The organism is Oceanicaulis sp. HTCC2633 (genome assembly GCF_000152745.1).
Lineage (GTDB): Bacteria > Pseudomonadota > Alphaproteobacteria > Caulobacterales > Maricaulaceae > Oceanicaulis.
Map to the genome: position 1 here is coordinate 874599 of NZ_CH672428.1, position 54857 is coordinate 929455.

Sequence of the window (54857 nt, forward strand, 5' to 3'; positions counted from 1 at the left end):
ATTTCGACACCGAATTCTTCATCAGCCCTTCGACCGGCGTTGTCGCGGTGATCATGAGCCAGGAACAGCCGGGCCCCACCACATCGGAGACCATAGGCGCGCGCGCTGTCTTTGACCGGCTGGTCTATGGCGCGATCACGCCGGAATCCTGACTTCAGGCTGAAAGCGCGCTGAGCGGATCGTCGCCGAGATCCCGTCCAAGGTGGTCGGCGGCGGCCTGCCAGCTGGGAAGGGCGATCGCCTTTCCGCCGCGCATCAGGATGAGCTTGCTCAGATGCGCGGTCCGCATGCGATTGGCGTCGTTATAGAGGTAGATGAACAGATCCGGCTTGGTCCAGATATCGCCTGTCCGCTCAAAAAAGGTCGAGATGTCATGGGGCTCGATAATCGGGTCGCCCCTGCGATAATCCACAATCAGGACATCATGGTTCAGGGCCTTGCGCGTATAGTCTTTCACGGCGCGCTCGAGGATGGGCTTCATCGTGAACCCGACAATCGCCGTATAGCTGATTGTTCCGTCCAGAGTCCGTTCAATGATCTGAAGCGTCTCGCCCGTATTCGGCATTTTTCAACTCACTTAAGAAAAATCGTGAAAAAGCCTCATACATAAGGGACTTAATCGCATCCGGATAAAACCTCAGACACGGTAAACAGACTCTAAACCGAGATCAGCGCCGCGGCGACATTGCGCCCCTCGCCCGCCAGAAGATTATAGGTCCGGCATGCGGTTGCGGTGTCCATGACCTCAAGCCCGATACCGGCGTCCCGGAAGGCCTGCCGGACAGCGGCGGGCGGATGTATCAGACGCTCGCCAATACCCAGTATCACCATGTCGGGGCGATCCGGCCGGTCGATGAAGATCCGCAAATCCTCAAGGGTCAGGGTCTCTCCCTGACGCGTCCAGGGGCGAGCCGCCCCATCCACAATCAGGGTCGCCCCCTCCTTGCGCACGCCGGCGATGCGAAAACCGTCATCGCCGAACGCGTCAATCGGAGGCAGGCCTGTGCCTGACGCATTACGGGGCAAGAGCGCCCCCTTCGGCGTCGTCGTCGGAAGTCCGTTTCACGCCGGTCAGCGTCAGAAGCGGCGCCGCCACGAAGATGGACGAATACGTACCCACGCCGACACCCCAGATCAGGGCGAGTGCGAACCCCTGCAGGGCCGGGCCGCCGATCACGGCCATGGCGACAATGGCGATCATCGTGGTGCCGGAGGTCAGGATGGTGCGCGAGAGGGTCGAGTTGATGGCCCCGTTCAGCACGTCCACCGTGGGGCGTGTCTTGAACTTGCGGAAGTCCTCGCGGATCCGGTCATAGACGATGACGGTGTCGTTCATCGAATAGCCCACGATCGTCAGGATCGCCGCGATGGTGGACAGGTTGAATTCAAGCTGGGTGATTGCGAAGAAGCCGATCGTGGCGATCACGTCATGGATCAGCGCCAGGACCGCGCCCACCGAATACTGCCATTCGAAGCGGAACCAGATGTAGACCAGCATCAGGAAAAGCGCGACTCCGATCGAGGTGGCGCCCGCCACCACAAGTTCGCCGGACACCTGAGGGCTCAGCGATTCGATCTTCTGGAAGGTGATGCCGGGAAACTCGCGCTCAAGCGTATCGGACACATACTGACGCACGGCCTGCTGGGCCTCCGCATCATTCTCGACCGCATGCCCCTCAAGCTCGTTCACCCGCTCTGCCGAGACCTGGCCAACACGAACCAGCGCTTCATTCTCCGAGCCAAAGCCCTGGACCTGGACATCGCCCAGCTGCAGGCCCTCCATCACAGAACGCAGCGCGCCAAGATCGGCCGGTCCTTCGGTCCTGACCTCGATGGCGGTGCCGCCGCGGAAATCGATGCCGAAATTGAGCCCCAGGGTGAAAAACGCCCCGAGAGATCCCAGTATCAGGGCCACGGACACCAGGAAGGCGGCGAAGCGGACCTTGATGAAGGGGATGTTGGTGTCAGTCGGAATGAGACGGACGAGTGCAAGCGCCATGATCGCCTCCCCTTACATTGCCAGCGTTTTCGGCCGGCTCGTGCGGAGCCAGATCGAAATCAGAAGACGAGAAAATACAAAGGCGGTGAAGACCGAGGTCAGGATGCCCAGGCCCAGCGTCACCGCAAATCCGCGCACGGGTCCCGCGCCGAGCATGTAGAGCACGGCGGCGGCGATCAGCGTGGTGATGTTGGCGTCCAGAATGGCGGACAGGGCGCGCGAATACCCGGCCTCAAAGGCTGTGGTGACGGTTCGTCCCAGCCTGTACTCCTCCCTGACCCGTTCAAAGATCAGCACATTGGCGTCCACCGCCATGCCGATGGTCAGAACGATGCCGGCAATGCCCGGCAGGGTCAGCGTCGCCTGGAGCCCGGACAGAGCGCCCAGAAGCAGCAGGATGTTCGCCAGCAGCGCCAGGGTCGAGACAATGCCGAAAAAGCCATAGGCCAGCGCCATGAAGACGATCACGAGGCCAAAGCCGATCAGGACGGCCGTTTCACCACGTGCAACCGAGTCTGCACCGAGAGACGCCGTGACGGTCCGTTGTTCCACCGGGGTCAGACGCGCCGGCAGCGCGCCCGCATTGAGCATGTTGGCGAGGTCGGTCGCCGACTGCATGGTGAAGCCGCCCTCGATGATGCCGGAGCCGCCCGTAATCGGATTTCGGATCACGGGCGCAGAGATGATGGTGTCATCAAGCACGATGGCGAAGCGTCGGCCCCGATTCTGGGTGGTCGCGTCCGCGAACGCGCGGGCGCCCGTCGTGTTGAAACGGAAGTTCACCGCCGGCTGGCCGTTCTGGTCAAAGGCCTGACCGGCGTTGACCAGTTGCTCGCCTGTGACCAGCGGACGGCGCTGGACCGCAAGGAAGGGTTCGCTGGACCGTTCGGAGGGCAGGATCATCACGCCGGGCGGCGTTCGGCCCGTGCCATCGGGATTAATGGTCACGCCCTCTTCCACCATGTGGAAGGTCAGACGCGCGGTCGTCCCGACAATATCGATGATGCGTTGAGGATCGTTTTCGCCCGGCACCTGGACGAGCACGCGGTCCTCGCCCTGACGCGCGATATTGGGCTCGGTGGTGCCGGTGGAGTCCACGCGACGACGGATGACCTCGATGGACTGGGTCACGGTGCGCTGACGGATGGAGTCCAGGGCCGCCTCGGTAATCGCCATCCGGATGGTGCGATCATCATCGCCCCGGGTGATGGCGAGGGTCTGGTTGAGACCCTGGGCGCCGGTCGCTGTGGTGATCGGCTCGCTCAGCTCCTCCAGCCGCTCCATGGCCCGGTCCATGTCTTCAGGCCGCGACAGGCGGACCAGCACCTGGCCTTCCACTACAGCCGGCGACCCGGACAGCAGGATCGGCGGATCCTGCCGCAGGGCGCTTCGGGCGTCATCCTGCAGGTTTTCCAGACGCTCCTGACGCACTTCATCCATGTCCACCTGGAAGACCAGGTGTGAGCCGCCCCGCAGATCCAGCCCCAGATTGATGGTCTGGTGCGGCAGGACCGTGAACACGCCCTTGGGCTCGCCATTGGCGTCCAGACGGACGTTCTCGGGCACGAAATTGGGCAGGGTGAAGAGCAGGCCGATCAGGATGACGAGGGTGACGACCGTCGTCTTCCAGGGAGCGAAATACAGCATGGGGCACTCAAGCGTCCGGCGGCGCCGGGCCCAGGACCCGACGCCGGAATGTCAGTCAGGCCTTAGTCAGCAGACTTGGCGTCGGCGGCGTCATTGGCCGGCTCGGTGCGCGTGCGCACTTCCATGATGGTGTGCTTGAGCACTTTCACCCGGACGCCTTCGGCCAGCTCCACAGTGGCTTCCGCATCGGCCACGCGGGTGACCTTGCCGATCATGCCGCCGGACGTGACGACTTCATCGCCCTTGCGAAGACCTTCCACCATTTCACGGTGCGCCTTGGCTTTCTGTTGCTGCGGCCGGATCAGCAAAAAGTAGAAGACCACGAAGATCAGGATGAACGGGGCGAACTGCATGATCATGTAGCCCAGCCCACCTTGGGCGCCGGAGGCGGCGGTGGTGGCGAGAAAGACAGAGTCGGTCGCAGAAAACATGGCGGCTCCGATGAGAACGAGCGGTTTAGGGTTGCCGGAATATATCGGGGTGCGCGCGGCATGCAACAAGACCCGGCGGTACGTCCTCACCGGATTTGCTCAGCCCGGCCCTATCGCGACGGCAAAACCTGCATCGGATCGACCGGGCTGACCCCGCGCCGGACCTCGAAATGCAGGGCGGTGCGGGTTTCCGAACCGGAAGCTCCGGCGTCGGCAATGTGTTGCCCAGCGGTGACCCGGTCGCCCACATTCACCCGCAGAATCGAATTCAGGCCATAGGCCGTCACCCAATTGTTCTCGTGACGAATGAGGACAAGCTCGCCATAGCCCTGCAACTCATTGCCCGCATACACCACTTCTCCATCCGCCGCAGCGCGCACCGGGTCTCCGAGACGCGCGGCGATCCGGATGCCGTCAATGCGGGCGCCCTCAGCGCCGCCATACGGGGTGATCACCTGGCCCAGCAGCGGCCATTGGAAGCTTGGCGCATTCGCGGTCGAGGCGCGAGGCGGCGGGCTGGCCCGTCGCGTCGGCGCGGAGGGCTGGGCGCTGGCGCCGCTGCTGGCCGGCTGGGCCTGTGCGACAACGGACCGCGCCTGTCCGCGCACGGCCAGCTCCTGTCCGGGATAGATCGTGTAAGGCTGACGCAGGCTGTTGAGCCGGGCCAGCTCTTCGGTGCTCATGCCGTGAGCCAGCGCGATGCGATAAAGATTATCGCCCCTGCGCACCGTGTAAACGGACGGGCCGGGCAAGCGCACGGTCTGTCCGCGCTGCAGGGTATAGGGTTCACGCAGACCGTTTTCAGCGGCCAGATCCGCGAGGGAAACCCCGCATCGCTGGGCGATGGCGTACAGCGTATCGCCAGACTGAACCGTGAGGCTGCGTCCGCATCCCCCCTGTGCGCGCGCCGCGCCGGAGCCGCCATGCTCGATAGGCGCGGGCGCACGTACAGGAGCAGCGCAAGCGGACACGGCCGCCGCGACGCTCAGTCCCAGCAATATTGTGCGCAGTCTGGGGCGCATGCACCCTGCCCTATCGTGTCCTACGAAGGGGCAGAATGACTTATGAGCGTTAACCGTGTGTTGACTTTAGCTCGCGTCTTCGGGAAGCGGGCTGAGTTCCTCGAAGGTCCCGATCGAGCAACTGCCGACCGGTGAGTTCATGCCCTGATCCATCACGGTGACGATCTCGCCGCGACACAGTTGCGCGCCCGGAACGCTGTAGCTGAGATAGGTGAAAGGCCGCGTCGCCGCACGGCAGCCGCCATTCACACGCGAGACATAGGCATCCCGGGAATTCGTGGTCACGAGCCAGGCGTCTTCATTGAGCGGCGTGATGTCATCAATGCTTCTCAGCGGAAGACAGGTGCGGGTCTGCCCCGTCAGCTCATAGCCTTCAGGCACGAACGGGTCGTCTGACATCGCATCTGACTGCGCCAGGGCGGCGCCGCCCATGACCAGCGATGCGCCAAGAGCCGTCATAGCAGCAACGTATTTCATACCGAGCTCCTTTTCTCCAGGCGGGCCTCGGCCCGCCGCGTCTCCCCCTGCAGGCGAGGTTAACACGAGATGGAGCGAATTGAGAGGGTGATCTTTATGACCGCTAGAGCGCGCGGGCCTCGCCCTGCACGAGCGGCACGAAACGCACGTCAAATAGAGCCGTCTCGCTGAGTTCGCCTGTTTCCGAGCAGTCATAGCGCATCAGGGTCTGAACGGTCCCGTTCTGGACCGGGGCCACGCAAATCCCGCCGGGCTTGAGCTGTTCCAGCAAAGTCTCAGGACGCGAAGCTGCGGCCGCCGTGACAATGATCCGGTCAAACGGCGCCTGTTCAGGCCAGCCGACCGATCCGTCGCCAATACGGGGCACGATGTTGGACAGGCGCAACTGGTGAAACCGGGCCTCAGCCTCCTTGGCGAGGGTGCGGTAGCGCTCCACCGTATAGACCCGGCGCGAGAGGCGCGCGAGCACGGCGGCCTGATAGCCCGAGCCGGTTCCGATCTCGAGCACCTTGCAGCGATCATTGAGCTTGAGCGCCTCCGTCATCGCCGCCACCACGAAGGGCTGGGAGATGGTCTGACCGCAATCAATGGGCAATGGGCGATTCTCGAAGGCCTGATCGGCGAAGCCCTGCGGCACGAAGAGTTCGCGCGGGGTGCGCTCGATGGCCATCAGCACCTGCTTGTCCGAGACGCCCGCCCGCCGCAGCGCCATCACAAGCTGGATCATGCGGGTGTCGGGCATGCCGGTCATCAGTCGAGCGTCTCTCCAAGCGCATCCTTGAGTCGGGTCCGGGCCTCGTAATTGGTCAGGTCCAGATGCAACGGCGTCACCGATATCCGGCCTTCATACACCGCGCGCAGATCCGTGCCGACAGCCGGGTCGGACAGCTTGCCGTTAAAGCCCAGCCAGTAATAGTCACGCCCTCTCAGGTCGGTGCGCGCATCCGCGCGCAGCACCACCTGATCGCGTTGCCCCTGGGCCGTGACTTCCACGCCGGCGACCTTGTCGGGAGCCCGGTCGGGGAAGTTCACATTCAGCAGCGTGTTCTCACTCCAGGGCGTCTCAAGCAAGGCCTTCAGAACCCGTGGCCCATGCTGGCGCGCCGTTTCCCAGCGGATCTTGGCGCGTCCCTCAAAGCCATAGGCCTGGGACAGGGCCACCGAACGCACGCCCATCTGGACGCCATGCATGGCGGCGGCGACCGTGCCGGACATGGTCACGTCCTCGGCGATGTTCTGGCCTGAGTTCACGCCGGAGAGCAGCAGGTCCGGACGCGCATCTTTCATCAGGATGTCCATCGCCATGTGGACGCAATCGGTCGGCGTGCCGGACACCGAATAGCGCTTGTCGTCATACTGGTGCACGCGCAGAGGCGCATTCAGGGTCAGCGCCCGGCCCATGCCGGATTGCTCTTCCGCCGGCGCCACTGTCCAGACATCGTCTGACAGGGTGCGCGCGATCTCTTCGAGCACGCTCAGGCCCGGCGCGTGAATGCCGTCATCATTGACGAGAAGGATGCGCGGCTGGCTCACGGCTGGATCGCCTCGACGCCGCCCATATAGGGGCGCAGCGCCTCAGGGATGTAGACCGAGCCGTCCGCCTGCTGGTGGTTCTCAAGGATCGCGACGAGCGCACGCCCCACCGCCAGCCCCGAGCCGTTCAGCGTGTGCAGGAAGTCGGGCTTCTTCTCGCCCTCCTTGCGATAGCGCGCATTCATGCGGCGCGCCTGGAAGTCGCCGCAGGTCGAGCATGAGCTGATCTCGCGATAGGTGTTCTGGCTCGGCATCCAGACTTCGAGGTCATAGGTGCGACGCGCGGAGAAGCCCATATCGCCCGTGCACAGCTTCATGACGCGATAGGGCAACTCGAGGCGGCGCAGCACTTCCTCGGCGCACTGCGTCATGCGCTCAAGCTCGTCTTCGGACTGCTCGGGCGTGGTGATCGAGACGAGCTCGACCTTCAGGAACTGGTGCATGCGGATCAGACCGCGGGTATCGCGTCCCGCCGAGCCCGCTTCCGAACGGAAGCACGGGGTCAGCGCCGTCATGCGGATCGGGAAGCTGTCTTCGGCATGGATGGAGTCGCGCACGAGATTGGTCAGCGGCACCTCAGCCGTCGGGATCAGCCAGCGATCATCCGTGGTGCGGAACAGGTCTTCCGCAAATTTCGGCAGCTGGCCCGTGCCGAACAGGGCTTCATCGCGCACCATGTAGGGCACCGAGGTTTCGCGATAGCCATGCTCGGTCGTCTGCAGATCGAGCATGAACTGGCCCAACGCACGCTCAAGCCGCGCCAGCGGGCCTTGCAGTACGGCGAAACGGGCGCCGGACATGGCGGCCGCGCGCTCGAAATCAAGGCCGAGGCGCTCACCCACGGTGACGTGATCGACCGGTTCAAAGTCGAAGGCGCGCGGTTCGCCCCAGCCGCGCACTTCCTCGTTGTCATTCTCGTCTGCGCCTTCGGGCACATCCTCCGCGGGACGGTTCGGCAGGGCCGCCAGATGCTGGTTGAGCACTTCCTCGGCCGTGCGCGCCTCCTCGGTCAGGCGCTCCATTTCCGATTTCAGGCTCTCCACCTCGGCGCGCAGGGCGTTGAAACGGTCTTCATCGCCCTGGGCCTTCGCCTTGCCGATCTCCTTGGACTTTGAATTGCGCTCGGTCTCCACCTCTTGAAGGCGCGTTGTCGCCTCGCGGCGGCGCGCGTCCAGATCGATCAGGCGCTGGGCTTGGGGCTCCAGGCCGCGCTGGGCCATGGCGGCGTCGAAAGCGGCCGGCTCGTCGCGGATCAGGCGGATATCGTGCATGTCAAAACTCAAGGGTCGAACGGGTGAAGGGAACCCGCGTGATACTCGCGCAGGCGCCTATCGTCCACACTTCAAATGGATGTGTCAGCCGCGTGTGCAGCGGCGGATGAAGGACTAGGCGTCCTCGTCCGGCTTACGCTCCACGAGCTTCACAGCGAGGATCGACAGGGCGTACAGCCCGAACATGGCCGCGCCCAGGAAGAGCTGGCTGATCGGGTCCGGCGGGGTCACAAAGGCGGCGAAGGCCGCAATGCCCACCAGCGCAAACTTCCAGAACCGGATCAGATCGCCCGAGGTGATGATCCCCGCCTTGCCCAGAAGCGAGAGCAATACGGGCAGCTGGAAGCTGATGCCGAAGGCGAGCGCCAGCGTGGTGACGAGGTTGAGATATTCCGACACGCGCGTGAGCAGCTGGATGCTCGCGCGGCCCTCCTGCCCGATCTGCTCCTGGCCCAGCGCAAAGCTCATCACGAAGGGCAGGATGACGTAATAGACGAACGCCATCCCCGCCGCGAACAGGATGGGCGAGGCCAGAAGGAAGGGCGCGAAGGCCAGACGCTCATTCTTGTACAGACCGGGCCGCACAAACGCCCAGACCTGATAGGCCAGCATCGGAAAGGCCAGCACGATGGCGCCGAACAGGGCCAGCTTGAGCTTGACGAAGAAGAACTCGAGCGGCGCGGTGAAGATCAATTGCAGATCCAGCGCGTCGCCGCGCACCTGACGGGCCGCATTCTCGAACGGGACCAGCAGCACATTATAGATCCACTCCGCGAAGACGAAGCAGATCACAAAACCGATGACGACGGCGCCCATCGCCCAGATCAGGCGGTCGCGCAGCTCTTCCAGATGCGCCATGAGCGGCGCACGCGAGGCTTCGACCTCGTCTTCATGCTCAAGTTCGGGGGTGGACATCAGCCCTCTCCGGGCTTGCCGGCATCACCGGCGGGCGCGCTCGCCTTCGGCGCTTCAGGATCAGGCGTCAGCGCCTCGCCCCCCTGGGGTTCAGGGTCGTTCATGGGGCGCGCAATGCGCGGGTGCGGACGCTCTTCCATGTCCCGCATCATCTCGCGGTCCGCTTCGAGGAAATCGCGCTCCATTTCCTTGATCGGATTATTGGCCTTCAGAGAATTGATTTCCTTGCGCAATTCGGCGAGTTCGGCCTCGCGGCCAAGCTCGTCAAAGCTGCGCTGGAACTCACGCGCCGTGGCGCGGATCTGGCCGATCATCTTGCCCACCCGGCGCACCATCAATGGCAGGTCCTTGGGCCCCACCACGACCAGCGCCAGAATGACGATGACGATCAGCTCCTGAAAACCAAAGGCCGGGTTCATGGCCTAGCCTCCGGTGCGCTCGTCCTCGCGGGCGGTGGAATTGTCCCGGGATGCGCCCTCGTTGAGCGCCGCCGTGGATTGGGAGGTCGTGGACTTCTCCTCATCCGGGGTGTCGCGCAATCCCTTGCGGAACTCCGTTACGCCCTTGGCCAGATCGCCCATCAGCCCGGAAATCTTGCCGCGGCCGCCAAACAGCAGCACCAGCAGGACGATGACGATCAGAATACCCGTCCAATGCGCACCCATGAGACGCTCTCCTTGCAAACGGTGTCCGAGGCCTGGCGCGTCAGCCGCACACGGGCGCTCAGTTCTCACTTCACTAGAGGATATCCGCGCGCGGGTCCAATAACCCGGTCAGCTCCGCCTCAACATTTCAGTGACAAGACTCTCAGGCGTCCGGATCCTCGCCTTCCAGGAAGTCCATATGGAACTGGGCCGCCTCGTCCTCGCTGAACAGCTCCTCATCGGAATCAGGGATGATCTGCCCGGGCGCCGGTATGGAGAAGTCCGGCGGCAGGCGGCTCGAAAGCAGCCCCGCCGCCTTGAGATCGGACACGCCCGGCAGGTCAGACAGATTGGCCAGCCCGAAATAGTCCATGAAAGCGTCCGTAACGCCATACGTCACCGGACGACCCGGCGTCCGCCGACGCCCGCGCAGGCGGATCCACTTCATCTCCAGGAGCTGGTCCAGCGTGCCCTTGGAGACCGCGACTCCGCGGATCTCCTCGATCTCGGCGCGTGTCACCGGCTGGTGGTAGGCGATGATGGCGAGGGTCTCGAGCGCGGCCTGGGACAGCTTGCGCGGCTCCTCGCGCTCGGTGCGCAACAGCCAGCTCAGATCCTCAGCCGTCTGGAAGCGCCAGCGCCCGCCCACCTCGACCAGATTCACCCCGGCATCGGCGTATTTCGATTGCAGCGCATTGATCAGCCCGCGCACATCGGTGTCCTCGGGCAGGCGCGCCCTCAACGTGTCTAGATCAAGCGGCTCGGAGGCCGCGAACAGCAAGGCCTCGACGATCCGCAGCAGGGCCGCGTCATTGTCGATCGCGAGCCGCACGCCGGGCGGACCGTCATCGCCAGCCGGAGCTGACTGCGCCTGCTCACGCAACGCCTTGATCGCCTCGGTGATCGGGTCATCGTCACGCTCAGCCATGACCGGCGCCCTCCCCTGTTTCGGTCAGGCCGGCCGCTTCGGCGACCCGACGCATCCAGATGGGGGCGTAGGTCTCGTCCTGACGCAGACGCACTTCGCCATGTTTGGTGATCTCCAGCGCCGCCAGCAAGGAGGACGCCAGCACCGAACCCTGGCTTGGCGCGTCATAGCCCAGCTCATCCTCGTCAGGCAGCAGCTCGTCGAGCCTCGCCCAGCCGCTTAGCGTTCGCGCGACGCCCGTAAGACGCTTGCGAGCATTCTCCAGGCTGTAAACATTGGGCGATTTGGGCTGGTAGGTGGCGAAGGACTGCCGCTCTCGACGGGTCGCGTAGGCCTTGAGCAGATCATAGAGCTCGGCTTCATAGAGCGGCGTCCGGATCGAGCGCACGCCCTCGGGCGCGCCACGGGTAAAGACATCGCGTCCCTGAAGCGGGCGCGCAAACAGCGCATCGCCGGCCGCGCGCATGGCTTCGAGACGACTCAGTCGGAAAGCAAGAGCCGCCGCCATTTCCTCTGGCTCCGGCTCATCGTCGGCCGGTCGCGGCTTGGGCAGCAGAAGACGCGATTTGAGATAGGTCAGCCAGGCCGCCATCACGAGATATTCCGCCGCTATATCAAGGCGGTGGGTGCGGGCCTTGTCGATGAAGAGGAGATACTGGTCAGCCAGCTCCACCATCGAGATGACCGCGAGGTCCACCTTGTTCTTGCGCGCCAGCGCCAAGAGCAGGTGAAGCGGGCCTTCCCAGCCCCCGATATCGAGAATCAGCGCTTCGGTCGCGCCAGCCTCCTTGGCGGCGGAGAATTCATCCTCCTCGAAACCGTCAAACAGGTCGGTCATGACTGAAGCGGCACGCCTCCCTCGACAAAGAGAGCTTTCAGACGAGTCACGCCTTCGGCGGGATCAAACACGTTCGGGCTGTGCCTGGCGTCAAGCGCCAGTCCAGCCCTTTCCCGCGCCCGACCGGAGAGGTCCGGCGCGGCGTGGGCGACTTCGACCATCTCATCCATCTGGCCATTGCAATGCATGAGAAGCTCACACCCCGCCGCCAGCGCGCGCTCGCCGCGATGGCGCAGAGAGCCTTCCAGCGCCTGCATGGACAGATCATCGGTCATCAGAAGGCCATCAAAACCGATGGCGCCGCGGATCACCCCGTCGATCACGTCACGCGACTGGGTGGCGGTGTGCTCGCTGTCGATCGCGGCATAGACCACATGGGCGGTCATCGCCATCAGCGCGCCCTTGATGCCCTTGAAGGCTTCAAAATCGCGCGTATAGAGGGTTTCCGCATCTGTCGTCACAACGGGCAGTTCGAGATGACTGTCCGCCGCCGCGCGGCCGTGACCGGGCAAATGCTTGATGACGCCCAGCACGCCCTGATCGAGCAGGCCCTCCAGCGCCGCCGTACTCATCTGCGCGACGGGCTCCGGTTCGGTGTGGAAAGCGCGATCGCCAATCACGTCATGGGCGCCGGGCACCGAAAGGTCCGCACAGGGCGCGAAATCCACATCGATCCCGAGTTCAATCAGCTCGTGGGCCAGCAATTGATGGTTCAGCTTCACTGCGGCGAGCGCCAGCTCGGGGTCCCGGTCGTAGAGTTCGCCGAACACCCGGGCCGGCGGGGCGGCGCGCCAGTGCGGCGGACGCAGGCGCTGCACCCGGCCGCCTTCCTGGTCGATGAAAATGGGCGCTTCACGGCCGACCGCATCGCGCAAGGCGCCCGTCAGACGGCGCACCTGCCTGGGGCTGTCCACATTGCGCGCAAACAGGATGAAGCCCCACGGATCCGCATCCCTGAAAAAGGCTTTCTCATCCGGGGTCAGGGTTTCCCCTTCCAGCCCATAAAGCGCTGCCGTCACACTCATCGACGCGCCACCAGGCAGGCCTGGCCCCGTGCGTCCAGGGACGCGCAGAAATTGGCGGCGTCTTCACGCGTGGCGAAGGCGGCGACCCGCAAGCGGTGGAACACGCCGCGATCGCCCAGGTCGGCGCGCTGAATATCCGGCGCGTGTCCCATGGCGAGGTCTGAGAACCGGCTGGTGAACGCCACCCATCCCGCTTCCGCGTCCTCGACCGAGCGGAACGCGCCGATCTGGGCCACATAGGCACCCTCGACCTGGGCTGCAGGCCGTGATGGCGGTTCTGCCCGCGCGGGGGCGGGCGACGCCGGTTCCGGGTCCGGACGGGCCGGCTCAGCCCGGGCTGGCGCAGGCTCGGGGTCCGGCTGAGACGCAGCCGGTTGGGGGTCCGAGGGCGCGGGATCATCCAGCGCATCCGCACTGGCGGTCTCCACCTGCAGGGCCGGCATGTCCTGCGCTTGAGGCGCCGGGTCCTGGATCACGGGTTCTTCGGAAACAGTCCGCGCCGGCGGCGTCTCGAGCTCGGCTTCCCCTTCGCTGTTTTCACGCAGCTCATAGGCGGAGAGGTCCTGATCGGGCGCTTCATAACCGCCCGGATCCTCGGGCGCGACGCGATAGGGCTCGGCGTCGGCGGTGATCACGGGGTTCTCACCGCGCTCGCGCACACCCAGCTGGAAGGTGTTGTAAACCACCGCCACGAACAGGACCATGACCACCGCCGAAGCGCCCAGGAACAACCAGCCGCGGCGGTCCTGTTCCTCTTCACGCGCGTCATAGGTGTCATAATCGTCAGGCGGCGGGGCGTACGCCCCGTAACGGGTGTCGTCGTCGGTCATCTCACGTCCCACACCGGAGAGCGTCGCCGTGATTCGGCGATCTATGGCAGGTCAGACCATAGCAAGAGCCGCGAGTGTGAGTCGCCCTGTCAGAAATGATTTTCCACAGACGGGCTCGGCTCAGCCCCAGCCTTCCACATGGAAGAGCTTGCGGTGCTCTTCGATGGCGTAGCGATCGGTCATGCCGGCGATGTAATCGCAAACGACACGCGCCGTCGCCTCCTCCCCGACCCCGCCCGCTTCGCGCTGCAGCTCGGTCGGCAGCAGCATGGGGTCGGACAGGAAGGCCGCAAAGAGATCGCGAACGACCATCTTCCCCTTTTCCTTCATGCGCTTGACCTTGTAGTGCAGGTACATGTTCGCATAGAGGAAGCGCCGCACGGCCGCGAGGCTTTCGGTCATGCCATCAGAAAAGGACACCATGGGTCGGTCCAGACGACGCACGGCTTCAGGACTGTCTGCGCCGCTGTCTTTCAGGCGCCGCCGGGTCTCGTCCAGCACATCCGCCACCATCAGGCCGATCATCTCGCGGACCGCCTCGTGGATCAGGATGTTCTCGGAAATATCGGGATAGCGCGCCCGGCAACGACGGAAGACGTCACCCACCAGCGGCAGGTCCATGAGCTGTTCGATCTTCAGGATGCCCGAGCGTAGCCCGTCATCAATGTCGTGATTGTTGTAGGCGATGTCATCGGACAACGCCGCAATCTGCCCTTCAATGCCGGCATGGGTGTGAAGCTCCAGCGCCTGCCAGCCGGGATAGGCGCGGAACCCCCAGGGCAGCACCTTCGGATCATCGCCCGCCTGCATCAGCGGGCCGTTATGCTTGACCACGCCCTCCAGCGTCTCCCACGCCAGATTGAGCCCCTCGAACTCTGGATAGCGGGTCTCCAGCTTGGTCACGACGCGCAGGGTCTGGGCATTGTGATCAAAGCCCCCGAAATCGACCATGGATTCAGACAGGGCGTCCTCGCCCGAATGACCGAAGGGCGGGTGCCCGAGATCGTGGGCGAGCGCGCTGGCTTCGGCGAGATCCTCATCCACCTGCAGCGCCCGCGCCAGGGTGCGGGCAATCTGGGAAACCTCCAGCGAATGGGTCAGACGGGTCCGATAGGCATCACCCTCATGGGCCACAAAGACCTGGGTCTTTTCCTTCAGGCGGCGGAAGGCGCTTGAATGGATGATGCGGTCGCGATCGCGCTGGAAGGCGCTGCGCATCGCGCTTTCGGGCTGAGGGTGGTGACGGCCGCGGCTTTTCGCCGGATCGCAGGCATAAGGGGCGCGCATCGGGGCCATCTCCAGCTCCTGTCACTGTTGAGGTCTTTTTTCAGGCGTCGGGAACGTCCATATACTGATGCGAGGCCGAAACGCCAGCCGTGGAAAGTCAGACGCTCATGAGCACCACCCTCGATACGACGGACATTTCCCTGTCCCCCTCCGCCGCCGCGCAGATCAATGAGATCACGAAGGCGCAAGGCTCGCGCTATCTGCGTCTCTCGGTCGAGGGCGGGGGCTGTTCGGGCTTTTCCTACAAATACGATCTCACCGACGAGGCGCGCGAGGATGATTTGCGCATCGAACGTGACGGAGCCACCGTATTGATCGATCCCATGAGCGTGGAGTTCCTCTCCGGTTCGGTCATCGACTATGTGGACGAGCTGATCGGCGCGAGCTTCCAGATCAAGAATCCCAACGCCACCGCCGCCTGCGGTTGCGGCACGAGTTTCTCAATCTGATCACGTCCGGGTGAGCCTGTCGTCTTGATCTGGACATTCGGGCTTGTTTCGCGCTCCCCTGCGAAAAACACGTCAGGGGAGATTTCATGAGCCTTTCGGTCAAAGACGCGCTGCACAAGCGCATTTCCACGCGCGCCTTTCTCGACAAGCCGGTGACTGAAACCGAGCTGCGCGCGCTCATAGACGATGCGCGCTTCGCCGCGTCGGGGGGCAATTTGCAGCCCTGGAAAGTCGTCGCAGTCGCGGGCGAAGCGCGCCAGCGCGTCATGGATGCAGTGTCCAAGAAGCTCGCCGAAAACCCTTTCGATGATGAGGCCCAATTCCCGGTCTATCCTGAAAAGCTGTGGGAGCCCTATCGCACCCGCCGTTATGAGCTGGGCGAGGACATGTACGCCCTGATGGGCGTGCCGCGCGAGGACAAGGCGGCGCGCCTGAACTGGTTGATGCAGAACTACCAGTTCTTCGGCGCTCCGGTAGGCCTGTTCTTCCTGATTGATGAACGGATGAACCCCAACCAATGGGCGCATCTGGGCATGTTCATGATGAGCCTGGCGCTCGCCGCCCAGGAACGCGGACTCGCCACCTGTTTTCAGGAAGCCTGGACGCCGCATTGCAAGACTGTCGGCCGGGCGCTGGGCGTTGAAAGCCCCGATCAGGTCTATTGCGGCATGGCGATCGGCTATGCCGATCCCGACGCCGCCGTAAACCAGCTGCGCTCCAAGCGCGCGCCGGTGGACGAGATCGCGCGATTCGAGGGGTTCTAGAGCGAAACCCCGCAGGTGAAACTGCCGTCGCACACGCTCATGATCAGGGCGAAATAGGCCAGCACGGCGACCACCCAGGCGACAGGCGGAAAGAAGACCAGACGAATGCCCGTCTTCGGCGCCCTGAAGAGCAGAAAACTGATCCATCCCAGGATCAGTCCCGCCGCCGCGATCACGGGGCCTGCGGACAGGAACAGAAAGGCGGCCAGCGCCGCCTTGTCCACATCGTCCTGACTGAGGACCTGGGAAAAGGTCATCAGATTGGGCAGGTAGAGGCCAAAACTCAGGAAGCCAATGGCGACTGCGACCAGCGTCGCAAGCCCCATCAGAATCACGGTCAAAACCGTGTAGGGTTTCGGCGCGGGCTCATCCGCAAGATCGCGCATCCAGCATCCCCGTTATTCGGGCCCCATTGGTCGGGAGCATCACATGACCTTGTCCGTCGCTTCGTGGAACGTCAACTCGATCAAGGCGCGCCTGCCCAATGTGCTCGACTGGCTGAAGGAGGCGAGCCCGGACGTGGCCTGCCTGCAGGAGATCAAGACAGTCGATGAGGGCTTCCCCCGGCTCGAGATCGAGGAGCTCGGATACAATGTCGAGACGGTTGGCCAGAAGACCTATAACGGCGTCGCCCTTCTCTCAAAACGCCCCATCGAAGAGATCAGCCAGCGCGCCCTGCCCGGCGATGATGAGGATGATCAGGCGCGCTATATCGAGGCCGTGATCAGCGCGGACAGCGGCCCGGTCCGCGTCGCCTCGATCTATCTGCCCAATGGCAATCCGGCGCCCGGCCCGAAATACGATTACAAGCTGGCCTGGATGAAGCGCCTTAAGGCGCATGCCCGGTCGCTGCTGGCTTTTGAGGAGCCGGTGATCCTCGCCGGGGACTACAATCTCATTCCGCGAGACAGCGATGTGCATGACGCCGCCGCCTGGGAAGGCGACGCCCTGATCCGCCCTGAAAGCCGGGACGCCTTCGCCAAGATCCTGTGGTTGGGCTATTCCGAAGCCTTCATGCAAGCCGATGGCCGCGCGCACCAGTACACCTTCTGGGATTATCAGGCGGGCGCCTGGCAGAAGAACAACGGCATCCGCATCGATCATCTGCTGCTGAGCCCGCAAGCGGCGGACCGTCTGAAAGCGGTCGAGATCGCCAAGGATGTGCGCGGCAAGGAAAAAGCCTCTGATCACGTGCCCTTCGTGGGCGTGTTCGATCTGTGAGTCAGCCCGCACAGACCCTCGCCGCCATCACCTATCTGGTGGCCGATTATGACGAGGCCATCGACTGGTTCACACGCGCGCTGGGCTTTGAACTGATTAGCGATCAGGACCTGGGCGAAGGCAAACGCTGGGTCGAGATCGGCGCCGGGGATGGCGGCGTGAAGCTCCTGCTCGCCAGAGCCAGAGGCGTCCAGCAGGTCGCGGCCATTGGCGCCAGTGCAGGCGACCGTGTCGGTTTCTTCCTGCATACGACCGACCTTGAGACCAAACGCGCCTGGATGGAGCATGAAGGCGTCCGGTTCGAGGAAGCCACGCGGCACGAACCCTACGGCAAGGTGGCTGTCTTCAGGGACCTTTACGGCAATCGCTGGGATCTGCTGGAGCCAACGGCCTAGAGGACGCCCCCGCCCTCGCTCGGCGGTTCGAGCACGGTGTTGATGATATCGTCGATCATCGAGAACTCGCCGTGCAAGCTGGCGATGCGGCCATGATCGGTGAGCGGCTTGAACATGGAGCCCGCCTCGAACTTGTTTCCAGTTTCCGCAACGATCAGCAATTCGCCCCGCCCGGCGCCCTCGCCCAGCTTCTCGTCAAAAACACAGCGGACATTCTTGCCCTTCAGCACGCGCTCCAGCTTGAGCAGTCGCTCCATGAAGGATGGGGTCAGCAGATAGCGCGCCATCACCTGATCGGTGCCATAGACCTCGAACGCCTTCTCGAAAGTCGGATCCACCAGACCGATCCGCTCAAGCTTCTGGCCGCCAAACGTCTTTTTCGCCCAGCCTTCCAATGCGTTGAAAATGCCGGCATCCCGGGTCACCAGCGTGACGCCCTCCACCGTCCGAGGGAAATTGATCCGGATCAGGACGCCGCGAAACACCGTGACGTAATAGGTGCGTTTCTTGGTCCGGCGTTTCTGTTCGAGATGGGCCTCATACAGATCGAAATCTGCGCCGTGCGCCTCGCCGGAAAAGTGATCCTCGAAGCTGCGCCGGTCATAACCGGGAAGCAGGTCATGCTCACGGAAGGCGTTAAAGCGGATAGGGTCCTGAACCTCGGCGCGATAGCGCATGCCGAAGGCTTCCGCAAAACGGTCATTGAGGCCTGTCTTGACCGTCTTGCGCAATCTGTTGAGCGGCTGGTTGCCCCAGACAAGACCCAGGACGAAGATCACCCCGCCCCCGATCATCATGACGGGCGGCGGCCAGGACGCAGCTACGCAGACCAGAACGAAGGCCGCCGCCACGACCAGCCCAAGCACCAGCCCCTTGTAACACTGCGCCACCGCGGACTTTCGCTCGCTTTCAAGGCTCTCAAGCCAGGGAGTCAGGTCGGCTATCGCCTGGTTCAGATCACGCATGGGCAGCTCGTTTACAGAGAGGGGCCAAAGAAAACGGGCGCCGTGACACGGCGCCCGTTTCATATGTCAGATCCTGCGCAAGACCGGTTAGCGGCCGCGGCGCGCAATCCGTTCGATCTCGGCCTGCACCTTCTCTTCCACGATGGAGGGCAGGTTTTCGTCGAGCCATTGCTTGAGCATCGGACGCATCAGTTCGCGCACAATGCCTTCCAGAGTCTGGCCCTGCTGGGATGAGACGCGCAGATTCTCCGACAGGGCCGCGAACATGCCTGCAGCCGCGGAGGCCGGAGCGGCGTCGATAAGGCTGTCCTCCTCGGGCTCCTCCTCAGGCTCGGCGTCAAACTCGACTTCCGGCTCGGGTTCGGGATCCGGCTCGCGGTCCATGATCATGAGATCATCGGCCACGTCCATCGGCTCGTCTTCATCCTCGACACGCTCGGTCAGCTCCAGCGCGTCATCCATGTCCATTTCCGGTTCCGGCTCGGGTTCGGGCTCCGGTTCGGCCTCGAACTCGACTTCAGGTTCCGGCTCAGGCTCGGGTTCCGGCTCGGCCTCGAACTCGGGCTCAGGCTCCGGCGCAGGCTCCTCCGCCTCGGCTTCGGCCTCTTCAGCCTTCGGCTCTTCTTCGTCTTCGTTAATGATACGGCGAATGGAGGCGAGGATTTCCTCCATCGTCGGTTCTTGGTCGGTATCCTGAGCCATAGAGACGTCCTTCGTCCGTCGAGGGGTAAACGGCGGCGCACAGGTTAGGCGCGGCAAGCCTTGGCTGTCCAGCACCCTTCCTTGATTTCCAATGGTCTAATTCCAGGGCGTTAAGTCGAAGTTAGCCCCACGAGCTTCTTCAAAACGCGACCGCACATCTTCCGCCTCGACCGGCAGCCCCAGGCTCTGGGCGTCAAGCTGGCCCATCGCCTGCAGAAGCGCATAGCTAGCCACCGTCAAGTCACGCTCGGCGCGCACCAGTTCAAGACGGGAGTTCAGCAATTCCTGCTCGGCGTTAAGCACGTCCAGGGTCGTGCGAAGGCCCACAAGCGCCTCCTGCTCAACCCCTTCAAAGGCGATTTCGTTGGCGCGAACAGCCTCGCGGCTGGATTCGATGACCGCCAGAGCCGCCAGATAATTGTTCCACGCATTGGTGGCGCCCTCGATGACCTGACGACGCACCGTCAGCCCCGACAGACGCGCCTGATCGGCCGCCGCGCGCGCCTCTCTCACATTCGAGCGGTTCAGCCCCCCGGTGAAAATCGGCATGGTCACATTGGCCGTGATCGAGGCGGTGCCGCGACCCTGACCGGAGAAGTCACTTTCGCGCCCCTCGGACACAGAAGCGCGCAGACCGATTTCCGGCAGTTGCGCGCCGCGGGCGACCCGGACGCCATATTCCGCCGCCTGCTCGGCGTACTGGGCCGCCAGCAGGTCGGGATTGCGGTTGATCGCCACTTCGGCGGCGTCGGCGAATTCTGCGGGCACCTGCTCGGACGGGCCGGCATTGTCAGGCTCCACAGGATCGACCCCGGTCACGCGCGCATAGCCCGCGCGGGACGCTGCGAGGGCGGCCTGGGCTGCGGAAAGCTGGGCGCGAGCGCCAGACAGGCGCGCCTCGGCCTGGGCGACATCAGTGCGGGTGATCTCACCCACTTCAAACCGGTCGCGGGCGGCGCGCAGCTGCTCGGCCAGCACCTCGACGTTATTGCTGCGAATGGCGACAACCTGCTGGTCGCGCACCACATTCATGTGGGCGCTGACAGCATCGAGCAGCACCGACTGTTCGGTCGAGCGCAATTGCTGGCGCGCGGCTTCAATCCGCGCCAGCGAGGCGTCGATGGAGCCGCGCGTCCGGCCGCCCCGGTAGATGGACTGGTTCAGCGTCAGCCCATAGCTGGAGGAATCGTTCTCCGGAGCCCCGCCCCAGGTATCGACCGTTTCACCCACGGACCCGGTCGCCGACAGGCTGGGCAGCAAGCCCGCGCGCGCCTGGAAATACCCCTCTTCAGACTGACGCAGGCTGGCGCGCTGAGCGCCGAGCGTGGGGTTGGATTCATAGGCGGCGGCGAGCGTCTCGTTCAGAGACTGGGCCTGCGCCAGTCCCCACGGCGCAAGACCTGCAGACAGAACCGACAGTGCGGCGGCGCACAGAAAACGTTTCATGGGGCGTCCCTCTTGACCATCCCTTGCGCAAAAACGCGCAATCCCGACACGCCTTCTTATACGGCGCTCGGCGTGCGGTGTACGGTGCAAAATGTCACCCTAGCCATACGGTTCTGTAACAGACCGCTCTAGAAGGCGAATTTTGCTTCCGGCTCGAAACCCGGCAGATAGGGCGCGGTCGTGTCGAACACGCTCCGGTCACCCACGGAAGTCTGCGCTTTGGTATAGATACGCGCTTGCCCGACAGTTCCGTCGCGAACGATCACAGCCAGCCGCCCGCCGACAGCGAGCTGGTCAAGCCAGGCCTGTGCAGGCTCAGCAACGGCGCCGTTGACGATGATCACGTCAAACGGGCCCTGTCCGGGCACGCCCTTGGACAGGTCCCCCTCGACCACGACCGCATTGTCGGTCTCGATGGCGTTGAGAGCGTCGGTCGCCTTCTCGACAAGACCGAGATCCTTCTGCTCCAGGCCAACGACGGTCTCCGCCATGCGCGCCAGAACCGCGGTCGAATAGCCACGGCCGCAGGCCACATCAAGAACCACGTCCGTGCGGCGGATATCGGCCGCCTGGATCAGCTTGGCGAGATCACGCGGGGTGAGCATGAAGCGGCCTTCCGCCACTTTCGCCTCGATGTCGGCATAGGCTTTGGCCGATTGCGACTTGGGCAGGAAGCGCTCGCGCGGAATGTCGGCCATCGCGTCCTGAATACGATGATCGGTGACATCGTTCGGACGAATCTGGCTGTTGACCATGGCGAGGCGGGCGGTCTCGAATTCGGACATGGCGCGACGGCGTCCCCTTGTTGAATCTGCGGGCCGCTTATATCGCGCCCGCTTTCAGACCTGCAAGGCCAAGAGACGCCCCTGCGGCGCCAGGCCACTGCAATATTGTACAGCACAAGCTGTCAAAGCCCCCTCAAACCGCGTTGCGGGCGCCTTCGCGCTTTTGTATAGATGGCGAGCCACCACACGGCGGCGCTATGGCGGAGTGGTGACGCAGCGGATTGCAAATCCGTGTACCCCGGTTCGATTCCGGGTGGCGCCTCCACCCTCTCCCACGAAACGCCCCTCAGCGGTCCCGCAGGGCTGACGGACTATTCCGCGGCTTGCGCGTGCGGATGATCCAGAACGCCTGCCTTGACCAGTTCAGGCTTGAGACGCCCCGTGAACGCCAGCGCCGTCATCCGGTAATCACTGATGAACGACCAGAACGGGTGAATGAAGGTCGCCGGCTTGTTGCGCTCGATAAAGGCGTGGCTGACCCAGGCGAAACCATATCCCGTCAGCGGCCAGAGCAAAATCGCCCACCAGGTCTGCGTGACCAGAGCGGCGGCGAGAATCGCCGTACCAATCACCGTACCGGCGTAATGCATGTAGCGCGTGCCCGCCTCGGCGTGCTCACGAAGGTAAAAGGGCCAGAATTCCTGGTAGCTGGCGCTGCGCTCGGCCATGACGACCTCCCCGTCTGCTTTGTTTTAAAGGCAAAGTATCACAGGGCCGGGCTTTCCGCGAGCAGATCGGAGTCTGTGGGGAAATGTGGAGAATTTCCATTAACGTTAGGCCGTTGTTAACTCTCGACTCAGTATTTGTTTACCCGTCTTCCTTCGAAGACACCCCACCATCCACCCAATGCCTTTTCGGGAGCTTCCGGGCTCCCGATTTTTTTTGCCTGCACCGCGGCGAACTGAAACGAAACTGCATCGGGCTGCACTCAGCCGCTTGATCGCGTCCAACGCCATGGATATACACACCACCTCATCGCTGATGAACGTTCCTCGGTAGCTCAGTTGGTAGAGCAAGCGACTGTTAATCGCTGGGTCGGCGGTTCGAGCCCGTCCCGAGGAGCCATCAGCGGCGATGACCTCTCAAAGAGTGTGAGCTGCAAGCCCCGCCTTGATCCTCAAGGCGGGGCTGCTCGCATCTGAGCCCCCTCAATTCGCCATGCGCGCAAAAGAAAAGGGACGCCCATGGCGCCCCTTCCCTCATGCAGAGTCGTGTCTCAGGTCCTAGCTGACCATGCGCACCGAATCCGTGGGCGCATCCCAGGGCAGGTGGTGCTCCTTGAGGACGGCCATATTGTCCGCCGAGATGATTCGCGGCTTTGATTCATAGCCCAGAAGCTCGGACGGCTCGGAGTCACAATTCCGCGCCAGGAGCAGGATCTCGGCAGACGTGAAGTTCGACATGCCGCGCGCCAGCTCTTCGCCCGCTTCATCATAGATGTGCAGCACATCGCCCTTGTTGAACTCGCCCTGCACCGACACCACAGCCTCACGACCGATATCGGTGCGATCCTTGCGCAGCTGCTTGGCGGTTTCCTCGTCGACCACGAGCCCGCCCGCCTGCTGCAGGCGGTCCGTAAGCCAGATCGCCCAGGAGCTGTCGGGATCGCCCAGCGCCACGCATTTGGTGTGACGGCGCTCATCCTTAAGAAGCGCCGAGACGGGGCGGTCCACTTCACCCTGACCGATGATCGTTTCCACGCCAGCGTTCTGCGCCATGTTCGCGGCGCGCATCTTGGTCAGCATGCCGCCCGTGCCGAGCGCGCTGACCGAGCTGGTCACCTCGAGATATTCGGACACGTCCTCGACGACCGGCACGTGCTGGGCACCTTCTTCTTCCGGATTGCGGTCATACAGACCATCCACGCTCGTCAGGATCACCAGCTGGTCGGCCTGGACCATCTGGGCCACCTTGGCGGCCAGACGGTCATTATCACCCACCTTCAACTCCTGGGTCGTGACCGAGTCGTTTTCATTCACGATGGGCATGACGCCATGCTCGATCAGCCGGGTGATGGTGTTCTTGGTGTTCAGGAAGCGGCGACGATCCTCAAGATCATCCAGCGTCACCAGCACCTGAGCAATGTCGAACCCGTACTCAAGGGCAATCTGCTTGTAGGCGTTCATCAGGAGGGGTTGCCCGCAGGCGGCGGCCGCCTGCTTGTCCAGCAGACCCGCCTCTTCCGGCGCCACGCCAATGGTCGACAGGCCGATCGCCACGGAGCCCGACGAGGTCAGGACCACGTCAATGCCCTCTTCGCGCAACCGGGCGACATCCTCCATCACCCCGTGCATGAAGGCGTAGCGCAGGGTGAGATGCTCCTCGTTTGCGAGCAGCGATGAGCCGATTTTAACAACGACGCGTTGGCGATCTGACAAAACAATACCTCTCCTGTGACGCGGCGCAGCATGCCGCTCAGACGGGGGAAACATACTTTTTGTTCGAAATAATTCAAGGGCAGACACCCTGAAATTCCACCCCCGTAAAAGGGCTTTAAAAGCGTAGTTTACAGGGTGTTTCAGCGCCTAAACTCTGCATCGAGTTGAAAAAGCTTACTTCGTCATCTAAATGATGCGGCGTCGCGTCATACTGGATTGACGCACATGTGTTGCATAGCGGAGACGGAGGCATCGTGCGCTGGAATTTGATTATGGTCGGATGCGGAAACATGGGCGGCGCCCTGCTTTCGCGGTGGATCAAACTTGGCGGCGTCGGCGTGACGGTCGTCGATCCGGGCGAACCCAAACTGCCCCTTGGGGCGAAATGGGTGAAGTCGGTGGATGATCTGCCCCAGGATGAGCGCTTCGACGCCATGATCCTGGCCGTGAAACCCCAGCTGATCGATGTCGCCATCCCGCCCGCCGCCAGGTTCGTGAAAGAGGACGGATGCGTGGTTTCAATTGCTGCCGGCGCCTCCGCCGCCAAGGTTTCCGAAGCCGCCGGCGGGGTCAGCGCCTTGCGCCTGATGCCGAACATGCCCGCGCGTGTGGGACGCGGCGTCAGCGGTCTCTACGCCGATGATCGCGCGACCAAGGACCATCGAGAGCTCGGAACGACCCTCGGCGAAGCTGTGGGTGAAGCGATCTGGCTTGAGGACGAAGACCAGATCGACCGCATCACCGCCGCCGCCGGCAGCGGGCCGGGCTATGTCTTCGAATTCGCCCGCACCTACCAGAAGGCGGTCGAAGCGCAGGGCTTTGACCCAAAAGACGCCCGTCGCCTCGTCATCGAGACGCTGGCAGGCTGCATGGCTCTCGCGCTTGAAGACGAAGCCGGGTTTGAAGACCTGCGCAACTCGATCATGAGCAAGGGCGGCACCACAGCGGCCGGCGTCAATGCTCTCAATGGCGACGGCGTTCTGGATGAACGCCTGAACGCCGCGCTCGACGCCGCCTATTCCCGTGCAGTGGAACTGCGCGGATAAGCTTTAACTCGCACGCCCCCGATAACAGACGCTACAAAGGAGCCAGCAACCGTATGACCGCTGTTCTCAGCCGGATGAATGACATGACCGACACCAACGACGTCACCGCCTATGTGAACGAGCTGGGCCGTCGCGCCGCGACCGCCGCCCGCTCTCTCGCCTCTGCCTCGACAGAGCGCAAGAACACGGCGCTGACGGCCGCCGCCCAGGCCCTGCGCGACAATTGCGGACGGCTGCTCGAAGCGAACGCCAAGGATGTCGACAGCGTCAAGGCTGCGGGCAAACCCGCCGCCTTTATCGACCGTCTGATCCTGGATGAAGAACGGGTGGGCGCCATTGCGGATGCGCTGGACAAGATCGCCGAGCTGCCCGACCCGGTGGGTCGCGTTCTGCACACGACGGAACGCCCGAACGGCCTGACCATCGAGCGGGTCGCAACGCCTTTGGGCGTGATCGGCATGATCTATGAAAGCCGCCCCAATGTGGGCGCGGACGCCGGCGCTCTCTGCCTGAAATCGGGCAATGCCGTTATCCTGCGCGGCGGCTCGGAGAGTCTGAACTCCACCCGCGTGATCGTCGAATGTCTCGCCAAGGGTCTGGAAGCAGCCGATCTGCCGCTCGATTGCATCCAGATGATCGACACCACCGACCGCGACGCGGTGCAGGCGCTGCTGACCTGCGCGGATTACGTGGACCTTGTGATTCCGCGTGGCGGCAAGGGTCTTGTCTCTCTGGTGCGCGATCAGGCGCGCGTGCCGACCCTGCTGCACCTGGATGGCAACTGTCACACCTATGTGCATGCAGCGGCGGATCTGACCAAGGCGGCGGCGATCATCAAGAACGCCAAGCTGCGTCGCACCGGCATCTGCGGCGCCACGGAGAGCCTTGTCGTGGACCGCAAGGTCGCCAAGGACTTCCTGCCGATGGCCATGGACGCTCTCGGCGATTGCGAAGTGCGCGGCGAAGCCGAAGCGCGCGAGATCGATTCCCGGATCAAGCCGGCGACGGACGAGGACTTCTACACCGAGTATCTCGACACCATCCTGTCGGTGAAACTGGTGGACGGTCCAGACGAGGCCATTCCGTTCGTTTCAGAGCACTCTTCCGCCCACACCGACGCCATCGTCACCGAGGATGCGCAAGTGGCCGAACGCTTTCTGAACGAGATCGACTCAGCCGTGGTGATGCACAACGCCTCCACCCAGTTCTCCGATGGCGGCGAGTTCGGCATGGGCGCTGAGATCGGCATCGCAACGGGCAAAATGCACGCGCGGGGTCCGGTGGGGCTGGAGCAACTGACCAGCTTCAAATACCGTGTCCGCGGCAACGGCCAGACCCGGCCGTAAGCCCAAAAAACATAGATTAATCGAACCCATTAACGCGTTCACTCGGGGGCCAATATGCAAGTTGAAGCGCTTGTATCGCTTGCGGGGTATTTTGTCCTGATGCTGGGCATCGGGCTCTATGCCTACAAGAAATCTACTGATGACGTGTCCGGCTACATGCTGGGCGGGCGTCAACTTCACCCGGCGGTCGGCGCGCTCTCTGCGGGCGCGTCCGACATGTCGGGCTGGATGCTGATGGGCTTGCCGGGGGCGGTGTACGTCTCTGGCCTCGGCGCAGCCTGGATCGCGGTAGGCCTCGTTATCGGGGCGTATTTCAACTATCTGCTCGTGGCTCCGCGCCTGCGCGTCTACACCGAGGTCGCTGACGACGCGATCACCATTCCGGACTATTTCGAGAAGCGCTTCCACGACAATACGCGCGTGCTGCGCATCCTGTCGTCCGTGGTGATCGTGATCTTCTTCACCCTCTACACCTCGTCGGGCGTGGTCGCGGGCGGCAAGCTGTTTGAAGCCAGCTTCGGCCTTGATTACCGTCTGGGCCTGTTCCTGACCGCCGGCGTGGTGATCGCCTACACCCTGTTCGGCGGTTTCCTGGCGGTGAGCCTGACCGACTTTGTCCAGGGCGTGATCATGTTCATCGCCCTGATCATGGTGCCCATCGTCGCCTTCACGCAGCTGGGCGGGCTCGGCGATATCGTGGAGACCACGAATGCGGTCTCCGACGTGCCCCATTACCTCTCGATGATACCGGACCCGCTCACCTCCATGAGCATACTGGGCATCATTTCGGCGATGAGCTGGGGGCTGGGCTATTTCGGTCAGCCGCACATCATCGTGCGCTTCATGGCGATCCGCACCCTCAAGGATGTCGCCGTGGCGCGCTGGATCGGCATGAGCTGGATGATCGTCACGGTCATCGGCGCGGTCCTGACGGGCATTTTCGGTCTCGCCTTCGTCACCCAGAACGGCGCGGTGATCGAACAGGCCCATATCGAGTTCACCGATCCCGAAACCATCTTCATCCTGATGAGCCAGATCCTGTTCCACCCGCTGGTGGGCGGCTTCCTGCTGGCGGCGATCCTGGCGGCTATCATGTCCACCATCTCCAGCCAGCTTCTGGTGTCCTCGAGCTCGCTGACGGAGGACTTCTACAAGACCTTCCTGCGTCGCAACGCCAGCCAGAAGGAGCTCGTGCTGATCGGTCGCCTTTCGGTTCTGGTCGTATCGCTGGTGGCCATCGCGCTCGCCTTTGACCGGTCGAGCTCGATCCTCGATCTGGTGTCCAACGCCTGGGCCGGTTTCGGCGCCGCGTTTGGTCCGCTGATCCTGTTCAGCCTGTATCGCCGCAATATGAGCCGTTCGGCCGCGATCGCCGGCATGGTGGTCGGCGCGCTTGTGGTGCTGTTCTGGCTGTATGCGCCCATCACAATCGGCGGAAACTCGCTGTCCTCGATCATGTACGAGATGGTGCCCGGCTTCATCGCCTCCACCCTCGCCATCCTGATCACGGACGCGGTCACCAAGCCGCCGCGCGGCAAGGTGAAGGAGCAATATGAGGCGATGGAAGCCCATATCGAGGAACACGGCTAAGGCGAGAGCCCATAGCTGTCACCTGAAACGCCGGCCTCGATGAGGCCGGCGTTTTCATCTTCAGGGTCTAACAATCATCACCGCGTCAGACCGCCACATTGCAGCAAACATCGCTGGACACCATATCATTTATCAATTATCGAAACTGATAATAAATGAGGCCAACATGACCATCGGACGCGCAGTCACCCTTCTGGCCGGGACCATGATCCTGGTCTCCCTTCTGCTGTCACAGCTCTACAGCCCGTACTGGCTGTTGCTGACGGCGTTCGTGGGGCTGAACCTTGTCCAGTCCAGCTTCACGGGCTTTTGTCCCGCCGCCATGATCTTCAAGCTCATGGGGGTGAAGCCTGGCGGCGCCTTTTCCTAGAAGGTTCGCCCCAGTCGTCAGGCGAGAAGCCCCGGCGTCCCCCACGCCGGGGTTTTTCTTGTCCGCCGTCAGGCCTGACTGTCGCGCACCTTGGTGATGCCCAGCATGTCCAGCATCATGCGCTCATAGAAGGGTTCGCTGACCCCGCGACGCATCTTGCCCATGAAATAGCCTTCGAACGCCGCTTTCGCCATGTGCACCCAGCGCCCTTCCATGGCCCAGTTCACATTGCGCGGCGGGATTTGCGGCATGGCGACGAAGGCGACTCCGCCATCGCCGAAGTCCGCGATGCAGACCGCGTTCCAGGTGGATTCATGCTTCATCGGACGCCCGTCAATCAGGGCGCGGATATTCTGCGCGGCGGCGCGCACCATGGATTCGATCATGAAACCGGTCTTCGGCACGCCGACTGGCACCGGATAGCTCGCCACCGGCGGGATCGCGACGCAGACCCCGACCGAGAAGATGTTCGGCCAGTTTGGGTTCTGCTGATGGCGATCCACCAGCACGAAACCCTTCTCGTTCACCAGCCCCTCGACGCCGAAGACCGCATCCACGCCCTTGAAGGCGGGCAGCACCATGGAATGCTTGAAGGGCAGCGCGTGTGTCTCGACAACCTCGCCCTTGCGGCCAACCTCCTCCACATGCATCAGCCCCGCCTCCACTTTGGTGATGCGAGCGGAGGTGATGAACCGGATCGACCGCTGGCGAAGCTCATGCTCCAGCAGCCCCTTGGTGTCACCGACCCCGTCCAGGCCCAGATGGCCGATATAGGGTTCCGAGGTCACGAAGGTCATGGGCACCTGATCGCGGATCTTCTTGCGCCGCAGATCGGTTTCCAGCGTGAAGACATGCTCGTAGGCCGGACCGAAGCAGGACGCGCCCTGGACGGCGCCGACAATCACCGGTCCGGGGTCTTCGACCAGCCTTTGCCAATCTTCATAGGCCGTCTCGGCATGGTTCACATGGCAGACCGACTGGGTGTGGCCGCCATGGGGCCCAAGCCCTTCAATGGCGTCGAAATCCAGCTTGGGTCCGGTGGCGATGACCAGATAGTCGTAATGCACGCTCTCGCCATTGCTCAGGGCGATTTCATTGCGCTCGGGATGGACCTTGCTGGCGGCGGAATGGATGAACGCGATGCCGCGCTTTTTCAGCAAGGGGCCCAACTCGATCTTGATCTGCTCGGCCTCGCGCCAGCCCACCGCCACCCAGGGGTTGGAGGGGGTGAAGTGAAAGGTCGATGAATCGCTGATCACCGTGATGGTGTCCGACTTGCGCATCTGTTCGCGCGCTTCGAACGCCATGGGCAAACCGCCCAGTCCGGCGCCCAGAATTACGATATCCGCCATATCATGCCTCCCGATCCCTGCGTCGCTTCCTGATGAAGGCGCATCTGTTTTGGGAAAGCATCGACCTCGTGGTCCGGCAGCGCCATTAGGCAGATCGTCGCATATCAATTATCGAAAGTGTATAGGGTTAGAAGGAGCCGCCCACATGCAGGAAGACGCCGCCTGCTCCCTCCTCTCCCACGCCGCCGCCCAGGATCACCGGCCCCAAGACGGTGTCGAGCCCCAGATAGACTGCGCCGGAATAGGTCGCGCCGGCCTCACCCGGCCCCAAAATGTCCAGCTCCACATGGGCCGCCTCCAGAAGGACGCCCACATAGACTGGCATGTTGAAGACGGCGCCCGTCCGGTCGAGACGCTGATACGCCTCGAGCGACCCATAGACATAGCCGTTGGTCGGAATGGCGTTCTGGGCATAGGCGGAGAGGGACCGGAAGCCTCCCAGCGTGATCAGGTCTATGGGATCGTCATTCGCGTTGCGAACCTCGCCGGCGCGCACGCTGGCCAGAAGATGGCTCTGACCCAGTGAGAAAGCGCGCAGAGCGGAGGCCTGAAGCTGGACGGTGTCCGAGCCCTCATCCCCGATGCTGTAAAGCTGGAACGCCTCACCGCTCAGCGCCATGCCGTGCGTCGGCCAGCTCACATGATCCAGCGTATCCACGCGCACCCCGCCTCCGAAACCGGCCAGGGTGTAGACCAGAGGATCGAGCTCGCCGAGCAGGGACACCTTGCTTTCCGTGCGTCCTCGCCGCATCTCGCCGCCCGCATAGACCACCCCCCAATCTCCCAGCTCGCGCCCGAAACGCAGGCGAGCCCCGGCCTTCTGATCCCAGAACTCGGCGACGCGCAGATCCCCGATATTGAGCGGGATCTGCTCGCCTTCATAATAAAGGCTCGGCTCGTAGAAATAGCGCCCGGCTGCGCCGAAAGGCTGCTGAAGCACGGCTTCAAGCCCGTTGGTCGTGCCGAGCTCAAGCGACAGGCTGAAATCGCCTCCATGATGGGAAAAGGGGCGTCGCGAATAGCGCGCCAGCACCGAGAAGGTGGAATCTCCTGCAAACGTATTGGACAGGCGCACGCCGCCCTCGAGCTGGGAGCGCCCGATATCACGCTCATCCACCATCAGGACGAGCCCCTGCCCGTCCTGCGCCAGATCCGCCTCTCCCAGCGCACCGAACGCCGTCAGGGCATTCAGACGCCGCGACAGCAGAGCCTCGTCATCCTCCAGCGCCGGGCGCACATTGGCGCGCGCGCTCAGCAGCGTGTCGTTCAGAGGCGTGTTATTGATCACCCGCAACTCCGCATCCGCCATCTGGGCGGGATGGGTGCGCGCGATGTCCCTGGTCCGGCGGGGCGCCGCCAGATCCGCTATGGCGCGCAGCCGGGTCTCATGGCGCCGGGCTTCCTGCTCGCCGGCCGCCACGCCACGAGATGCGCGCTCGAACGTGGTGGTGCTCAAGCCCTCAAGGGAGGGCGACAGCAGCAGGTCATCGCCGTCCAGGCGCGCCACATCCTCCTGCCGATTGCGCCAGACCGAGACGCGGATCAGCTGTTGCAGTGTGTCCGCCATGGACGGGGAGGCCGTGGGCGCTGGCGGTTCGACCGTGGTGTCGATCGCGATGATGATGTCCGCGCCCATCGCCTGAGCCATCTGCACGGGCAATTGCGCGGCCATACCGCCATCCACATACAGCGCACCATCGATCTCACGCGGCTGAAAGGCGCCCGGCACGGCCATGCTGGCGAGCATGGCCTGCACGAGATCGCCCGAGGACAGCGCCACCGGGTCACCAGTCGCGAAATCCGTCACCACGGCCCGATAAGGCACGGCGAGCGCATCGAAGTCGGCATCCAGCGGCACGTGGAAGGTCAGTTGCCGGAAATGGCGGCGTAGCCCCCGCATGGAGCGTATGCCGCCGGGCAATCGGATGCCGTCATCGCCCAGCCCGATCAGCGCGCCGGTCAGATAGTCCGCCGAGCGTTCAGACTGCAGATAGGACTGGTCCTCACGCGGCGGGCGTCCGCCGAGCACCTCGGCCCAGTCGGTATAAACGAAGATGTCCGCGATTTCGGCGGCTGAATATCCGGAGGCGTACAGACCACCGACGACCGCCCCCATGGAGGTGCCGACCACGCAGTGAACCGGCACGCCAAGCTCCTCGATCACCTTCAGGGCGCCGATCTGGGTGCTGGCCAGCGCTCCGCCGCCGCTGAGCACCAGCGCCACATCCGGCCCGTCGGCATCATCAAAATCGCAAGCCTGGGCGGACATGGTGAAAGATGTCGCCAGCAACAGACCGCTCAGAGCGGCCCTGAAGAAAGATAAACTCATGGTGTGCGTCCCCGCCTCGGCCTGCGTCCCGACAGGCCGGGCAGGTTCTTATGCACGAATCCGGCGAAAAAGCGGCCTGCCGGAAAACAGGCGAATCACGCCAGCTCGCCTGCCTCCGCCTGACGTCGCCACATAGCGGCGTAGCGCCCCTCACGGCCAAGCAGGGCGGCATGATCGCCCTGCTCTGCAACATGACCGTCTTCCAGAACGATGATCTGGTCCGCCTTGGCGATGGTGGACAGGCGATGCGCCACCGCAATGGTGGTGCGCCCGCGCGCGGCCTCGGCCAGGGCGGCCTGAACCTCGCTCTCGGTCTCGGAATCCAGCGCCGATGTGGCTTCATCGAGAATGAGAATGGGCGGGTTCTTCAGGATCGCCCGGGCGACGCCCACCCGCTGCTTCTCGCCGCCGGAAAGCTTCAGCCCCCGCTCACCGACCCGGGTCTCAAGACCCTTGGGCAAGGAGCGGACGAAATCGCCCAGCCGCGCCCGCTCGACCGCATCCCAGAGCGCGTCCTCATCCGCTTCGGGATGACCATACAGGATGTTCTCGCGCAGGGTGTCGTTGAACAGGACCACATCCTGCGGCACCAGCCCCAAGGCGTTACGCAGGCTCGACTGGGTGACGCCGGCAATGTCCTGACCGTCGATCAGCACCCGGCCTTCATCCGGGTCATAGAAGCGGAACAGGAGGCGCAGAAGCGTGGACTTGCCCGCTCCGGAAGGACCAGCAAGTCCGACAAAGCTGCCCGGCGCGATCTCGAAGCTCACCTCGGAGACAGACCGATCGCGCCCGTCATGGGCGAAGCTGACGCCCTCGAACCTGACCCCGCCGCCCTTCAGGACGAGCGCAGGTGCATCAGGCTTGTCGGCGACTTCAGGCTTGAGCTTCAGGGTCTGGAACAGGCGTTCGAGGTCCACGCTCGCCTGTTTGATCTCGCGATAGGCCCAGCCCAGGATGTTCAGCGGCTGGTATACATTCATCAGCATCAGCGTCAGAGCCGCCACATCGCCCGCTTCCAGCTGACCATTGAGCACCTTGTAGGCGCCCGTCAGCGCCACCGCCAGCAAACCGCCATTCATGATCGCGGCCTGAGCCGCATTCAGTCCGGCAAGACTTTGCTGGGACTTGGACGCCGCCTCGGCATAGCGCTTTTTCGCTGTATCAAAACGATCCGCTTCGCGCTGCTCGGCGGCAAACGCCTTCACCGTCTCGAAATTGGTCAGGGTATCGACGGCGCGGGCGTTCACCTCGGTGTCCGCCTCGTTCATCTGGCGACGCAGCTTCACCCGCCATTCTGTCATCAAACCGGTGATGACCGCATAGGCGATCACCGCCACCACGATGATCACCGAGAACGCCCAGCCATAGAGCACGGCCGCGACGATGGCGGCGAGTGACAGCTCGACCAGTGCGGGCAGGATGTTGAAGACCAGAAAGCGCAGCAGGAAATCGACGGCGTTTGCGCCGCGATCAATGATGCGGTTCATCGCGCCAGTGCGCTTGGTCTGGTGAAAGCTCAGCGACAGGGTCTGCACATGCGCAAACCCCTGCACGGCGGTCAGACGCTGAGCGTCCTGGGAGACCGGCGCAAAGATGGCGTCGCGCAATTGCGGCGCGCCCGTGGAGGCGAAGCGCAGCAAACCGTAGGCGAGAAACATGATCGCTGCGGACCAGAACAGGCCGCTCGCCATCGCGCCGTTTGAGACCCCGCGGGTCAGCACGTTCACGCCCTCGCCAAACGCGATCGGCGAGGCGACGGCGAAGCCCTTGGAGGCGAGCGTGATCAGGAAGGCGATCGCCATGCGCGGGCGCCAGCGCCGCATGTCGTCCGACGCCAGAATGGCGAGCAGGCGTGAAATGGCCTCCCCCAGACGCCCTTCGGGTGCAGGGCCTTCTGTGGGATTGGCGGAATCATGATGTCGCATGGAGCCCTATTTAGGGCGAAGGACGGGGCGGCGCCATGCCGCCCCGGCGCTTATTGCTGGGGTTCGTCGTCAGACTGTTCATCCGGGGCGTTGAACACCTGGCCGGGATAGATCAGGTCCGGGTCGCGGATCTGGTCGCGATTGGCCTCGTAGATCACGGTGTATTGCAAGCCCTCGCCATAGAGACGACGGGCGATCCGCCAGAGCGAATTGCCGGGCTGGACAATGACGCGGCCCGATTGCTGAGCGGCGCGCGCGGCTTCGGGCTCAGCGCGTTCGAAAGGCAGAACGATGACGGCGGTCACCCGGCCATCGGCGTCCAGCTGGTCCACCTGCAGATCATAGACGCCCGGCGCGAACGCCGATCCGGCGCGGATCACCCAGCGCCCGGCGTCATCGGTGGTGGTGCGGCCCACCACTTCGCCATCGGCCAGAACGCGCACATCCGCCCCCGGCTCGGCGCGGCCGGCGAAAATCACGGCGCCGCTTTCGTCATAATCCACCGTGGACAGTGACAGCGGTCCGACCGTCAAACCGTCGAACGGGCCCTGCAGCACGCGACTGGCTTCACCCGGACGGCCCAGCACCACAAGCGGGGTCTCGTCCCGGCCCTCGGGCACGGAGACGACCACGACCTGATCGGAGCGGATTTCCTGTCCGGCGGGCGTAATCATCAGAAGCGACAATTCCACCGAACCGGCCGGCAGCGGACGGTCCACGATCATCACCCATTCGCCCGCATTATCGATGGCGACCCGCGCAATCTCCTCTTCGCCCACCATCAGCACGACCTGTGAGCCCGGCGCGCCCCGGCCAGCGACGACCGCGGTGCCGCGCGGATCCACGCGCACAATATCGAAGGTGGGCGGGATCAGGGCTGACGCTTCCTGGCTGGATTGAGCCTGGGCATCAGACGAGTCCGTCACCGCCGGCGTCTCCGGCGTGCTGATCACGCCAGGCCCTGGACGCATGACGATGAAGACCGCCGCCGCGGCGACGGCGATGATCAGAAGGGCTGTTGCAATCAGAAAGGACCGCGTTGCGGCCATGAGCGTGCTCCTCACGTTCTGACGGGTCGGCACTGCTATGCAAGCCTCGCGCCGGATGCGCCATCTTGGTAATGCTGGACGTCTCGTCTGTACGTTTCAATCCGCGTTTGCAGACTTTATCGAAAATTTGTGAGGCGAAAATGCGGAGCATCTGCGTATTTTGCGGGTCCAGCGACGGCAGCGACGCCCGGTTTGCGAAACTGGCTGAAGACACAGGCCGCGAACTCGCCCGCAAGGGGCTCCGACTGGTCTATGGCGGCGCGGAAGCCGGACTGATGGGCCGCATGGCCCGCGCGGCTCTGGATGAAGGCGGCGAGGTTCTGGGCGTGATCCCGGAATTCCTCATTCCCCTGGAAGGCCTTCAGGACGGCGTCGAACCGCGCATCACCGCCACCCTCGCCTCCCGCAAGGCCATCATGGTCGAGGAGGCTGACGGCTTCCTGGTGCTGCCAGGCGGCGCTGGCACGCTCGAAGAGATCTTCGACATGATCATGCTGCGCCAGCTCGGCCGTCACCAGAAACCCGCCGCCTTCGTGGACGCCGATTTCTGGGGACCGCTTGAAACCCTGCTGCTTCGCGTGGTCGACGCCGGCTTCGCTCAGGATGATGTGATCCGGACCATCAGCTTTCATCCCGAAGCCGGCGCCGCCATTGAGCGGCTTCAATCGGAATGGGCCTCCTGACCCAGCTCTGCGAAGCAGATCAGCTCACCGCTGGCGTTCTCAAGACGCAGCGTGGCGAAGACCAGACCCTGACCCGATCCGCCAACGATGGTCTGGCCAGGCCGCAAACCGTCCAGCCCGGGGGCGGGCCCTGAAGCGGTGGCGAGCTGTAGGCGCGCCAGATCTGTCGCCCTCTCCGGGCGATCACGAAGATCGCCGGACTGCTGCATCATCATGGACGGACCGCCAGCCTCGAGCGTCCAGAAACCGGACAGGCCCGGCGCGGCCTCCGCCACCAGTTCGCGTCCGTACGGCGCTTGCACCAGGCTGAGCTGGCATAGCGGCATCGGCTCCAGCGCCTCGACAGGGCGGTCCGGCTGGGCGTGCGCGCACGCGGCGGCCAGTCCCAGAGAGCCCGTCAGTCCCAGAAGAAGGGGTATGATGAGCATGGTGTCATCCTCCTGTTCAGGCGTGGCGGTCGACGCAGCGCGCCGACCGCTTCACGCACCGATCCTCAAATCTAGAATCCGCCCTGGATGACCAGGGTCACATTGCCCGAACCGCTCTGATGCACATCGGTGAACTGGCCGCGGCCGATCTGGATGACGCCCAGCGCATTGTTGGAGCCTTCCTGATGGGTGATCGCCTGATGACCTTCACCGATCTGGGCGACGCCCACGACATTGCCGTAGCCGGACTGGGAGCTGAAGGCGTCGTTGAGCCAGCCTTCCTGACCAATCACAACGCGGTTGCGACGCCCCTGCTGACTGAGGCCGGCCTGATTGTCGCCGCCCTCCTGAGACACCTGGGCGCCGTTGCGTGTGCCGTCCTGCAGGGTCGAGATGAACTGGCGGACGCCGCGCTGCTCGAGGCTGAGCCGATTGCGATGACCGTCCACGCGGGCGGCCAGCTCGTTGGCGTAGCCCGACTGGCGGATCTCGATGGAATTGCGCGACTGGGCGTGCGCGGTCGGCGCCAGCGCGAGGACGGCCAGGCCGAGACTTGCGGCGAGAAGCGAGCGTTTAAGCATGAAGGGTCTCCCTTGGGGTTAGGACATCAGCGTCCGTGACAAGGAGAGACTGGCAGGCTTGAGCTGAACCGGAACGGAAAAGCCCGTTCAGCTTCAATTGATTGAGCTGAACGGGCCATTCAGGGACAAGGCAGGATCAAGGCGAGGGTCAATCCGGCTCGCCGTGTGGATCGAAAACGTCTTCGATCTTCGCCTCGAAGGCCTCGGCGATCTTGAAGGCCAGCGAGAGTGACGGGTCGTGCTTGGAAGTCTCCACCGCATTGATCGCCTGGCGAGAAACCCCCACCCGTTCCCCGAGGTCCGCTTGGGACCAGCGCCGCTCCGCGCGAAGCACTCGGATACGGTTCTTCACTGGTAGCGCCTTTTCACGAAGATCTGCGCGATGCCCGATACGGCGATGAAGGCGGGCAGATACCAGACTTCGTAAATGCCCGGCCAATCGGTCACCCCGCGCAACATGCCGTAGGTGAAGCTGGCAACTGCGACCACGATGGCGCCGATCAGGGTGGATTCCAGCACGATGCGGGCCTGCACTTCATCCATGGCGCGCACGAAGGCGATGATGGTTCCGATGCAGGCGATCACCGGCAGGACAGGCAGGAGGCTGAGAATGATGCGGACAGGCTGGGCGAGATCGAGCTGGTTGTCAGCCCAGACGGCGCCGAACAGCAGGACCATATAGGCGCCCATCACGATCAGCATGCGTCGCAGATAGGTCTTTGCGGCCGGGGTCATGGTCATGCTCAGTCTCCTTCCACGACACGTTCGATTTCAGCATAGAAGCTTTCAGGCTGGTCGAGCATGATGAAATGGCGTGAGTCGGCGACACCGCGCGCTTCAAGATCGACCTTGCCCTCATACTGACGGACGAACATGGAGCGGATCTGCTCGGGCGCCATTTCAGGGAACTCGGCATAGAGCAGGGTGACCGGCGCTTCGACCTCGGCCAGCCAGGGCGCAAAATCGGTGGACATCAGCTCTGCGGTCGCGGTTGCGACAGTCGCCTGGTCCGCGCCTTCGATCCAGCGCAACACCTGCGCCTGACCGTCCTGGGTCATCGATTGAACGCGCAGCCCCTGCGCCATCATCCCGAGATAGGCGTCACGCGGCATGGCGCTCATCTGCTGGCGCATCGCGGCGGCTTGCGGCGCCATCATGTCCGGGGTTACGCCCGGCTGCATCAGCCCTGCGAAGAAGGGGGCGGAATCCACGACCACCACATGAGACACCCGGTCTGCAGCGGCGCCCGCGGTCAGCAGCGCCACCTGTGCGCCCATGGAATGGCCCACCAGCACCACATCTTGCAGGTTTTCCGATTCCAGATACGCAGCGATGTCGAGCGCGGCGCCCTCCACCACATTGTCCAGTTCTTCCGGCGCCTGAGTGTCGCCGCCGAACCCTTTCAGCGTCACCACATGATTGTCCCAGTCCGAGTGACGCTCGACCGTGGGGCCGTAAACAGCGCCCGGCGTGGCGAGGCCGGGAATGTAGACCACGCTCGCGCCCTGTTCGGCGCCCGAGCGCTCAACCACGACCCGGTCTTCAGCGCGGGCCTGATTGGCGGAAATGATCGCCACGGCGACGCCGACAGCGATGGCGACAAAGGCGCCGATGCGATTGGAGTTTTTCGAACACATGATGCGTCCTTTCAGGACTAGCTGACGATATGTCATGTATACCTGACACCGACGGAGCATGTCAACTACACCTGACAAAAATACTGACCTACTTGTCTTTTTGTCGGGTTTGCCCTTGTATAACACACAGAAAAAGCCCTCACGGCGAGCGCCGGAAGGGCTGAAAAGCTCAACTAGAAAAGCGTATTAGCCGCGACCACGATAGGATGGCACGCCCTGATCGGGGATCCACAGGCCCTTGGGCGCCTCGCCCCATTGGGCGAACACATCGATCGGAATGCCGCCGCGCGGATACCAATAGCCGCCAATGCGCAGCCATTTGGGATCGAGCTCATCCACCAGGCGCTGCCCGATCATGGTCGTGCAGGCTTCATGGAAGGCGCCGTGATTGCGGAAGCTCTGCAGATAGAGCTTCAGCGACTTGCTCTCCACGATCCATTTGGACGGCGCATAGTCGATCACGAGATGGGCGAAATCGGGCTGTCCGGTCACCGGACAGATTGAGGTGAATTCCGGACAGGCGAAGCGGATCATGTAGTCGGCGTTCGGCGTGGGGTTCTCCACCCGCTCGAGACGCGCCTCTTCAGGGGTGTCGGCCGCTCTCGCGTCCGACCCCAGCATGTCCAGCTTGGAATAGCGTTCATCGGTCATGGGCGCGCATTTAGCGCCGAAGCGCTCCGGCGGCAATGGGCGAACGCCTCACGCGTTATTGAACGCTCATCGCGCGGCGGGAGAAGACGGTGCGCATGGCGATGTTGGAGACCAGCCGCGCCACGCCCGGAAGACCGGACAGGCGCTCGCGGTGCACCCGCTCATAATCGCGCGCATCGCGCACCTGCAGCTGGAGAAAATAGTCCTCGGCCCCGGTGGTCAGATAACAATCGCTCACATGCTCGATCCCGGTCACGGCGGTCTCGAACGCCTCCATGGTCTCGCGTTTCTGGTTTTCCAGCGTCACCAGAACAATGACAGTCAGCCCACGCCCCACCTGATTGGCGTTCAGCAGCGCTGTATAGCCCGCGATCACGCCTTCGCTCTCGAGGGTCTTCACCCGGCGATGGCAGGCCGAGGGCGACAAGCCGACCCGCTCGGCGAGGTCAGCGTTGGTCAGCCGGCCATCGCCCTGAAGCGCGCCGAGTATCGCCGCATCGATATCATCGAGTTTCATGCCCCCTCCAGACTGTCGAAGCTTCTCGCGCTTTCCGACTGAACACATGCAATGACGCAGCGCATCATGGCGCTTTATGACAGCATAACGCAAAATAATTCGAACAACACAAATTTACTTGCAGGATGCTGCACACAATCCCTATTTTCCGCGCAAAATCACACCGTCGAGACCTCCCCTTTCGAGTCTCGACCAGCCGGGAGGCGGATTGATGCGCATTGGCGTTCCGACCGAGATCAAGAACCATGAATATCGGGTCGGCCTGACCCCCAATGGCGCGCGCGAGCTGATTGCGCATGGCCATGAGGTCTACATGCAGGACGGCGCCGGCAATGGCGCGGGCTTCTCCAACGAAGAATATGTCGAGGCGGGCGCCCAGATCCTGGCGGACGCCCAGTCGGTCTTCGACACCGCCGAGCTGATCGTGAAGGTGAAAGAGCCCCAGCCGTCTGAAACGGCGATGCTGAAGCCGCACCACACCCTGTTCACCTATCTGCACATCGCGCCCGATCCCAAACAGGTCGAGGGCCTGCGCAAATCGGGCTGCATCGCCATCGCCTACGAGACGGTGACCGACGCCAATGGCCGCTTGCCGCTGCTGCGCCCGATGTCGGAGGTTGCAGGCCGCATGTCGGTGCATGTGGGCGCCAACGCGCTGCACAAGGCTGCGGGCGGTCGCGGCGTTCTCATGGGCGGCGTGCCGGGCGTGACCCCGGCCAAGGTCGTGATCCTGGGCGCGGGCGTGTCCGGTTCTCACGCAGCGGAAATGGCGCTCGGCCTGCGCGCGGACGTGACGGTGCTCGATCGCTCGCTGCCCAAGCTTGCCGAAACCGATCAGTTCTTCCGCGGTCAGGTGAAGACCCGCTTCTCCACCCAGGGCGCCATCGCCGAGGAAATCGCCGAAGCCGATCTCGTCATCGGCGCCGTTCTCGTGCCGGGCGCAGCCGCGCCCAAACTGGTCACCCGCGACATGCTGGGCACCATGAAGGAAGGCGCAGTGCTGGTGGATATCGCCATCGACCAGGGCGGCTGCTTTGAAACCTCCCACGCCACCACGCACCAGGATCCGACCTATGTGGTCGACGGCATCGTGCACTATTGCGTGGCGAACATGCCGGGCGCCGTGGCGCGCACCTCGACCCTGGCGCTGACCAACGCCACCCTGCCCTTCACGATCGCGCTGGCCAACAAGGGCGCGAAGAAGGCCCTGAATGACGACATCCATCTGGCGCGCGGCCTGAACGTCGCCGAGGGTGAAGTCACCTTCAGGGACGCGGCTGACGATCTGGGCGTGCCCTGCGTGAAGCCGGACTGGCTGACCGTGCTGTAACTCCTCTTGCAGCGCGACCCCTGAAACCCCGGCTCGGCGAGCCGGGGTTTTTCTATTCGGGCTCGGGTGCGTCAGATTTTGCGTGTCCGGGATGGGCGCCAAACAGAGCGGGAACGAACAAGCCCTGAAGCGCCGCTGTAGCCGCGGCGAGCCCGGCGAGAACGTTCCGGGCGCCATCCGGTGAGCGATCAGCAACAGGCAGACCGGTGTAGATCGCGCCGGAATTGATCAGCAGGGTGAACCCCAGCATGCCCAGAATCAGCATGAGCGGCCCCGAGAGCGCCAGAAAGACGAACATGCCGCTGCGGATATCCTTGAGGTCGTCTGGCGTGGCCGGTCGTGCGCCGTCCATGACCACATAGGTGATGACCGCCACAGCGTATCCGGAGCTGAGCGGGATGAGAATTTCGGCCAGCTCATGGCGGCTGATCCCGCCATCCAGCTCCAGCCCGACCCAGATGCAGCCATAAACGACCAGATGGGCGAAGAGCGTCAGCAGGCCGACAATGATGGCCAGGTGCTTTCTCACCCTGAGCCAGGCAAGAGGGTTCATGGCGCAAGCCTCCGACAGGTTCGTGGATTATATTGCCGGCTCAAAAGGGCCTGACGCATCGGGTTTCTGGCGCTTTGCGGCGTTCCCGTCGGGCATCCGGTCACGAAGCGCCCCTCGATGAGGAAGTTGTTCAGACAGACCGTCAGGGCTTCGGCGTAGCGGGTGATGTTGAGATACATGTCATCGCCATAGGCGGTGTAACCCGAAGGTTCCGGGGATGGGACGAACCGGTTCAGAGCCGACACCAGCGGTCCCAGCAGGAACAGGTCCTCGCCCACATAATCACCGGGCTGGCGCTCCATCCAGACGGTATAGTTGACCGCCGCCTGCTGCGCCTTGAGCTCGGACAGATCAAGCTCAAGCGTGAGCTGCTCCCATTCCTCGTCTTCACCGGATCGCACTTCGGCTCTCAGATTGGAGAGAACAGCGCGCACGGAGAACTTGCCGGCCCGGTGCGCGCCCCATTGCGGACGCCTGGGCTGCATGAGGTCGTCGGGATGCTCGGGATACCAGAGCCGGAAAAAGCAATCGAGCGGATCTTCAAAACTGCGTCCCAGCGCCTCATAGGGCAGAGACGGCTCGACAGGCTCCCAGACATAGCGCCGTGTGATCGGCGCTGTTTGCGGGGGCCTGGCCCGAACCCAGTCGCCCACCGGATAGGCCCTGCCCGCCAGATTGGTCACTTCCAGATGCACGCTGATGGGAGCGATGGTGCGGACGGGGCGGATCGCGCCGGACATCGAGACCGGCTCGCGCGGCACTCTGACCTCACCGGCCAGGCGCCGGGACAGGTCGGCCGACCGCCTTGCGGGCTGATCATCCACGCTGACCAGCAGAGCCAGACCTGACGCGCTCGGGACCCCCGCCTCGATCCTCGACACCGCGTCGGACAGGATCGCCTGTTGATCCGCCGCGGTCAGTTGCGGGGCCGAGACCATGAGCGTTCCCGAATACGATCCGATCAACGGCGGATGCGTCACGGCGCCGTCAACGAGTTCAAACAGCGGGTCGCCATTCTCGAAGCCAACGGCGTGAAACTGGTAAACCTCACAGGCCTGCCCGGTCGCCTCCCTGGGCGCGGCAAGCAACAATTCCCCGGCTTGCTCCAGATCGAGGGTCCGCCCTCTATAGGCATCGATCCAGAGCTGCGCCTGGGTGTCCGGCAGGGCGAGCTGGAACTCGGTTTTAAGAGACAACTCTTCAGGGGTGACCGATCGCGGACACGCCTGCCCGCTCCAGATTTCCGCCGGCTGAAGGGCGAGCCAGGCGCCAACAAGCAATGAGAGAGCTTCCAAGACCCGATACCCCCGTAGAGCGAATTTCACACTAGCGGCGCCCTAGGGGAGTTTCAATCAGGGTTTGAATATCCTTATTCAGACCGGATCCGGAGCGATCCGGCTTACCGGGTCTCCGCCTGCCGCCATTCCGGCGCCAGCGGTGTATGGCGGGCGCTGTCATTGGCGGCCTCGACCGCATCGACCAGGGAGTCGAGTTCCTCACGGGACAGGATGTCGCCATGACTGACCACGGCCGCGATGCTGCGGGTGTTGCGAATGTCCTCGAGCGGATTGGCGTTGAGCAGGACCAGATTGGCGCGGAAACCCGGCAGGACGCGTCCCGTATTCCAGTCCATGAACCGACCGGGCGTCGCGGTCGCCGATTCCAGCGCCTGCGCCGGCGTCATCCCGGCATAGACCAGCGCTTCGAGCTCCTGATGCATGGAATAGCCCGGCGCCATGAGGGGCACATTGGCGTCGGTGCCCGCCACCATGGGCACGCCCGCTTCCAGTACAGCCTCGAACATCAGCTGTTGCGCCTCGGCATAGGTGGTCCAATAGGTCTCGTAACGCTCGCGCCAGCCGTCATTGCGATACTGCTGAGGCACCGAATAGATGTTCACATCGGGCAGCCAGCCCATGGCGCGACCTTCGGCGACGCCCGGATTGACCAGCCCCACCGGCGCTGTTTCCAGAGCCGCTTCAGTTTCGGTCTTCTGCTGGGCGAAGCTTGAGACCAGCGCCAGCGTGGACGCCAGCACGATCTCGTTGTCGATCATGTGCTGGGCGACCGCGTCGCGGTGCTGCATCACATAGTCGAGATACTCACCGGCATTGCTGACGCCGTAACCGCCAAAGTCGCGATCGAGCCCCTTGATCAGCTCCTCCACATGGGCGACCTCGCTCTGGTTGGACGCCCACAGATCATCGAGCCGCGCCGCCACCGGCACATGCCCCACCAGCGGAATGCCGGCGTCCTCGCTGGCCGCGCTGACCGCCTCATATCCGCTCAGGCTGAGATAGCTGCTGGCCTTCACCGCATCATAGCCGTCAGCCGCCAGCTCCCGGACCAGCTGGTCCGCCGCCTCTGGCGTGCGGGCGACATTGCGCTTGGACGTCAGGGACTGCCACAAGCCTTCGGCAAAGTCATAGGTGGCGATTTGCGCCGCCACCACGAAGATGTCCGGACCCAGAAGCTCGCCTTCACTGATCTGATCGCGCCATTCGAGATGATGGGGCTGGCCATGCATTTCACGGATCTGGGTCACCCCATAGGCGAGATACAGCGCCAGATCGTTCTGGCTGTTCCACAAATGCACGTGGGAATCGGTGAGGCCGGGCATCAGATAGCGCCCCTCGCCATCCATGGCCGGGGCATTGGCCCGCGCCGCCAGATCCAGCCCCATATCGGCGATGACGCCGTTCTCGATGACCACGTCCATGGGCTCCGAGAACTGCTCCGAGCCCGGCTCCAGCACACGCACATTCGCCAGGACATAGCGTTCAGGCGTCTCATCGGAGGGCTGCAGCGCGATGACCGGCGTGCGTCCGCCAAACATCTCAAAGACCGAGCGGTCGATCACATAGGCGCCAATTGCGCCCAGCACGTTCAGCAACACGAAGACGCCCAGAATTCGAAGGCCCCATTTCAACATCTCTATCTCCTCAAGGCGTCTGACCACGCCTGTATCTTTACATTGTCAAGATACGCTAGCCGCGCTATCTTGTCAGTGTCAAGTTTGAAATCGAAGCGGGTGACGAAAATGGCGATGACCGCGAAGCAGCCGTACCATAAAGGCGATCTGCCGGCCCTTCTGCTGAAGGCCGCCGAGGAGGAATTGTCGGAAAACGGGCTGGAACGCTTCTCGCTCCGCGCCGCGGCCAAGCGCGCCAATGTCAGCCATGCCGCCCCGGCGCACCATTTCAAGGACATGACGGGACTTCTGAGCGCGCTGGGCGCGGAGGGCTATCGACGCCTGATCGCGGCGCAGGAGCACCGCCAGGCGCAGGCGGCGCCAGACCGCGTGTCACAGTTTGTGGCGCTCGGTCTGGGCTATGCGGATTTCGCCGAAGCCCATCCGGCGCTGTTCCAGCTGATGTTCGCGTCAGAAAAGCCCGATCGCAGCCATCCCGACTTCGCCGAGGCCTCGCTCGCCGCCTTCGCCAAGCTCCAGGACGGGGTCAACGCGCTTTATCCCGATGAAACGGATGAGGCGCGTCGCACCACCATGCTGATGACGTCCTGGTCGGTGGTGCATGGCCTCGCCGAGCTGATCATTTCAGGCCGCGCCGCGGCGCCCATGCAGCTCGACGTGCGCACGCCGGAAGAGCGGGACGCGATGATCCACGCCATTCTGATGCGCGTGCATGAGGTGAAGGGGCAGCAAACAGAACGAAGCAGCTAAGAAAACTGCCTCATTAAAGTGTCAAACAACCTAGCCCTTAAGACACTCGCATTTTTGCACAACTTCATATTTGAAAGATGGGCCAATTCTCCAAGCGTCAATAGGAACCCACCAGAACTATAATACTTTGGTACGTCCCCAAACATTCCTTCGTAATACTCTTTACTAACGCCTCGAACTCGTGACTTCGGGAAGGAACATTGATGAAAAGAGTTTTGAAAATCAGACTTAGTGTAAAGAAACCCTAACGCAACCATTTCCTCAATAGAGAAAACACTTCGAGAAACAAGAAGATCGGACCTCATAAACGATTCATTCAAATCAATCCCCAAAAGCGCTAATCCTAAGTCCTTATAATAGTTATCTAAAAAATAATCAGAACCATCTGAATCATGGAACAAATTAAATATATAATCCATATTATAATTCAAACGATACATTAAGTTTTCTTCAAACAAAATCCCTAGATTTTCAGGCCATACTGTTTGGCTTACACTAGCCACTTCCATTCGGACATCGCCAAGTTTAACATCCGATAAGTTTGCTTCAGATAAATTTGAAAAACTTAAATCGTATCCAGTAAGGTCCAAATCACCAAAATCTACGCCACTTAAATCAACCCCAACAAGGTCAGAAGAAACATCAACTTCCGCTACATCAATAAGCTGCTTCAGAGTTGCGCCCCTCATCCCAATGACACGCTCAAATCTATCCAAAGAGTCCGGGTTTATGTGTATCCTATTTGGCAAATTTAGCATCACTCAGAATAAATTCTGACCCCTGTTTTTGAATCTCCTTCTTCAGCAAAACCTCAATTACAGCCCTAACTTGCCTATCTTTATTTGGCAGCAAACGCCCCGTATTGATTTCGCAGCAATCTATCACAATAATATCTGAGACACTGAAGCAAATTTCGGTTACAACATCGCCTTGATTCTTATCTATAATAATGTCGCAAATATTATCGTCCCCTAGATATTTTCCCTCTAGGAGACCACCTCTTATTTCTTGTATTTTCCAACGCCCATTAGGGAGCGCTAACACTCTATCGTGGATCGACGCGTAACTTTCAGACTGAATTTTACGCGCCAATACACCCTTTTCCGCATTAGCTCTCAGCTCTGCCTTTGCTCCCACACTTGAAACTCCAACCACAGCACCAGCACCAACTTTTTTTCCTGAAGAAAGTTCAGCTTCATGCCTTAAATCATACTGTACTTGCATGGGCTTTTGCCGATTAGCTAAACGGGAAGAGTTATCTATCTCTCCACCTTCAACGCAAATCTTTACATAGGCCCTTTTAATTCCAAAAGTAACCTCAACTCTCTCAGAGAGAATTTTGGAAAAACCGAATGTAAGACTGACATTTAGGGGCAGTAGTGTATCTGACCCTCCCTGCGTCTCTTCAACATCCAAGTCGCATAATTCCGGCTCATAGTTCTCAATATTAAACTTTACCCGGTCAGGCCTTGAGCCAGAATCATGCACCATCAAACTATTTCCTGCAGATGCGCTGCTTGGCGGCTTCGTACTGGGCCTGAAGCTCGGACACATAGGCGCCGGCGCTCTGGACCTTCTTGATCGAGCCCACGCCCTGACCGGAACCCCAGATGTCTTTCCAGGCCTTGGCGTCGGTATTGCCGCCAGAGCCAAAGTTCATCGCGGAAGGATCGCTCTCGGGCAGATTGTTCGGGTCAAGCCCGGCATCCTCGATAGACTTGCGCAGATAGTTGCCGTGTACGCCGGTGAAGAGGTTGGAATAGATGATGTCTTCCGCGGTGCTGTCGACGATGGACTGCTTGTAGGCCTCGCTGGCGCGCGCCTCTTCGGTGGCGATGAAGGCCGAGCCGATATAGGCGTAATCCGCGCCCAGCGCCTGGGCTCCGAGGACGCCGGCGCCGGTGGAGATGGAGCCGGACAGCGCAATCGGGCCGTCAAAGAATTCGCGGATCTCGCTGACGAGACCAAAGGGCGACAGGGTGCCGGCATGGCCGCCCGCGCCGGCGCAGACCGGGATCAGGCCATCGGCGCCTTTTTCCAACGCCTTGTGCGCGAACTTGATGTTGATTATGTCGTGCATCGTCTCGCCGCCCCAGCCATGCACGGCCTGGTTCAGCTCTTCGCGGGCGCCCAGCGAGGTGATGACCAGCGGCACCTTGTATTTCTCACAGGTGGCGAGGTCGGCCTCGAGCCGGTCATTGGAGCGGTGCACGATCTGGTTCACCGCAAACGGCGCGGCAGGCGCGTCCGGATTGGCCTTGTTGTAGCTGTCGAGCTCGGACGTGATCTCGTCGAGCCATTCATCAAGCTGGCTCTGCGGGCGCGCATTCAGCGCCGGGAACGAGCCGACAATGCCCGCCTTGCACTGGGCGATGACCAGTTTGGGGTTGGAGATGATGAACAGCGGCGAGCCGATGACGGGCAGACGCAGCTTGCCTTTGAGGCATTTGAGTTCGGACACGCGGGCTTCCTCCCCTGCGGTTGGCATAACAGTGTTTTGCCCAAGGCTAGCGCAGATTTCGCGCAAGAAAAGCGCTCAGAGCGGTTTAACAAAATACACGGTGTCGATGCCGACGCCACGATCATCCTTAAGGCGTAATCTTTCTTCAAAGCCCAGCTGGGCGATGAGCGGCAAATGGGCGGCGTTGGTGCTCCAGGTGCGGGTCGCGACCGAGGGCTCTGCGGACCAGCTCTGCGCCAGTTCAAACAGTCGCGCATATAGCTGTCGCGCCAGCCCCCGTCCCCGCGCCGATTCGGCGACGATCAGGGTGGACAGATAGGCCGCAACCGTCAGCTCCAGCGCATCAAGGCGCTTGTCCCGCGCCACGCTCATCATGCCGAGCACGCGCCCGTCTTCCGCTGCCGAGATAAGGGCGTGCTGCTGGATCGAGGTCCAATAGGCGTCCGGCTTGGCGTCCAGCACCTCGCCGGCGCCCACCGACAGGCCTTGCTCCGGCGTGCGCGCCCGCAAGGGCGGCCAGAAGGCGTCATCGGCTTCAAGCACCAACGCCCACACATCCGCGCGAACAGCGTCTGGCGCCTCCGCCAGCGTGTCATGCACCGTAAACGTCACGCTCATGCCGGGCCGGTCTCCACGGGCAGGTCGCGGGCGCCCCAATCGGCCCAGCTGCCGTCATAGAGGCGCACATCGCGGAAACCGGCGCTCAGGAAGGCCGCGCTGAGGATCGCCGCGGTCACGCCCGACCCGCAGGTCGTGATGATGCGCGTGTCGCGGCTGATGCGCGGCAGCGCCGCTTCCAGCGCGTCTTCGGACTTGAGCTTGCCTTCGGGCGTCAGAAGCTGAGGGAAGGGCAGATTGACCGAGCCGGGGATATGGCCTGACTTAAGCCCCTTGCGCGGTTCGGGCTCCGTGCCCTCAAACCGCCCCTTGGATCGCGCATCCACGACCAACGCCTTGCCCGATCGGGTGGCGTGGGAGACATCCTCCCAGGTCACCGTGTCGTCCCAGATCATCCGCGGCGTGCGCTCAATGGCGGGATGGCGGCGGAAAATCTCGCCGCTTTCAATCGCTCCGCCCGATTTGCGCCAGGCGTTGAGCCCGCCATCCAGAATGCGCACATCGCAGCCAAAGCGGCGGAAGGTCCACCAGACCCGCGCAGCGCCCACCATCGAGGTCTGGTCATAGATGATGAATTTCTCTCCGCCGCTTAGGCCATGCCAGCTCAGCCAGCGGGCGAAGGCCGCCGCGCCGGGCGCCATGTGCGGCAGGGTGGAAGTGGCGTCGCAAACGCCATCGATATCGAAATAGACCGCGCGCGGCAGGCGGCGCTCCTCGAACACCTCCTCGCCCGTCATGCCCGATCCGGGCAGGAACCAGCTCGCTTCCACAAATACAGGGTCTGCTTCGGCCAGCGCCTGTATCGCGCTGATTGTCACCGTTTCCCGCATCAGGGCGATTCTCCCGAACTAATCGTATTCACCGTACCAGCTTGTCTTGTCCGCGCCATCTGGCTGGGCCAGTCTGGACGAAATGACGCGAAAAATCGCGCGCTTACGGGAGGAAAACATGACCCCAGCCACACCCCTGGCCGGGCTGAGAGTGCTTGACCTGACGACCGTCGTCGCCGGACCAATCGCCAGCCTGACCCTCGCCCAGCAGGGCGCCCATATCATCAAGGTCGAACCACCGGGCGGTGATCTTGTCCGCCGCCTGGGCTTCATCGCGAAAGACGGCTCGAGTTCCACCTTCCAGACGCTCAATCGCGGCAAGGCGCTGATCAGTCTTGATCTTTCCACCGAAGACGGCCGCGCCGCCCTGGCCCCGCTGGTCGAGCAATCTGATGTGGTCATGCACAATTACCGCCCGGCGGCGGCGAGGAAGCTGGGCCTCGACGCCGACAGCCTGCGCGCCCGACATGACGGGCTGATCGTCGCCGAAGTGACGGGCTTCGGCCCGTGGGATCCCTTGAGCGATGTGCGCGCCTATGACCCGGTGATCCAGGCCGAAAGCGGGCTCGCAGCCCGCCCGGACAAGCCCGAGCCCGAGCTGTACCCCCAGTATATCTGCGACAAGGTGGCGGGGCTCTATCTGTGCCAGGCGATCACCAGCGCCCTTGTGGGCCGCGAGCGCGATGGCGCGGGTCGTCATGTGGCCGTCTCCATGCTGGAAGCCGCCCTCGCCTTTTCCTGGATGGATGTGCACATGCCGCTGACGCTGAAGGACCCGCTTCAGCCCGGCCCCAACATCGCCAAGGTCTATCGCCCCTGGAAGGCGGCCGATGGCTGGTTCGTCGTGGTGATGTTGTCAGAAAAGGAATTCGGCGCCTGGTGCGAAGTGGTCGGGGCGCCTCAGCTGCTCGATGATCCGCGCTGTGCGGACATGGCCAGCCGCTTCATCAACTGGGATTTCATCCGCGAAACCTGCGCGCCGCTGGCCGAACACCAGTCCGCGGATGAGCTTCTGGACCGCCTGCGCGAGGCGGGCGTGCCGGCGGGCAAGGTGAATACCTCTGACGATATTCTGAATCATCCCCAGCTCGCCAATAGCGGTTTCATCTATGAGGGCGAAGCGGACGGGCCAGGCCCTGTGCGCCTGCCCGGCGCCGCGGCGCGCTTTGACGGCGAACGTCCCGGTCAGGGCGCGACCTGTTCGGGTCAGCTGGGCGCGGACACCCGCATGGTTCTTGAAAAAGCCGGGGTGGATGACGCCCTGATCGCACGTATTTGCGGAGACTGAGATGAGCGAGTTTTCCACGCTTCTGTACGCCGTCGAGGGTCGTGTCTGCACGATCACCCTGAACCGCCCCGAGCGCCTGAACGCCATCAATGACGCCATGCCCGGCGACATTTCCCGCGCCATCAAGACAGCCGAACGCGATCCGGCGGTGCATGTGATCGACCTGCAGGGCGCGGGCAAGGGCTTCTGCGGCGGCTATGACCTCAAGGATTATGCCGAACGCGAGGGCGAACTGCCGGGCAGTCAGGACATGCCCTGGGATCCGATGATCGATTATGCCTTCATGCACCAGAACACGCTCGACTTCATGAGCCTGTGGCGCTGTCACAAGCCCACCATCGCCCGCGTGCACGGCGCAGCGGCGGCGGGCGGCTCGGATATCGCGCTGTGCTGTGATTTCGTGATCATGGCCGAGGATGCGCGCATCGGTTATCCGCCGGCCCGCGTCTGGGGCGTGCCGACCCCGTCCATGTGGGTCTATCGCCTCGGCCCCCAGCAGGCCAAGCGCATGATGATGACCGGCGAGCTGATCGACGGCAAAGAGGCCGAGCGTATCGGGCTGGCGCTTGAAGCCGTGCCCGAAGCCGAGCTGGACGCCGCCGTCGAGCGCCTGGCCGGGCGGTTGCAGGGCGTGCCAAAGAACCAGCTGATGATGACCAAGATGGTGGTCAATCAGGCCTATGAGACCATGGGCATTTCCAACACCCAGATGCTGGCGACCGTCTTTGACGGCATTTCGCGACACTCGCCCGAGGGCATGTGGTTCCGTCAGCGCGCCCAGGAGGTCGGATTCAAGCAGGCCGTCGCCGAGCGTGATGGCGGCGGCCCCATCGCGGCCGAGGTGGAGAAGACGCCCTATGACCGCATGGAATGACTGAGCCGAACGCCATGACGGCGTTGCAAGACGGGATGGGGGCGGCTAAGCCGAAAGCCTGACTGTCCCTCCCGCCAAGAGAGCCTCATGAGCGTTCGCCTCGCAGACCCCAAAGCCACGCCCTTCCTCGCTGATATGGAAGCCCGCGGCCTTCTCAACCAGAAGACCCCTGAGCTGACTGACGCCTATATCACTGAGCATAGGCCGGCGATGTATGTGGGCTTTGATCCGAGCGCGCCGAGCCTGCATGCGGGCAATCTGATGCCGCTTCTGGGCATGGACCGCTACCGCCAGCGCGGCGGTCAGGTTGTGGTGCTCTTGGGCGGCGCGACGGGCCTCATTGGCGACCCGTCCGGCAAGGACGCCGAGCGCAATCTTCAGACCGAAGACGTGGTCGAGGCCAATATCGAGGGCCAGCGCAAGCAGTTCGAACGCCTGTTCGCGCTGACCGACGGGCCGGAGCCCATCTACGTCAACAACGCCGACTGGTGGCGGAAGATGGATGTGGTCAGTTTCCTGCGCGATGTGGGCAAGCACTTCTCGGTCAACGCCATGCTGACCAAGGATTCGGTGCGCAACCGCATCGAGAACCGCGATCAGGGCATCTCCTTCACCGAGTTTTCCTACCAGCTCTTGCAGGGCTATGACTTCGTGCACCTGCACCGCGCCCACAATGTCCAGATCCAGATGGGCGGCTCGGACCAGTGGGGCAATATCGTGGGCGGCGTCGACCTGATGCGCCGCATCGAGGGCGTGCAGGCCCATGCGGTCACCTATCCGCTGCTGACCAATTCGGAAGGCAAGAAATACGGCAAGTCCGAAAAGGGCGCGGTCTGGATCGATCCGGACCTGACGAGCCCCTATGAATTCTACCAGTTCTGGCTCAACAGCGCCGACGCCGATGCGCCGAAATTCCTCTCCTGGCTAACCGATGTGGATCTTGCTCAGCTCGAAGAGCTGACCCAGGCCGAGCCGCATCTGCGCCTGCCGCAGAAAGCCCTCGCCGAGCTTCTGACCGCGCGCGTGCATGGCCAGAAAGCCGCCGATCTCGCGATCGAAGCCTCCCAGGTGATCTTCAAGGGTCAGTCGGACAATCTCAGCGCCGAGCTGATCGACATGATCGCCCGCGCCGTGCCGACGCTGGACGCCAGCGCCAACGAGCCGCTGCCCCTGATTGACGCCCTTGTGGCCGAAACGCTGGGCGCCAGCGCCTCCAAGAGCGAGGCGCGACGCCTGCTCAAGCAGAATTCTGTCTCGCTCAATGGTCAGAAAGTGCAGGACGAAAACGCCGATGTGCGCGAGCACCGTACGGGCGCCGGCGCCGTGGTGATGAGCGTGGGCAAGGCCAAGCGCTTCCTCATTCGTTTTAACGGATAATCGACATGACGCCGCTGTCCGAGTTCGACGCCGTCTTCATCTGGGGCTTCGGCAAGGAAGGCCGCGCCGCGCTCAACCATGTGCGCACGCGCTCTGAAGCCGCGCTCTATGTGATTGACGCGAAAGAGCCTTCCGACCTGCCGGACGGGGTTGAGTACGTCGCGCAGGACGATCTGGCGCAAGTCATCGAGAAAGCGGGCCAGTCCCTGATCGTGAAATCGCCGGGCGTGTCGCTCTATGATGCGCGCCTGGCTGAAGCGATGGATCTGGGCGCGGAGCTCACGAGCCAGACCAATCTGTGGTTCGCCTCCAAACCCGCCCATCAGACCGTGATCGGGGTGACGGGCACCAAGGGCAAGTCCACCACCTCGAGCCTTCTGCATCACATGCTCAAGGCGCTCGATGTGAACGCGGTTCTGGCGGGCAATATCGGCGAGCCGGTGATCGACACGTCCGAGGACGCCGAGATCGTGGTGCTGGAGCTGTCGAGCTATCAGATCGCCGACCTCGTCCATGCGCCAGACTGGTTCATCTTCCTCAACCTCCTCAATGATCACGCGCCCTGGCATCGCGGCGTCGAGCAATACCGCCGCGACAAGGCGCGGCTCGCCATGCTCGATCCCAATGCGCGCGGCGTGATGAGCGCCAGGGATTCCCGGCTCAACGCGCTGTTCGTCCATCGTCCCAACACCGTCTGGTATGACCAGAGCGAAGGCTTTCATGCGCCCGACGGCGTGATCCATCATGGCGCTGAAGCTTGGGGCCGCATCCCCGCCTTGCCCGGCGCCCATAACGCGGCGAACGCCTGCGCGGCCTTGGCGGTGATCGAAGGATTGGGGCTGAGCGCCTATGAAGCCTTCGAGAGCCTTTCAAGCTTCAAGGGTCTGGCGCACCGGCTCGAAACCGTTCACACGCTCAATGGCGTCGATTTCATCGACGACACGCTGTGCACCACGCCGCAATCCTGCCTGCTCGCCTTGGCGGCGTTTCCGGACCGACCCATCAGCCTGATCCTGGGCGGGGAAGACCGCGAGCAGGACTATGCACCGCTCGCTGAAGGTCTGCGCGATGAGACCCGGATCAAGGCCATTGTGACCATTCCCGAGAACGGTCCCGCCATCATCGAGGCGCTGAAATCAGGTCCACATGCGGATATAACCACTTACGAGCCTGACTTTGAGCTGGCCGTGAAGCGCGCTTACGAAGCCCTGCCCGATGGCGGCATCGTGATGATGAGCCCGGCGGCCCCACGGGGTGCGGCCTTTACCTATTTCGGCGCCCGCGGCGACGCCTTCACCCAAGCTGCGAAGAAGCTCGGGTAAAACGCACTCACTGATTCAATTCAGGGTTTGAGCTTTCAGGCGCGCAACTTCACGCACAAGATCAGCTTGCCGCCATAAGCTCGGCGACCGGTCCCGGCATACGATGCTCGGAGCGCGCATCCAGCGCCTGCGCCCAGGCCAGCTCCAGGTCTGCGCGATCCCACTGAGTGAACAATTCACCCTCAATCGACTGTATCAGCGGAGCTTTCGCCCACTCCGCATCACTCAGAAGGTGGGTGATGGCCGCCGCCACTTCGCGCCGCTCTCCGACGCACTCCCAGGGCTTGGCGTCGGTCAGACCGGCGATCTCGCGCAGGAAGTCGAGATTCCTGGGATCATGGAGGGGCTGGCTCTGGAAGACCCGCGCATGACGCTCCACCGGCAGGAAGGGCGCCAGCAGCACGGCGGTGTAGACGCACTTGGCGCATTCCCCGCACCAGCGCCGGTCCCTGGGCAGGGCGTTGGGCCCGGCGAACACGAAATTGCGGTTGCAGCTGGCGAAAATCTCGAGCGCATCCTCGCCTGCCGTGGCCAGATAATGCGCAGTCCACAATTCGCTGACCGGGCGCAGGATCGAGAAATAAGTCACCGGCACGGCGTTGCGCAGCGCGTCCTCGAACTCGAGGGATTTGGAGAACTGGTGGTTCACCGGATGGCCGTTGCTCTCCATGGTCGGCTCGCTGGCCGCACGCTCATTGGCGAACACTACCCAATCCAGCCCCTTGGCGGCGGCGTAAAGCGTCATCAGACAAGAGTTTACGCCCGTAATCGGAATATGGCCGTTCAGCGCCCGACCTGACCGGCTCAGCTCGATCAGGTGCGGGTCAATCCGGCGCCGGATCAGCGTCACCGGCGCCTCGCTCATCGCCACAAGGCGTTCGCCCACGCTGTCAGACAGGATCAGGGAGACCTGTTCGACCTCGGCCCCCACCGCCTTGATGACGCTGGCGGCCACATGGCTGTCCTTGCCGCCGCCAAAGGCGACCGCGGCGCGCACATCCTCCGTCTTGCGTGCGGGCGTCTGGAGCGCGTCCATGCGAGGTTCAGCCTTGATGGTGAATTC

At 63.0% G+C, this 54857-nt stretch carries 61 protein-coding genes and 2 tRNA genes (2 of these 63 cut by a window edge); 18 read left to right on the forward strand and 45 right to left on the reverse strand.

The genetic code is table 11. The features are described 5' to 3' along the window. Positions 1–152, forward strand: partial view of a serine hydrolase gene (locus OA2633_RS04195; protein WP_009801241.1) — the end only. The gene continues 1183 nt to the left of window position 1, outside the view; the window shows 152 of its 1335 coding nt (coding positions 1184–1335); the start codon falls outside the window, past its left edge; its stop codon occupies positions 150–152. Between the two features lie 2 nt (positions 153–154). Here OA2633_RS04195 and OA2633_RS04200 read toward each other — a convergent pair whose 3' ends face one another. The 18 genes from OA2633_RS04200 to OA2633_RS04285 all read right to left on the reverse strand — a co-directional run bounded on the left by OA2633_RS04200 (position 155) and on the right by OA2633_RS04285 (position 14856). Beyond that, positions 155–565, reverse strand: coding sequence for a hypothetical protein (locus OA2633_RS04200; RefSeq protein ID WP_009801242.1), 411 nt, complete (start codon positions 563–565; stop codon positions 155–157). Positions 566–657: 92 nt separating this feature from the next. Then, entirely contained in the window at positions 658–1026 is a 369-nt protein-coding gene (locus OA2633_RS04205) for an Mth938-like domain-containing protein (RefSeq protein ID WP_009801243.1), read from the reverse strand. After that, positions 1016–1999 carry a protein translocase subunit SecF gene (secF, locus tag OA2633_RS04210; protein WP_009801244.1) on the reverse strand — a complete coding sequence of 328 codons (984 nt, stop codon included), beginning with the start codon at positions 1997–1999 and terminating at the stop codon, positions 1016–1018. The genes OA2633_RS04205 and secF overlap by 11 nt, the downstream gene beginning before the upstream one ends. 12 nt (positions 2000–2011) lie before the next feature. Further along, complete coding sequence (gene secD / locus OA2633_RS04215) at positions 2012–3646, reverse strand: protein translocase subunit SecD (protein WP_009801245.1); 1635 nt, start codon at positions 3644–3646, stop codon at positions 2012–2014. Between the two features lie 62 nt (positions 3647–3708). Beyond that, positions 3709–4077 (reverse strand): preprotein translocase subunit YajC, encoded by a 369-nt coding sequence (gene yajC / locus OA2633_RS04220; RefSeq protein WP_009801246.1) that lies wholly within the window; start codon positions 4075–4077, stop codon positions 3709–3711. A gap of 110 nt (positions 4078–4187) precedes the next feature. Continuing rightward, on the reverse strand, positions 4188–5099 hold the full coding sequence (locus OA2633_RS04225) for a LysM peptidoglycan-binding domain-containing protein (RefSeq protein WP_083783192.1): 912 nt from the start codon (positions 5097–5099) through the stop codon (positions 4188–4190). A 66-nt stretch (positions 5100–5165) separates the two neighbouring features. Next, positions 5166–5576 (reverse strand): hypothetical protein, encoded by a 411-nt coding sequence (locus tag OA2633_RS04230; RefSeq protein WP_156776099.1) that lies wholly within the window; start codon positions 5574–5576, stop codon positions 5166–5168. 103 nt (positions 5577–5679) lie between these two features. Next, complete coding sequence (locus OA2633_RS04235; RefSeq protein WP_009801249.1) at positions 5680–6327, reverse strand: protein-L-isoaspartate(D-aspartate) O-methyltransferase; 648 nt, start codon at positions 6325–6327, stop codon at positions 5680–5682. Further along, entirely contained in the window at positions 6327–7109 is a 783-nt protein-coding gene (surE, locus tag OA2633_RS04240; protein WP_009801250.1) for a 5'/3'-nucleotidase SurE, read from the reverse strand. Before surE ends, OA2633_RS04235 begins: the two co-directional genes overlap by 1 nt. Beyond that, positions 7106–8380 carry a serine--tRNA ligase gene (gene serS / locus OA2633_RS04245; protein ID WP_009801251.1) on the reverse strand — a complete coding sequence of 425 codons (1275 nt, stop codon included), beginning with the start codon at positions 8378–8380 and terminating at the stop codon, positions 7106–7108. Before serS ends, surE begins: the two co-directional genes overlap by 4 nt. A 114-nt stretch (positions 8381–8494) precedes the next feature. Continuing rightward, a complete protein-coding gene (gene tatC / locus OA2633_RS04250; RefSeq protein WP_009801252.1) occupies positions 8495–9295 on the reverse strand; it encodes a twin-arginine translocase subunit TatC in 801 nt (266 codons plus the stop codon). Continuing rightward, the gene (tatB, locus tag OA2633_RS15180) at positions 9295–9714 is read right to left on the reverse strand and encodes a Sec-independent protein translocase protein TatB (protein WP_009801253.1); all 420 of its coding nucleotides are present in this window, start codon (positions 9712–9714) and stop codon (positions 9295–9297) included. Before tatB ends, tatC begins: the two co-directional genes overlap by 1 nt. A gap of 3 nt (positions 9715–9717) precedes the next feature. Further along, the gene (locus tag OA2633_RS04260; RefSeq protein WP_009801254.1) at positions 9718–9960 is read right to left on the reverse strand and encodes a twin-arginine translocase TatA/TatE family subunit; all 243 of its coding nucleotides are present in this window, start codon (positions 9958–9960) and stop codon (positions 9718–9720) included. 142 nt (positions 9961–10102) lie between these two features. Continuing rightward, positions 10103–10867 (reverse strand): SMC-Scp complex subunit ScpB, encoded by a 765-nt coding sequence (gene scpB, locus OA2633_RS04265; RefSeq protein WP_009801255.1) that lies wholly within the window; start codon positions 10865–10867, stop codon positions 10103–10105. Further along, on the reverse strand, positions 10860–11705 hold the full coding sequence (locus OA2633_RS04270; RefSeq protein ID WP_009801256.1) for a ScpA family protein: 846 nt from the start codon (positions 11703–11705) through the stop codon (positions 10860–10862). The genes scpB and OA2633_RS04270 overlap by 8 nt, the downstream gene beginning before the upstream one ends. Next, positions 11702–12730: a beta-N-acetylhexosaminidase gene (nagZ, locus tag OA2633_RS04275; RefSeq protein WP_009801257.1), complete on the reverse strand. Its 1029-nt coding sequence runs from the start codon at positions 12728–12730 to the stop codon at positions 11702–11704. The genes OA2633_RS04270 and nagZ overlap by 4 nt, the downstream gene beginning before the upstream one ends. After that, entirely contained in the window at positions 12727–13560 is an 834-nt protein-coding gene (locus OA2633_RS04280) for an SPOR domain-containing protein (protein ID WP_009801258.1), read from the reverse strand. The genes nagZ and OA2633_RS04280 overlap by 4 nt, the downstream gene beginning before the upstream one ends. Positions 13561–13680: 120 nt before the next feature. Then, the gene (locus OA2633_RS04285) at positions 13681–14856 is read right to left on the reverse strand and encodes a deoxyguanosinetriphosphate triphosphohydrolase (RefSeq protein WP_009801259.1); all 1176 of its coding nucleotides are present in this window, start codon (positions 14854–14856) and stop codon (positions 13681–13683) included. 98 nt (positions 14857–14954) lie between these two features. Here OA2633_RS04285 and erpA point away from each other — a divergent pair, with 98 nt between their 5' ends. Both erpA and OA2633_RS04295 read left to right on the forward strand, forming a co-directional pair. Next, positions 14955–15296, forward strand: a complete 342-nt coding sequence (gene erpA, locus OA2633_RS04290; protein WP_009801260.1) for an iron-sulfur cluster insertion protein ErpA — start codon at positions 14955–14957, stop codon at positions 15294–15296. Between the two features lie 86 nt (positions 15297–15382). Continuing rightward, positions 15383–16060 (forward strand): nitroreductase, encoded by a 678-nt coding sequence (locus OA2633_RS04295; protein ID WP_009801261.1) that lies wholly within the window; start codon positions 15383–15385, stop codon positions 16058–16060. Here OA2633_RS04295 and OA2633_RS04300 read toward each other — a convergent pair. Then, positions 16057–16446 (reverse strand): hypothetical protein, encoded by a 390-nt coding sequence (locus tag OA2633_RS04300; protein ID WP_009801262.1) that lies wholly within the window; start codon positions 16444–16446, stop codon positions 16057–16059. The genes OA2633_RS04295 and OA2633_RS04300 overlap by 4 nt on opposite strands. Positions 16447–16489: 43 nt before the next feature. Between OA2633_RS04300 and xth the strand changes: the two genes are divergently transcribed. After that, the gene (gene xth, locus OA2633_RS04305; protein WP_009801263.1) at positions 16490–17281 is read left to right on the forward strand and encodes an exodeoxyribonuclease III; all 792 of its coding nucleotides are present in this window, start codon (positions 16490–16492) and stop codon (positions 17279–17281) included. Next, complete coding sequence (locus tag OA2633_RS04310) at positions 17278–17676, forward strand: VOC family protein (RefSeq protein ID WP_009801264.1); 399 nt, start codon at positions 17278–17280, stop codon at positions 17674–17676. Before xth ends, OA2633_RS04310 begins: the two co-directional genes overlap by 4 nt. Here OA2633_RS04310 and OA2633_RS04315 read toward each other — a convergent pair. The 4 genes from OA2633_RS04315 to OA2633_RS04330 form a co-directional block, all read right to left on the reverse strand. Continuing rightward, entirely contained in the window at positions 17673–18641 is a 969-nt protein-coding gene (locus tag OA2633_RS04315) for a DUF3137 domain-containing protein (protein WP_009801265.1), read from the reverse strand. The two genes, OA2633_RS04310 and OA2633_RS04315, sit on opposite strands and share 4 nt — an antisense overlap. Positions 18642–18728: 87 nt before the next feature. Beyond that, positions 18729–19343, reverse strand: a complete 615-nt coding sequence (locus OA2633_RS04320) for a DUF2497 domain-containing protein (RefSeq protein WP_009801266.1) — start codon at positions 19341–19343, stop codon at positions 18729–18731. Between the two features lie 96 nt (positions 19344–19439). Further along, entirely contained in the window at positions 19440–20789 is a 1350-nt protein-coding gene (locus OA2633_RS04325) for a TolC family outer membrane protein (protein WP_009801267.1), read from the reverse strand. A gap of 128 nt (positions 20790–20917) precedes the next feature. Then, positions 20918–21574, reverse strand: coding sequence for a protein-L-isoaspartate O-methyltransferase (locus OA2633_RS04330; protein WP_009801268.1), 657 nt, complete (start codon positions 21572–21574; stop codon positions 20918–20920). A 191-nt stretch (positions 21575–21765) separates the two neighbouring features. On the opposite strand from OA2633_RS04330, the gene OA2633_RS04335 reads away from it, so the two are divergent. Continuing rightward, positions 21766–21839 (forward strand) — tRNA-Cys (locus tag OA2633_RS04335). Between the two features lie 46 nt (positions 21840–21885). Here the strand turns inward: OA2633_RS04335 and OA2633_RS04340 are convergent. Then, positions 21886–22242 carry a DUF962 domain-containing protein gene (locus OA2633_RS04340; RefSeq protein ID WP_009801269.1) on the reverse strand — a complete coding sequence of 119 codons (357 nt, stop codon included), beginning with the start codon at positions 22240–22242 and terminating at the stop codon, positions 21886–21888. 321 nt (positions 22243–22563) lie between these two features. Between OA2633_RS04340 and OA2633_RS04345 the strand changes: the two genes are divergently transcribed. Further along, positions 22564–22639 (forward strand) — tRNA-Asn (locus OA2633_RS04345). A 158-nt stretch (positions 22640–22797) separates the two neighbouring features. Here the strand turns inward: OA2633_RS04345 and proB are convergent. After that, positions 22798–23952, reverse strand: a complete 1155-nt coding sequence (gene proB, locus OA2633_RS04350) for a glutamate 5-kinase (protein ID WP_009801270.1) — start codon at positions 23950–23952, stop codon at positions 22798–22800. Positions 23953–24242: 290 nt separating this feature from the next. Between proB and OA2633_RS04355 the strand changes: the two genes are divergently transcribed. From OA2633_RS04355 to OA2633_RS04370, 4 genes are all read left to right on the forward strand, one after another. Then, positions 24243–24998 (forward strand): pyrroline-5-carboxylate reductase, encoded by a 756-nt coding sequence (locus OA2633_RS04355; protein ID WP_009801271.1) that lies wholly within the window; start codon positions 24243–24245, stop codon positions 24996–24998. 53 nt (positions 24999–25051) lie between these two features. Next, the gene (locus OA2633_RS04360; RefSeq protein ID WP_009801272.1) at positions 25052–26344 is read left to right on the forward strand and encodes a glutamate-5-semialdehyde dehydrogenase; all 1293 of its coding nucleotides are present in this window, start codon (positions 25052–25054) and stop codon (positions 26342–26344) included. A gap of 54 nt (positions 26345–26398) precedes the next feature. Continuing rightward, complete coding sequence (putP, locus tag OA2633_RS04365) at positions 26399–27934, forward strand: sodium/proline symporter PutP (RefSeq protein ID WP_009801273.1); 1536 nt, start codon at positions 26399–26401, stop codon at positions 27932–27934. A 166-nt stretch (positions 27935–28100) separates the two neighbouring features. Further along, complete coding sequence (locus OA2633_RS04370) at positions 28101–28304, forward strand: DUF2892 domain-containing protein (RefSeq protein WP_009801274.1); 204 nt, start codon at positions 28101–28103, stop codon at positions 28302–28304. 68 nt (positions 28305–28372) lie between these two features. Here OA2633_RS04370 and OA2633_RS04375 read toward each other — a convergent pair whose 3' ends face one another. From OA2633_RS04375 to OA2633_RS04390, 4 genes are all read right to left on the reverse strand, one after another. Then, entirely contained in the window at positions 28373–29656 is a 1284-nt protein-coding gene (locus tag OA2633_RS04375; RefSeq protein WP_009801275.1) for an NAD(P)/FAD-dependent oxidoreductase, read from the reverse strand. Positions 29657–29783: 127 nt separating this feature from the next. Next, a complete protein-coding gene (locus OA2633_RS04380; RefSeq protein ID WP_009801276.1) occupies positions 29784–31985 on the reverse strand; it encodes a patatin-like phospholipase family protein in 2202 nt (733 codons plus the stop codon). Between the two features lie 95 nt (positions 31986–32080). Continuing rightward, the gene (locus tag OA2633_RS04385) at positions 32081–33913 is read right to left on the reverse strand and encodes an ABC transporter ATP-binding protein/permease (RefSeq protein ID WP_009801277.1); all 1833 of its coding nucleotides are present in this window, start codon (positions 33911–33913) and stop codon (positions 32081–32083) included. 50 nt (positions 33914–33963) lie between these two features. Then, positions 33964–34962 (reverse strand): LysM peptidoglycan-binding domain-containing protein, encoded by a 999-nt coding sequence (locus tag OA2633_RS04390; protein WP_009801278.1) that lies wholly within the window; start codon positions 34960–34962, stop codon positions 33964–33966. 140 nt (positions 34963–35102) lie between these two features. Between OA2633_RS04390 and OA2633_RS04395 the strand changes: the two genes are divergently transcribed. Further along, positions 35103–35645 (forward strand): TIGR00730 family Rossman fold protein, encoded by a 543-nt coding sequence (locus OA2633_RS04395; protein ID WP_009801279.1) that lies wholly within the window; start codon positions 35103–35105, stop codon positions 35643–35645. Here OA2633_RS04395 and OA2633_RS04400 read toward each other — a convergent pair. The 7 genes from OA2633_RS04400 to OA2633_RS04430 form a co-directional block, all read right to left on the reverse strand. Then, positions 35624–36073: a hypothetical protein gene (locus OA2633_RS04400; RefSeq protein WP_009801280.1), complete on the reverse strand. Its 450-nt coding sequence runs from the start codon at positions 36071–36073 to the stop codon at positions 35624–35626. The two genes, OA2633_RS04395 and OA2633_RS04400, sit on opposite strands and share 22 nt — an antisense overlap. Positions 36074–36144: 71 nt before the next feature. Next, positions 36145–36654 (reverse strand): hypothetical protein, encoded by a 510-nt coding sequence (locus OA2633_RS04405; RefSeq protein ID WP_009801281.1) that lies wholly within the window; start codon positions 36652–36654, stop codon positions 36145–36147. A 148-nt stretch (positions 36655–36802) separates the two neighbouring features. Beyond that, positions 36803–37006, reverse strand: coding sequence for a helix-turn-helix transcriptional regulator (locus OA2633_RS04410; protein ID WP_009801282.1), 204 nt, complete (start codon positions 37004–37006; stop codon positions 36803–36805). Next, a complete protein-coding gene (locus OA2633_RS04415) occupies positions 37003–37395 on the reverse strand; it encodes a hypothetical protein (RefSeq protein ID WP_009801283.1) in 393 nt (130 codons plus the stop codon). Before OA2633_RS04415 ends, OA2633_RS04410 begins: the two co-directional genes overlap by 4 nt. A gap of 2 nt (positions 37396–37397) precedes the next feature. Continuing rightward, entirely contained in the window at positions 37398–38291 is an 894-nt protein-coding gene (locus OA2633_RS04420; RefSeq protein WP_009801284.1) for an alpha/beta fold hydrolase, read from the reverse strand. A 186-nt stretch (positions 38292–38477) separates the two neighbouring features. Continuing rightward, the gene (queF, locus tag OA2633_RS04425) at positions 38478–38942 is read right to left on the reverse strand and encodes a preQ(1) synthase (protein WP_009801285.1); all 465 of its coding nucleotides are present in this window, start codon (positions 38940–38942) and stop codon (positions 38478–38480) included. Between the two features lie 55 nt (positions 38943–38997). Continuing rightward, positions 38998–39459, reverse strand: a complete 462-nt coding sequence (locus tag OA2633_RS04430; RefSeq protein ID WP_009801286.1) for an Lrp/AsnC family transcriptional regulator — start codon at positions 39457–39459, stop codon at positions 38998–39000. A gap of 211 nt (positions 39460–39670) precedes the next feature. On the opposite strand from OA2633_RS04430, the gene ald reads away from it, so the two are divergent. Beyond that, positions 39671–40789 carry an alanine dehydrogenase gene (ald, locus tag OA2633_RS04435; protein ID WP_009801287.1) on the forward strand — a complete coding sequence of 373 codons (1119 nt, stop codon included), beginning with the start codon at positions 39671–39673 and terminating at the stop codon, positions 40787–40789. Positions 40790–40841: 52 nt separating this feature from the next. Here the strand turns inward: ald and OA2633_RS04440 are convergent, their stop codons facing one another. From OA2633_RS04440 to OA2633_RS04450, 3 genes are all read right to left on the reverse strand, one after another. Next, on the reverse strand, positions 40842–41342 hold the full coding sequence (locus OA2633_RS04440) for a hypothetical protein (protein WP_009801288.1): 501 nt from the start codon (positions 41340–41342) through the stop codon (positions 40842–40844). Continuing rightward, on the reverse strand, positions 41339–42637 hold the full coding sequence (locus OA2633_RS04445) for a hypothetical protein (protein ID WP_156776103.1): 1299 nt from the start codon (positions 42635–42637) through the stop codon (positions 41339–41341). Before OA2633_RS04445 ends, OA2633_RS04440 begins: the two co-directional genes overlap by 4 nt. A 104-nt stretch (positions 42638–42741) precedes the next feature. After that, positions 42742–44274 (reverse strand): amidohydrolase family protein, encoded by a 1533-nt coding sequence (locus tag OA2633_RS04450; RefSeq protein ID WP_009801290.1) that lies wholly within the window; start codon positions 44272–44274, stop codon positions 42742–42744. 108 nt (positions 44275–44382) lie between these two features. Between OA2633_RS04450 and OA2633_RS15185 the strand changes: the two genes are divergently transcribed. Then, entirely contained in the window at positions 44383–45024 is a 642-nt protein-coding gene (locus OA2633_RS15185) for a TetR/AcrR family transcriptional regulator (protein ID WP_009801291.1), read from the forward strand. On the opposite strand, the gene OA2633_RS15750 is transcribed toward OA2633_RS15185, so the two are convergent. Genes OA2633_RS15750 through OA2633_RS04470 form a run of 5 tightly spaced genes read right to left on the reverse strand, consistent with a single transcriptional unit; the run spans position 45021 to position 48933 of the window. Next, positions 45021–45740 carry a pentapeptide repeat-containing protein gene (locus tag OA2633_RS15750; protein ID WP_206740488.1) on the reverse strand — a complete coding sequence of 240 codons (720 nt, stop codon included), beginning with the start codon at positions 45738–45740 and terminating at the stop codon, positions 45021–45023. The two genes, OA2633_RS15185 and OA2633_RS15750, sit on opposite strands and share 4 nt — an antisense overlap. A 22-nt stretch (positions 45741–45762) precedes the next feature. Then, the gene (locus tag OA2633_RS16035; RefSeq protein ID WP_156776106.1) at positions 45763–46515 is read right to left on the reverse strand and encodes a hypothetical protein; all 753 of its coding nucleotides are present in this window, start codon (positions 46513–46515) and stop codon (positions 45763–45765) included. Positions 46516–46519: 4 nt separating this feature from the next. Further along, on the reverse strand, positions 46520–47512 hold the full coding sequence (locus OA2633_RS04460; RefSeq protein ID WP_009801293.1) for a nitronate monooxygenase family protein: 993 nt from the start codon (positions 47510–47512) through the stop codon (positions 46520–46522). 48 nt (positions 47513–47560) lie between these two features. Continuing rightward, positions 47561–48103, reverse strand: coding sequence for a GNAT family N-acetyltransferase (locus OA2633_RS04465; protein ID WP_009801294.1), 543 nt, complete (start codon positions 48101–48103; stop codon positions 47561–47563). After that, entirely contained in the window at positions 48100–48933 is an 834-nt protein-coding gene (locus OA2633_RS04470) for a sulfurtransferase (protein ID WP_009801295.1), read from the reverse strand. Before OA2633_RS04470 ends, OA2633_RS04465 begins: the two co-directional genes overlap by 4 nt. A 118-nt stretch (positions 48934–49051) precedes the next feature. Here OA2633_RS04470 and OA2633_RS04475 point away from each other — a divergent pair, with 118 nt between their 5' ends. The 4 genes from OA2633_RS04475 (at position 49052) to murD (ending at position 53794) form a co-directional block, all read left to right on the forward strand. Further along, on the forward strand, positions 49052–50221 hold the full coding sequence (locus OA2633_RS04475; protein ID WP_162010964.1) for a CaiB/BaiF CoA-transferase family protein: 1170 nt from the start codon (positions 49052–49054) through the stop codon (positions 50219–50221). Between the two features lies 1 nt (position 50222). After that, the gene (locus OA2633_RS04480) at positions 50223–51095 is read left to right on the forward strand and encodes a crotonase/enoyl-CoA hydratase family protein (protein ID WP_009801297.1); all 873 of its coding nucleotides are present in this window, start codon (positions 50223–50225) and stop codon (positions 51093–51095) included. Between the two features lie 87 nt (positions 51096–51182). Further along, positions 51183–52472, forward strand: coding sequence for a tyrosine--tRNA ligase (gene tyrS, locus OA2633_RS04485; RefSeq protein WP_009801298.1), 1290 nt, complete (start codon positions 51183–51185; stop codon positions 52470–52472). A 5-nt stretch (positions 52473–52477) separates the two neighbouring features. Continuing rightward, on the forward strand, positions 52478–53794 hold the full coding sequence (murD, locus tag OA2633_RS04490) for a UDP-N-acetylmuramoyl-L-alanine--D-glutamate ligase (RefSeq protein WP_009801299.1): 1317 nt from the start codon (positions 52478–52480) through the stop codon (positions 53792–53794). A 61-nt stretch (positions 53795–53855) separates the two neighbouring features. Here the strand turns inward: murD and OA2633_RS04495 are convergent, their stop codons facing one another. After that, positions 53856–54857: the 3' portion of a hypothetical protein gene (locus OA2633_RS04495; protein ID WP_009801300.1), read on the reverse strand. 327 nt of this gene lie beyond the right edge of the window; the window shows 1002 of its 1329 coding nt (coding positions 328–1329); its start codon lies off the right edge, out of view — the gene reads right to left on this strand; the stop codon is at positions 53856–53858.

Bases quoted from the DNA above. Each gene is read 5' to 3' on its own strand.
- OA2633_RS04200 (WP_009801242.1), bottom strand. From the start codon at position 565: ATGCCGAATACGGGCGAGACGCTTCAGATCATTGAACGGACTCTGGAC.
- secF (WP_009801244.1), bottom strand. From the start codon at position 1,999: ATGGCGCTTGCACTCGTCCGTCTCATTCCGACTGACACCAACATCCCC.
- secD (WP_009801245.1), bottom strand. From the start codon at position 3,646: ATGCTGTATTTCGCTCCCTGGAAGACGACGGTCGTCACCCTCGTCATC.
- yajC (WP_009801246.1), bottom strand. From the start codon at position 4,077: ATGTTTTCTGCGACCGACTCTGTCTTTCTCGCCACCACCGCCGCCTCC.
- OA2633_RS04225 (WP_083783192.1), bottom strand. From the start codon at position 5,099: ATGCGCCCCAGACTGCGCACAATATTGCTGGGACTGAGCGTCGCGGCG.
- OA2633_RS04230 (WP_156776099.1), bottom strand. From the start codon at position 5,576: ATGAAATACGTTGCTGCTATGACGGCTCTTGGCGCATCGCTGGTCATG.
- OA2633_RS04235 (WP_009801249.1), bottom strand. From the start codon at position 6,327: ATGACCGGCATGCCCGACACCCGCATGATCCAGCTTGTGATGGCGCTG.
- serS (WP_009801251.1), bottom strand. From the start codon at position 8,380: ATGCACGATATCCGCCTGATCCGCGACGAGCCGGCCGCTTTCGACGCC.
- tatC (WP_009801252.1), bottom strand. From the start codon at position 9,295: ATGTCCACCCCCGAACTTGAGCATGAAGACGAGGTCGAAGCCTCGCGT.
- tatB (WP_009801253.1), bottom strand. From the start codon at position 9,714: ATGAACCCGGCCTTTGGTTTTCAGGAGCTGATCGTCATCGTCATTCTG.
- OA2633_RS04260 (WP_009801254.1), bottom strand. From the start codon at position 9,960: ATGGGTGCGCATTGGACGGGTATTCTGATCGTCATCGTCCTGCTGGTG.
- scpB (WP_009801255.1), bottom strand. From the start codon at position 10,867: ATGGCTGAGCGTGACGATGACCCGATCACCGAGGCGATCAAGGCGTTG.
- OA2633_RS04270 (WP_009801256.1), bottom strand. From the start codon at position 11,705: ATGACCGACCTGTTTGACGGTTTCGAGGAGGATGAATTCTCCGCCGCC.
- nagZ (WP_009801257.1), bottom strand. From the start codon at position 12,730: ATGAGTGTGACGGCAGCGCTTTATGGGCTGGAAGGGGAAACCCTGACC.
- OA2633_RS04280 (WP_009801258.1), bottom strand. From the start codon at position 13,560: ATGACCGACGACGACACCCGTTACGGGGCGTACGCCCCGCCGCCTGAC.
- OA2633_RS04285 (WP_009801259.1), bottom strand. From the start codon at position 14,856: ATGGCCCCGATGCGCGCCCCTTATGCCTGCGATCCGGCGAAAAGCCGC.
- erpA (WP_009801260.1), top strand. From the start codon at position 14,955: ATGAGCACCACCCTCGATACGACGGACATTTCCCTGTCCCCCTCCGCC.
- OA2633_RS04295 (WP_009801261.1), top strand. From the start codon at position 15,383: ATGAGCCTTTCGGTCAAAGACGCGCTGCACAAGCGCATTTCCACGCGC.
- OA2633_RS04300 (WP_009801262.1), bottom strand. From the start codon at position 16,446: ATGCGCGATCTTGCGGATGAGCCCGCGCCGAAACCCTACACGGTTTTG.
- xth (WP_009801263.1), top strand. From the start codon at position 16,490: ATGACCTTGTCCGTCGCTTCGTGGAACGTCAACTCGATCAAGGCGCGC.
- OA2633_RS04315 (WP_009801265.1), bottom strand. From the start codon at position 18,641: ATGCGTGATCTGAACCAGGCGATAGCCGACCTGACTCCCTGGCTTGAG.
- OA2633_RS04320 (WP_009801266.1), bottom strand. From the start codon at position 19,343: ATGGCTCAGGATACCGACCAAGAACCGACGATGGAGGAAATCCTCGCC.
- OA2633_RS04325 (WP_009801267.1), bottom strand. From the start codon at position 20,789: ATGAAACGTTTTCTGTGCGCCGCCGCACTGTCGGTTCTGTCTGCAGGT.
- OA2633_RS04330 (WP_009801268.1), bottom strand. From the start codon at position 21,574: ATGTCCGAATTCGAGACCGCCCGCCTCGCCATGGTCAACAGCCAGATT.
- OA2633_RS04340 (WP_009801269.1), bottom strand. From the start codon at position 22,242: ATGGCCGAGCGCAGCGCCAGCTACCAGGAATTCTGGCCCTTTTACCTT.
- OA2633_RS04355 (WP_009801271.1), top strand. From the start codon at position 24,243: ATGGGCGGCGCCCTGCTTTCGCGGTGGATCAAACTTGGCGGCGTCGGC.
- OA2633_RS04360 (WP_009801272.1), top strand. From the start codon at position 25,052: ATGACCGCTGTTCTCAGCCGGATGAATGACATGACCGACACCAACGAC.
- putP (WP_009801273.1), top strand. From the start codon at position 26,399: ATGCAAGTTGAAGCGCTTGTATCGCTTGCGGGGTATTTTGTCCTGATG.
- OA2633_RS04370 (WP_009801274.1), top strand. From the start codon at position 28,101: ATGACCATCGGACGCGCAGTCACCCTTCTGGCCGGGACCATGATCCTG.
- OA2633_RS04375 (WP_009801275.1), bottom strand. From the start codon at position 29,656: ATGGCGGATATCGTAATTCTGGGCGCCGGACTGGGCGGTTTGCCCATG.
- OA2633_RS04380 (WP_009801276.1), bottom strand. From the start codon at position 31,985: ATGAGTTTATCTTTCTTCAGGGCCGCTCTGAGCGGTCTGTTGCTGGCG.
- OA2633_RS04385 (WP_009801277.1), bottom strand. From the start codon at position 33,913: ATGCGACATCATGATTCCGCCAATCCCACAGAAGGCCCTGCACCCGAA.
- OA2633_RS04390 (WP_009801278.1), bottom strand. From the start codon at position 34,962: ATGGCCGCAACGCGGTCCTTTCTGATTGCAACAGCCCTTCTGATCATC.
- OA2633_RS04395 (WP_009801279.1), top strand. From the start codon at position 35,103: ATGCGGAGCATCTGCGTATTTTGCGGGTCCAGCGACGGCAGCGACGCC.
- OA2633_RS04400 (WP_009801280.1), bottom strand. From the start codon at position 36,073: ATGCTCATCATACCCCTTCTTCTGGGACTGACGGGCTCTCTGGGACTG.
- OA2633_RS04405 (WP_009801281.1), bottom strand. From the start codon at position 36,654: ATGCTTAAACGCTCGCTTCTCGCCGCAAGTCTCGGCCTGGCCGTCCTC.
- OA2633_RS04415 (WP_009801283.1), bottom strand. From the start codon at position 37,395: ATGACCATGACCCCGGCCGCAAAGACCTATCTGCGACGCATGCTGATC.
- OA2633_RS04420 (WP_009801284.1), bottom strand. From the start codon at position 38,291: ATGTGTTCGAAAAACTCCAATCGCATCGGCGCCTTTGTCGCCATCGCT.
- queF (WP_009801285.1), bottom strand. From the start codon at position 38,942: ATGACCGATGAACGCTATTCCAAGCTGGACATGCTGGGGTCGGACGCG.
- OA2633_RS04430 (WP_009801286.1), bottom strand. From the start codon at position 39,459: ATGAAACTCGATGATATCGATGCGGCGATACTCGGCGCGCTTCAGGGC.
- ald (WP_009801287.1), top strand. From the start codon at position 39,671: ATGCGCATTGGCGTTCCGACCGAGATCAAGAACCATGAATATCGGGTC.
- OA2633_RS04440 (WP_009801288.1), bottom strand. From the start codon at position 41,342: ATGAACCCTCTTGCCTGGCTCAGGGTGAGAAAGCACCTGGCCATCATT.
- OA2633_RS04450 (WP_009801290.1), bottom strand. From the start codon at position 44,274: ATGTTGAAATGGGGCCTTCGAATTCTGGGCGTCTTCGTGTTGCTGAAC.
- OA2633_RS15185 (WP_009801291.1), top strand. From the start codon at position 44,383: ATGGCGATGACCGCGAAGCAGCCGTACCATAAAGGCGATCTGCCGGCC.
- OA2633_RS16035 (WP_156776106.1), bottom strand. From the start codon at position 46,515: ATGGTGCATGATTCTGGCTCAAGGCCTGACCGGGTAAAGTTTAATATT.
- OA2633_RS04460 (WP_009801293.1), bottom strand. From the start codon at position 47,512: ATGCCAACCGCAGGGGAGGAAGCCCGCGTGTCCGAACTCAAATGCCTC.
- OA2633_RS04465 (WP_009801294.1), bottom strand. From the start codon at position 48,103: ATGAGCGTGACGTTTACGGTGCATGACACGCTGGCGGAGGCGCCAGAC.
- OA2633_RS04470 (WP_009801295.1), bottom strand. From the start codon at position 48,933: ATGCGGGAAACGGTGACAATCAGCGCGATACAGGCGCTGGCCGAAGCA.
- OA2633_RS04475 (WP_162010964.1), top strand. From the start codon at position 49,052: ATGACCCCAGCCACACCCCTGGCCGGGCTGAGAGTGCTTGACCTGACG.
- OA2633_RS04480 (WP_009801297.1), top strand. From the start codon at position 50,223: ATGAGCGAGTTTTCCACGCTTCTGTACGCCGTCGAGGGTCGTGTCTGC.
- tyrS (WP_009801298.1), top strand. From the start codon at position 51,183: ATGAGCGTTCGCCTCGCAGACCCCAAAGCCACGCCCTTCCTCGCTGAT.
- murD (WP_009801299.1), top strand. From the start codon at position 52,478: ATGACGCCGCTGTCCGAGTTCGACGCCGTCTTCATCTGGGGCTTCGGC.